Annotated in this window: 62 protein-coding genes (1 of these 62 cut by a window edge); 26 read left to right on the top strand and 36 right to left on the bottom strand. The window is 57.5% G+C overall.

The features are described from left to right. The 5 genes from FN806_RS09820 to FN806_RS09800 form a co-directional block, all read right to left on the bottom strand. On the bottom strand, window positions 1-656 hold the 5' portion of the coding sequence (locus FN806_RS09820) for a 2-hydroxyacid dehydrogenase (RefSeq protein ID WP_142636574.1). The gene continues 295 nt to the left of window position 1, outside the view; only the first 656 of its 951 coding nucleotides appear in the window; its start codon is at window positions 654-656; the stop codon falls past the left edge of the window. Next, window positions 656-994 carry a tRNA-binding protein gene (locus FN806_RS09815; RefSeq protein WP_142636572.1) on the bottom strand — a complete coding sequence of 113 codons (339 nt, stop codon included), beginning with the start codon at window positions 992-994 and terminating at the stop codon, window positions 656-658. The genes FN806_RS09820 and FN806_RS09815 overlap by 1 nt, the downstream gene beginning before the upstream one ends. Then, on the bottom strand, window positions 987-1,802 hold the full coding sequence (gene proC / locus FN806_RS09810; RefSeq protein ID WP_142636570.1) for a pyrroline-5-carboxylate reductase: 816 nt from the start codon (window positions 1,800-1,802) through the stop codon (window positions 987-989). Before proC ends, FN806_RS09815 begins: the two co-directional genes overlap by 8 nt. 36 nt (window positions 1,803-1,838) lie before the next feature. Then, window positions 1,839-2,339: a type III secretion system chaperone family protein gene (locus FN806_RS09805; protein ID WP_142636568.1), complete on the bottom strand. Its 501-nt coding sequence runs from the start codon at window positions 2,337-2,339 to the stop codon at window positions 1,839-1,841. A gap of 308 nt (window positions 2,340-2,647) precedes the next feature. Then, the gene (locus FN806_RS09800; RefSeq protein ID WP_142636566.1) at window positions 2,648-2,896 is read right to left on the bottom strand and encodes an accessory factor UbiK family protein; all 249 of its coding nucleotides are present in this window, start codon (window positions 2,894-2,896) and stop codon (window positions 2,648-2,650) included. Between the two features lie 97 nt (window positions 2,897-2,993). Here FN806_RS09800 and lgt point away from each other — a divergent pair, with 97 nt between their 5' ends. The 3 genes from lgt to pgeF are packed head-to-tail and all read left to right on the top strand — an operon-like array spanning window position 2,994 to window position 5,697. Beyond that, a complete protein-coding gene (gene lgt, locus FN806_RS09795; protein ID WP_142636564.1) occupies window positions 2,994-3,875 on the top strand; it encodes a prolipoprotein diacylglyceryl transferase in 882 nt (293 codons plus the stop codon). Further along, window positions 3,875-4,942, top strand: a complete 1,068-nt coding sequence (locus FN806_RS09790; protein ID WP_142636562.1) for a class I SAM-dependent methyltransferase — start codon at window positions 3,875-3,877, stop codon at window positions 4,940-4,942. The genes lgt and FN806_RS09790 overlap by 1 nt, the downstream gene beginning before the upstream one ends. Beyond that, a complete protein-coding gene (gene pgeF, locus FN806_RS09785) occupies window positions 4,939-5,697 on the top strand; it encodes a peptidoglycan editing factor PgeF (RefSeq protein ID WP_142636560.1) in 759 nt (252 codons plus the stop codon). Before FN806_RS09790 ends, pgeF begins: the two co-directional genes overlap by 4 nt. A gap of 241 nt (window positions 5,698-5,938) precedes the next feature. On the opposite strand, the gene FN806_RS20460 is transcribed toward pgeF, so the two are convergent. Continuing rightward, window positions 5,939-6,118 carry a hypothetical protein gene (locus FN806_RS20460; protein ID WP_185956677.1) on the bottom strand — a complete coding sequence of 60 codons (180 nt, stop codon included), beginning with the start codon at window positions 6,116-6,118 and terminating at the stop codon, window positions 5,939-5,941. A 305-nt stretch (window positions 6,119-6,423) separates the two neighbouring features. On the opposite strand from FN806_RS20460, the gene FN806_RS09780 reads away from it, so the two are divergent. Next, the gene (locus FN806_RS09780; RefSeq protein WP_142636558.1) at window positions 6,424-7,206 is read left to right on the top strand and encodes a Hint domain-containing protein; all 783 of its coding nucleotides are present in this window, start codon (window positions 6,424-6,426) and stop codon (window positions 7,204-7,206) included. A gap of 116 nt (window positions 7,207-7,322) precedes the next feature. On the opposite strand, the gene FN806_RS09775 is transcribed toward FN806_RS09780, so the two are convergent. Further along, complete coding sequence (locus FN806_RS09775) at window positions 7,323-7,823, bottom strand: Lrp/AsnC family transcriptional regulator (protein WP_142636556.1); 501 nt, start codon at window positions 7,821-7,823, stop codon at window positions 7,323-7,325. Window positions 7,824-8,048: 225 nt separating this feature from the next. Between FN806_RS09775 and trxB the strand changes: the two genes are divergently transcribed. The 4 genes from trxB to FN806_RS09755 all read left to right on the top strand — a co-directional run bounded on the left by trxB (window position 8,049) and on the right by FN806_RS09755 (window position 13,129). Next, the gene (gene trxB / locus FN806_RS09770) at window positions 8,049-8,990 is read left to right on the top strand and encodes a thioredoxin-disulfide reductase (RefSeq protein WP_142636554.1); all 942 of its coding nucleotides are present in this window, start codon (window positions 8,049-8,051) and stop codon (window positions 8,988-8,990) included. A 4-nt stretch (window positions 8,991-8,994) separates the two neighbouring features. After that, complete coding sequence (locus tag FN806_RS09765) at window positions 8,995-9,462, top strand: RES family NAD+ phosphorylase (RefSeq protein WP_246097225.1); 468 nt, start codon at window positions 8,995-8,997, stop codon at window positions 9,460-9,462. 60 nt (window positions 9,463-9,522) lie between these two features. Then, the gene (locus tag FN806_RS09760) at window positions 9,523-11,193 is read left to right on the top strand and encodes an adenylate/guanylate cyclase domain-containing protein (protein WP_142636550.1); all 1,671 of its coding nucleotides are present in this window, start codon (window positions 9,523-9,525) and stop codon (window positions 11,191-11,193) included. A gap of 217 nt (window positions 11,194-11,410) precedes the next feature. Beyond that, complete coding sequence (locus tag FN806_RS09755) at window positions 11,411-13,129, top strand: bifunctional sulfate adenylyltransferase/adenylylsulfate kinase (protein ID WP_142636548.1); 1,719 nt, start codon at window positions 11,411-11,413, stop codon at window positions 13,127-13,129. 57 nt (window positions 13,130-13,186) lie between these two features. On the opposite strand, the gene FN806_RS09750 is transcribed toward FN806_RS09755, so the two are convergent. The 4 genes from FN806_RS09750 to FN806_RS09735 form a co-directional block, all read right to left on the bottom strand. After that, window positions 13,187-14,047 (bottom strand): glycosyltransferase family 10 fucosyltransferase, encoded by an 861-nt coding sequence (locus tag FN806_RS09750; protein ID WP_142636547.1) that lies wholly within the window; start codon window positions 14,045-14,047, stop codon window positions 13,187-13,189. Beyond that, the gene (locus FN806_RS09745) at window positions 14,047-14,931 is read right to left on the bottom strand and encodes a PhzF family phenazine biosynthesis protein (protein WP_142636545.1); all 885 of its coding nucleotides are present in this window, start codon (window positions 14,929-14,931) and stop codon (window positions 14,047-14,049) included. Before FN806_RS09745 ends, FN806_RS09750 begins: the two co-directional genes overlap by 1 nt. A gap of 92 nt (window positions 14,932-15,023) precedes the next feature. Further along, window positions 15,024-15,248, bottom strand: a complete 225-nt coding sequence (locus FN806_RS09740; RefSeq protein ID WP_142636543.1) for a DUF1150 family protein — start codon at window positions 15,246-15,248, stop codon at window positions 15,024-15,026. 5 nt (window positions 15,249-15,253) lie between these two features. Then, window positions 15,254-15,667, bottom strand: a complete 414-nt coding sequence (locus FN806_RS09735; RefSeq protein ID WP_142636541.1) for an Hsp20 family protein — start codon at window positions 15,665-15,667, stop codon at window positions 15,254-15,256. A 163-nt stretch (window positions 15,668-15,830) separates the two neighbouring features. On the opposite strand from FN806_RS09735, the gene FN806_RS09730 reads away from it, so the two are divergent. The 4 genes from FN806_RS09730 to FN806_RS09715 all read left to right on the top strand — a co-directional run bounded on the left by FN806_RS09730 (window position 15,831) and on the right by FN806_RS09715 (window position 18,439). Next, window positions 15,831-16,055 (top strand): YdcH family protein, encoded by a 225-nt coding sequence (locus FN806_RS09730; protein ID WP_037308505.1) that lies wholly within the window; start codon window positions 15,831-15,833, stop codon window positions 16,053-16,055. A 76-nt stretch (window positions 16,056-16,131) separates the two neighbouring features. Further along, entirely contained in the window at window positions 16,132-16,617 is a 486-nt protein-coding gene (gene purE / locus FN806_RS09725) for a 5-(carboxyamino)imidazole ribonucleotide mutase (RefSeq protein WP_142636539.1), read from the top strand. Beyond that, a complete protein-coding gene (locus FN806_RS09720) occupies window positions 16,614-17,369 on the top strand; it encodes an NAD(P)-binding domain-containing protein (protein WP_142636537.1) in 756 nt (251 codons plus the stop codon). Before purE ends, FN806_RS09720 begins: the two co-directional genes overlap by 4 nt. 2 nt (window positions 17,370-17,371) lie before the next feature. Continuing rightward, the gene (locus FN806_RS09715; protein WP_142636535.1) at window positions 17,372-18,439 is read left to right on the top strand and encodes a 5-(carboxyamino)imidazole ribonucleotide synthase; all 1,068 of its coding nucleotides are present in this window, start codon (window positions 17,372-17,374) and stop codon (window positions 18,437-18,439) included. 1 nt (window position 18,440) lies between these two features. Here FN806_RS09715 and FN806_RS09710 read toward each other — a convergent pair whose 3' ends face one another. The 6 genes from FN806_RS09710 to FN806_RS09685 form a co-directional block, all read right to left on the bottom strand. Continuing rightward, the gene (locus FN806_RS09710; RefSeq protein ID WP_142636533.1) at window positions 18,441-19,592 is read right to left on the bottom strand and encodes an alpha-D-ribose 1-methylphosphonate 5-triphosphate diphosphatase; all 1,152 of its coding nucleotides are present in this window, start codon (window positions 19,590-19,592) and stop codon (window positions 18,441-18,443) included. After that, window positions 19,589-20,362 (bottom strand): alpha/beta fold hydrolase, encoded by a 774-nt coding sequence (locus tag FN806_RS09705; protein WP_142636531.1) that lies wholly within the window; start codon window positions 20,360-20,362, stop codon window positions 19,589-19,591. The genes FN806_RS09710 and FN806_RS09705 overlap by 4 nt, the downstream gene beginning before the upstream one ends. A gap of 38 nt (window positions 20,363-20,400) precedes the next feature. After that, window positions 20,401-21,243, bottom strand: coding sequence for a DMT family transporter (locus tag FN806_RS09700; protein WP_142636529.1), 843 nt, complete (start codon window positions 21,241-21,243; stop codon window positions 20,401-20,403). Between the two features lie 239 nt (window positions 21,244-21,482). Further along, on the bottom strand, window positions 21,483-23,123 hold the full coding sequence (gene groL, locus FN806_RS09695; RefSeq protein WP_142636527.1) for a chaperonin GroEL: 1,641 nt from the start codon (window positions 23,121-23,123) through the stop codon (window positions 21,483-21,485). A gap of 55 nt (window positions 23,124-23,178) precedes the next feature. Beyond that, the gene (locus FN806_RS09690) at window positions 23,179-23,466 is read right to left on the bottom strand and encodes a co-chaperone GroES (RefSeq protein ID WP_120632017.1); all 288 of its coding nucleotides are present in this window, start codon (window positions 23,464-23,466) and stop codon (window positions 23,179-23,181) included. A 151-nt stretch (window positions 23,467-23,617) separates the two neighbouring features. Next, window positions 23,618-24,292, bottom strand: coding sequence for a DUF2161 domain-containing phosphodiesterase (locus tag FN806_RS09685; RefSeq protein ID WP_142636525.1), 675 nt, complete (start codon window positions 24,290-24,292; stop codon window positions 23,618-23,620). A 136-nt stretch (window positions 24,293-24,428) separates the two neighbouring features. Here FN806_RS09685 and FN806_RS09680 point away from each other — a divergent pair, with 136 nt between their 5' ends. The 7 genes from FN806_RS09680 to FN806_RS09650 all read left to right on the top strand — a co-directional run bounded on the left by FN806_RS09680 (window position 24,429) and on the right by FN806_RS09650 (window position 30,471). Then, entirely contained in the window at window positions 24,429-25,409 is a 981-nt protein-coding gene (locus tag FN806_RS09680) for a TraB/GumN family protein (RefSeq protein WP_142636523.1), read from the top strand. A gap of 100 nt (window positions 25,410-25,509) precedes the next feature. Beyond that, complete coding sequence (locus tag FN806_RS09675) at window positions 25,510-26,430, top strand: manganese-dependent inorganic pyrophosphatase (RefSeq protein WP_142636520.1); 921 nt, start codon at window positions 25,510-25,512, stop codon at window positions 26,428-26,430. Between the two features lie 126 nt (window positions 26,431-26,556). Next, window positions 26,557-27,432: an HAD family hydrolase gene (locus FN806_RS09670; protein WP_142636518.1), complete on the top strand. Its 876-nt coding sequence runs from the start codon at window positions 26,557-26,559 to the stop codon at window positions 27,430-27,432. Between the two features lie 100 nt (window positions 27,433-27,532). Further along, window positions 27,533-27,976 carry a MaoC family dehydratase gene (locus FN806_RS09665; protein WP_142636516.1) on the top strand — a complete coding sequence of 148 codons (444 nt, stop codon included), beginning with the start codon at window positions 27,533-27,535 and terminating at the stop codon, window positions 27,974-27,976. A 58-nt stretch (window positions 27,977-28,034) separates the two neighbouring features. Then, window positions 28,035-28,967 carry a bifunctional riboflavin kinase/FAD synthetase gene (locus FN806_RS09660; RefSeq protein ID WP_142636514.1) on the top strand — a complete coding sequence of 311 codons (933 nt, stop codon included), beginning with the start codon at window positions 28,035-28,037 and terminating at the stop codon, window positions 28,965-28,967. After that, a complete protein-coding gene (locus FN806_RS09655; RefSeq protein ID WP_142636512.1) occupies window positions 28,964-29,437 on the top strand; it encodes a YcgN family cysteine cluster protein in 474 nt (157 codons plus the stop codon). The genes FN806_RS09660 and FN806_RS09655 overlap by 4 nt, the downstream gene beginning before the upstream one ends. Next, window positions 29,437-30,471, top strand: a complete 1,035-nt coding sequence (locus FN806_RS09650; RefSeq protein WP_142636510.1) for a threonine aldolase family protein — start codon at window positions 29,437-29,439, stop codon at window positions 30,469-30,471. Before FN806_RS09655 ends, FN806_RS09650 begins: the two co-directional genes overlap by 1 nt. 16 nt (window positions 30,472-30,487) lie before the next feature. On the opposite strand, the gene FN806_RS09645 is transcribed toward FN806_RS09650, so the two are convergent. Both FN806_RS09645 and FN806_RS09640 read right to left on the bottom strand, forming a co-directional pair. Further along, window positions 30,488-31,300 carry an alpha/beta fold hydrolase gene (locus FN806_RS09645; RefSeq protein ID WP_142636508.1) on the bottom strand — a complete coding sequence of 271 codons (813 nt, stop codon included), beginning with the start codon at window positions 31,298-31,300 and terminating at the stop codon, window positions 30,488-30,490. Between the two features lie 9 nt (window positions 31,301-31,309). Then, complete coding sequence (locus FN806_RS09640) at window positions 31,310-31,912, bottom strand: 2-hydroxychromene-2-carboxylate isomerase (RefSeq protein WP_142636506.1); 603 nt, start codon at window positions 31,910-31,912, stop codon at window positions 31,310-31,312. Between the two features lie 108 nt (window positions 31,913-32,020). On the opposite strand from FN806_RS09640, the gene FN806_RS09635 reads away from it, so the two are divergent. Both FN806_RS09635 and rpiB read left to right on the top strand, forming a co-directional pair. Continuing rightward, window positions 32,021-33,040 carry a ribose-phosphate pyrophosphokinase gene (locus FN806_RS09635; protein WP_142636504.1) on the top strand — a complete coding sequence of 340 codons (1,020 nt, stop codon included), beginning with the start codon at window positions 32,021-32,023 and terminating at the stop codon, window positions 33,038-33,040. Between the two features lie 60 nt (window positions 33,041-33,100). After that, entirely contained in the window at window positions 33,101-33,553 is a 453-nt protein-coding gene (gene rpiB / locus FN806_RS09630; protein WP_142636502.1) for a ribose 5-phosphate isomerase B, read from the top strand. 14 nt (window positions 33,554-33,567) lie between these two features. Here the strand turns inward: rpiB and FN806_RS09625 are convergent, their stop codons facing one another. From FN806_RS09625 to FN806_RS09595, 7 genes are all read right to left on the bottom strand, one after another. Continuing rightward, entirely contained in the window at window positions 33,568-33,918 is a 351-nt protein-coding gene (locus FN806_RS09625; RefSeq protein WP_142636499.1) for an H-type lectin domain-containing protein, read from the bottom strand. Between the two features lie 114 nt (window positions 33,919-34,032). Continuing rightward, entirely contained in the window at window positions 34,033-34,443 is a 411-nt protein-coding gene (locus FN806_RS09620; RefSeq protein ID WP_142636498.1) for a F0F1 ATP synthase subunit epsilon, read from the bottom strand. Between the two features lie 12 nt (window positions 34,444-34,455). Then, on the bottom strand, window positions 34,456-35,880 hold the full coding sequence (gene atpD / locus FN806_RS09615; protein WP_142636495.1) for a F0F1 ATP synthase subunit beta: 1,425 nt from the start codon (window positions 35,878-35,880) through the stop codon (window positions 34,456-34,458). Between the two features lie 20 nt (window positions 35,881-35,900). Next, on the bottom strand, window positions 35,901-36,776 hold the full coding sequence (locus FN806_RS09610) for a F0F1 ATP synthase subunit gamma (RefSeq protein ID WP_142636493.1): 876 nt from the start codon (window positions 36,774-36,776) through the stop codon (window positions 35,901-35,903). A 15-nt stretch (window positions 36,777-36,791) separates the two neighbouring features. Next, window positions 36,792-38,330, bottom strand: a complete 1,539-nt coding sequence (gene atpA / locus FN806_RS09605) for a F0F1 ATP synthase subunit alpha (RefSeq protein ID WP_142636491.1) — start codon at window positions 38,328-38,330, stop codon at window positions 36,792-36,794. Continuing rightward, complete coding sequence (locus FN806_RS09600) at window positions 38,331-38,891, bottom strand: F0F1 ATP synthase subunit delta (protein WP_142636489.1); 561 nt, start codon at window positions 38,889-38,891, stop codon at window positions 38,331-38,333. It lies immediately after the preceding gene. Between the two features lie 310 nt (window positions 38,892-39,201). Beyond that, window positions 39,202-39,936: a class I SAM-dependent methyltransferase gene (locus tag FN806_RS09595; protein WP_142636487.1), complete on the bottom strand. Its 735-nt coding sequence runs from the start codon at window positions 39,934-39,936 to the stop codon at window positions 39,202-39,204. Window positions 39,937-39,997: 61 nt separating this feature from the next. Between FN806_RS09595 and gloB the strand changes: the two genes are divergently transcribed. After that, entirely contained in the window at window positions 39,998-40,765 is a 768-nt protein-coding gene (gene gloB / locus FN806_RS09590) for a hydroxyacylglutathione hydrolase (protein WP_142636485.1), read from the top strand. A gap of 174 nt (window positions 40,766-40,939) precedes the next feature. Beyond that, window positions 40,940-43,264 carry an ATP-dependent Clp protease ATP-binding subunit ClpA gene (clpA, locus tag FN806_RS09585; protein ID WP_142636483.1) on the top strand — a complete coding sequence of 775 codons (2,325 nt, stop codon included), beginning with the start codon at window positions 40,940-40,942 and terminating at the stop codon, window positions 43,262-43,264. 137 nt (window positions 43,265-43,401) lie between these two features. Here the strand turns inward: clpA and FN806_RS09580 are convergent, their stop codons facing one another. From FN806_RS09580 to FN806_RS09570, 3 genes are all read right to left on the bottom strand, one after another. Then, complete coding sequence (locus FN806_RS09580; protein WP_142636481.1) at window positions 43,402-45,081, bottom strand: peptidoglycan -binding protein; 1,680 nt, start codon at window positions 45,079-45,081, stop codon at window positions 43,402-43,404. Window positions 45,082-45,084: 3 nt separating this feature from the next. Then, window positions 45,085-46,266: a biopolymer transporter ExbB gene (locus tag FN806_RS09575; protein WP_142636479.1), complete on the bottom strand. Its 1,182-nt coding sequence runs from the start codon at window positions 46,264-46,266 to the stop codon at window positions 45,085-45,087. Between the two features lie 69 nt (window positions 46,267-46,335). Continuing rightward, window positions 46,336-46,866: a gamma-glutamylcyclotransferase gene (locus FN806_RS09570; protein WP_142636477.1), complete on the bottom strand. Its 531-nt coding sequence runs from the start codon at window positions 46,864-46,866 to the stop codon at window positions 46,336-46,338. Between the two features lie 67 nt (window positions 46,867-46,933). Here FN806_RS09570 and FN806_RS09565 point away from each other — a divergent pair, with 67 nt between their 5' ends. Further along, window positions 46,934-47,935, top strand: coding sequence for a DUF2125 domain-containing protein (locus tag FN806_RS09565; RefSeq protein WP_142636475.1), 1,002 nt, complete (start codon window positions 46,934-46,936; stop codon window positions 47,933-47,935). On the opposite strand, the gene FN806_RS09560 is transcribed toward FN806_RS09565, so the two are convergent. From FN806_RS09560 to FN806_RS09545, 4 genes are all read right to left on the bottom strand, one after another. Further along, window positions 47,932-48,651 carry an extensin-like domain-containing protein gene (locus FN806_RS09560; protein WP_246097224.1) on the bottom strand — a complete coding sequence of 240 codons (720 nt, stop codon included), beginning with the start codon at window positions 48,649-48,651 and terminating at the stop codon, window positions 47,932-47,934. The genes FN806_RS09565 and FN806_RS09560 overlap by 4 nt on opposite strands. Then, window positions 48,648-49,568, bottom strand: coding sequence for a prephenate/arogenate dehydrogenase family protein (locus FN806_RS09555; protein WP_142636472.1), 921 nt, complete (start codon window positions 49,566-49,568; stop codon window positions 48,648-48,650). Before FN806_RS09555 ends, FN806_RS09560 begins: the two co-directional genes overlap by 4 nt. Further along, window positions 49,565-50,650, bottom strand: coding sequence for a histidinol-phosphate transaminase (gene hisC / locus FN806_RS09550; RefSeq protein ID WP_142636470.1), 1,086 nt, complete (start codon window positions 50,648-50,650; stop codon window positions 49,565-49,567). Before hisC ends, FN806_RS09555 begins: the two co-directional genes overlap by 4 nt. A 65-nt stretch (window positions 50,651-50,715) precedes the next feature. Beyond that, window positions 50,716-52,131 carry an aminotransferase class V-fold PLP-dependent enzyme gene (locus tag FN806_RS09545; RefSeq protein ID WP_142636468.1) on the bottom strand — a complete coding sequence of 472 codons (1,416 nt, stop codon included), beginning with the start codon at window positions 52,129-52,131 and terminating at the stop codon, window positions 50,716-50,718. 103 nt (window positions 52,132-52,234) lie between these two features. Here FN806_RS09545 and FN806_RS09540 point away from each other — a divergent pair, with 103 nt between their 5' ends. Next, a complete protein-coding gene (locus FN806_RS09540; protein WP_142636466.1) occupies window positions 52,235-52,696 on the top strand; it encodes an Lrp/AsnC family transcriptional regulator in 462 nt (153 codons plus the stop codon). A 130-nt stretch (window positions 52,697-52,826) separates the two neighbouring features. On the opposite strand, the gene rpsD is transcribed toward FN806_RS09540, so the two are convergent. The 3 genes from rpsD to FN806_RS09525 form a co-directional block, all read right to left on the bottom strand. Next, window positions 52,827-53,447: a 30S ribosomal protein S4 gene (gene rpsD, locus FN806_RS09535; RefSeq protein ID WP_058279997.1), complete on the bottom strand. Its 621-nt coding sequence runs from the start codon at window positions 53,445-53,447 to the stop codon at window positions 52,827-52,829. A gap of 213 nt (window positions 53,448-53,660) precedes the next feature. Then, complete coding sequence (locus tag FN806_RS09530; protein ID WP_142636464.1) at window positions 53,661-54,164, bottom strand: hypothetical protein; 504 nt, start codon at window positions 54,162-54,164, stop codon at window positions 53,661-53,663. 282 nt (window positions 54,165-54,446) lie between these two features. Continuing rightward, window positions 54,447-55,454, bottom strand: coding sequence for a helix-turn-helix domain-containing protein (locus FN806_RS09525; protein WP_185956676.1), 1,008 nt, complete (start codon window positions 55,452-55,454; stop codon window positions 54,447-54,449). 50 nt (window positions 55,455-55,504) lie between these two features. On the opposite strand from FN806_RS09525, the gene FN806_RS20580 reads away from it, so the two are divergent. Then, on the top strand, window positions 55,505-55,708 hold a 204-nt coding region (locus FN806_RS20580), incomplete at its 3' end, for a hypothetical protein (RefSeq protein ID WP_221929481.1).

Genomic DNA, 55,708 nt, shown 5'->3' with positions numbered 1-55,708 from the left:
GCATTGATCAGATGCCGGGTTTCGGCACCGCCCGGCACAGCCAGGATCAGGAAATCGACACCGGCAGCCAAAGCTTTGAGGTCTGAGACATAATCCGCCGGAAACTCTAACTCCTTTGGACTGCGCGATTGATAGGCGACGTGCATACCAAACCCATAGTGGCAACGTCGCGCGATGGCTTGCCCAATGCGCCCCATGCCCACAATGCCGACCCGTTTGCCGGTCACGTGATGGCCCAACATCTGTGTCGGGTGCCAGCCCTGCCAAAGGTTTGAACGTACCAGCCGTTCGCCTTCTCCGGCGCGGCGGGCCGTGGACAGCAGCAATGTCATGGCAATATCGGCCGTAGCGTCAGTGACAGCGCCAGGCGTATTGGTCACCGCGATTCCGGCCTGACGGGCCGCCTCCACATCTATGTGATTATACCCAACCCCAAAGTTTGCCAGCAGTTTGCACCGCGGTTCCGGCACCTCAGCAAATATCTGGGCCGAGAACAGGTCGCCCAAGGTCGGCACCACCACATCGAATTCGGACAGCGCATGCCCCATTTCCTTGAGTGACATCGGCAAGGTTTCACTGCGCATCTCTGCGTCGAACTCCGCGCGTGCACGTGCTGCGACAGAGGCGGTCATCGGTCGGGCAACGAACACACGCATCAATGCATCCGCCCACCGGTTGGAACCTTGCCATCCGGCCCGATCAGGACGATCTCACCAGTCTCATCGGGCAATCCCAACACAAGCACTTCGGACATGAACTTGCCGATCTGGCGCGGAGGGAAATTTATCACCGCCATCACCTGCTTGCCCACCAATGAGGCGGGATCATAATGCGCAGTGATCTGGGCCGAGGTTTTCCGCTCGCCGATATCTCGTCCAAAATCGATCCACATCTTGATCGCTGGCTTGCGTGCTTCGGGGAAGGGCTCGGCGCGGATAACCTCGCCGACGCGAATGTCGACCTTGAGAAAATCGTCGAATGTAATTTCACTCACGAGACAGCTCCTTGGACCGATCGGTTGCGGCTTTAACAGCGCGGTGCAGCAGGTCGGGAAAACCGAATTCGTCGTGCATCAGGACCTCAAGCGCGGCCTGCGTGGTTCCATTAGGCGAAGTGACATTGACGCGCAGTTGCGATGGGTCCTCGTCAGACGCCATGGCCAAGGCCCCTGCCCCGGCGACCGTGGACTTGGCCAGCCTCATCGCCAGATCATGTGGCAGGCCCTGAGCCTGACCCGCAGCAGCGAGCGTTTCTATAAGGTGGAATACATATGCAGGGCCGGACCCGCTCAGCCCGGTAACGGCATCAATCTGCGCCTCATCCTGCAATCTGACCGTCTCACCGACCGCAGATAGCAGGTTTTCGGCTAGGGCCAGATCCGCATCCGAAACAGCAGAATTTCCAATCAACGCCGTGATACCCTGTCGGATCGCCGCCGGGGTGTTCGGCATGGCACGCACGATTGGTGTTTTCTGGCCCAACACCTCTTCGAATGTTGAGATCGAGGTGCCCGCCGCCACCGACACGAACAGGCTGCGCCCACCGCCCAGGGCTGTAATTGCGGGCAGTGCATCGCCCATCATCTGTGGCTTTACCGCGACCAGCACTACCGCAGGCGCTTCGGGTAGCGGGGTATTGATGTTGACGCCCGACGATTTCAGCCAATCCGACGGGAAAGGATCAATCACCCAGACTGACGAGGCAGGAAGGCCATGCTCTAACCACCCGGCAAGCATGGCCGATCCCATCTTTCCGCATCCCAAAAGCACCAGCCCCTGTTCGGCGACGCGTGACATGTCCATGATTGCCCCTCCGCTTATTTGGCTCGGGGCAAAGCTTTACGCGCGGCCGTAGGCCTCTGCAATGGCGACTTGCATCGCGTCTTCCGGGGTACGGTTGCCCCATGTGACCAGTTGGATCGCGGGATAATAACGCTCGGCGCTCAGGACCGCTGCAGTGATCATCGTATCAATCTGTTCCGGGCTGGCCATCTGACCACCCGCAAGAACCAGACCGTACCGGTAAACCATCAGCTTCTGATTGGCCCAGTATGTGAAGGCCCCGGCCCAGCACTGATCGTTCATCTTGTTCAGCAGTTCATAAAGCTCGGTCTCGCGCGCCTCAGGTGGCTCCATCTCGAACGAGCACACCATACGCAGCGTTTCGTCATAATTCGACCAGGCTAGCGTAATCGAGTAGGTGCGCCACTGTCCTTCGACAGCCATTGCGATCTGATCATCCCCGATCCGATCAAAGTCCCAATCGTGATGTTCGGCAAGATGTTCAACAATGTCGATTGGATGAAGGTCTTCTTCAAGAAACTGCTCGGAAAGGGCCATAATGCCACCTCACTAATTTCTAGCACTTCGGGGCTGGCAGCGCCCCAGCGCTAGTTGCCTGCTCTACAAGCCGGGCTTCCCCCATAGGCCTGTACTAAATATGGTGCGCTGTGGGTGGTGGCCTGACAACCCCCATTTTTGGGGATAACAGCAATAAGTTGTGGATAGCTGGCAACGGGGATCAAAATATTGGCATCAGATGCAGCTTTGTCTTGATTAATTCCCGCAAGACGGCATGATGCACAACACCGCACAACCCAGAACCGGATTGCGCGGCGTTTGTCTTTTTTCGAAAATTTCGCGGGGGATTATTCGCCCAGCTTGGCTTCCAACGCTGCAATGCGCGCCTCGAGCGCTGTGTTTTCCTCGCGCGCTTTCTGAGCCATGGCACGGACAGCGTCGAATTCTTCGCGTGTGACGAAATCGCGATCAGCCAGCCAACGGTCGATCATCGACTTCATGGCGTTCTCCGCCTCGTCCTTTGCGCCTTGGGCAACACCCATGGCGTTGGTCATGAGTTGGGAAACATCATCCAGAATCTTGTTGCGGGTTTGCATGGTTATCCTCCGATTTGGCGGTTGGTCTCTATATGGGGAATGATTGGCGCAGGCTCAAGGTTGACTTAACCCTCAAAGCCCGGGCAATGAGACGCACATGCAGGCTGTTCTGAATTTCCCCGATCTGTCGCCCGAACTTTTCTCGATCTCGCTGTTCGGGATGGAGTTCGCACTTAGATGGTACGCCCTCGCCTATATCGCCGGGATTGTGATTGCATGGCGCCTGGGGGTGATCGCCCTAAAGCGCCCCGCCCTGTGGCCCGACAAGGCGCCACCTATGCAACCCGCCCAGCTTGAGGATCTGATCACCTGGATCATCCTGGGCGTGATTCTGGGCGGGCGACTTGGGTTCGTGCTGTTTTATCAACCAGCTTATTACCTTTCGAACCCGATCGAAATTCTGATGGTCTGGCAGGGCGGCATGGCCTTCCACGGTGGATTGCTAGGCGTCGTCGTGGCCTCATATATCTATGCAAGACGTCACCAAATTTCGATTTTGCCGCTTGCTGATCTGATCGCGCATACCGTGCCGCCTGGGCTGTTATTGGGTCGTGTCGCGAATTTCATCAACGCCGAACTGTGGGGAAGGCCCAGCGACCTGCCCTGGGCCTTTGTATTCCCCGGTGCCGCCGCCCAAAACTGCCCGGAGGTTATTGGTCTTTGCGCCCGCCACCCCTCTCAGCTTTACGAAGCCGCGCTTGAGGGGTTGCTGCTGGGTGCCTTGCTCTTGTGGCTGGTCTATCGGCGCCACGCTTTCCAAAGACCTGGATTGGTCACGGGAGTGTTTCTGTCCGGCTATGGCGCATCGCGTTTCATTGTCGAGTTTTTCCGGCAGCCCGATGCGCAGTTTGTTTCACCCGGAAATCCGCTTGGACTTGCCTGGCAAATGGGCGGCTACGGCCTGACCATGGGCCAGTTGCTATCTTTGCCAATGATTGCCCTTGGCCTTTGGCTGGCTTTACGCGTTAAGGCCAAGTGATGACCCTCGCCAACCTCTTACAGGCTCGTATCGCACAAGACGGCCCGATGAGTGTAGCCGACTATATGACCGAATGCCTGCTGCACCCGACACTGGGATATTACACCACCCGCGATCCCCTTGGCCCGCAGGGCGATTTCATCACCGCCCCGGAAATCAGCCAGATGTTTGGCGAACTGATCGGGCTCAGCCTTGCGCAATGCTGGATTGACCAGGGGCGTCCGGGCCGTTTCACGCTAGCGGAGCTGGGTCCCGGGCGCGGAACGCTGATGGCTGACATACTGCGTGCAACACAGGGCGTGGATGGCTTTCACGCGGCGGCAGATATTGTTCTGCTTGAGGCCTCACCAACCCTGCGCACCATTCAGGCAAAGACGCTGGATGCCTATGCTCCACGCTGGATTACATCGGTCACCGATCTACCCGATTCCCCGCTTTTGCTGGTGGCAAACGAGTTCTTTGACGCTCTGCCCATTCGCCAATTCATCCGCGATGACAGCGATTGGCGGGAACGTTTGATCGGGATGAAGGACGAATCACTGGCTTTTGGCCTGGGGCCGCGGTCGCCACAGATCGCTTTGAAGAACCGGCTTGAGGACACGCAGGATGGGGATCTGGTCGAGCTTTGCCCTTCGGCCATACCGATCATCACTGTGATCGCCGGACGGATCGCGACACATGGCGGGGCCGGACTGATCCTGGATTATGGCGACTGGCATTCGCTTGGGGATACTTTTCAGGCGCTACATGCCCACAAGCCGATAGACCCGCTTTCCAGCCCCGGACAAGCTGATCTGACCGCCCATGTGGACTTCGAACCTCTGGCGAGCGCAGCGCGAGCTGCGGGCTGCGCCCATTCGCGCCTGACACCCCAAGGCGTTTTTCTGGAACGGCTGGGCATCACTGCGCGGGCGCAAGCATTGGCGAAACCACTCAGCGGGTCCAAGCTTGAGGCGTTGATAGCCGCACATCGCCGGTTGACGCACCCAGAGGAAATGGGAAACCTGTTCAAAGTACTGGGCCTGTACCCATCTTATGCCGCATTACCACCGGGACTGGAATCATGACGCTGGAAATTCTGACTTCGGATCTCTTGTCATCCGTACGCCATGGTTTTTTCTGCCGCCGAGGCGGGGCCTCATCCGGGATATTTGCAGGGCTCAACTGCGGTTATGGATCATCTGACCAGACCCAGGCTGTCGCGATAAACCGTAACCGCGTAGCGGATGCGATGGAGGTCGATCCCGGATCCCTTATCGGGGTGCATCAGGTGCATTCACCGACGGTCATAACTGTTGATGGTCCAATCGACGGGGAAAAGCCTAAAGCAGACGCGTTGGTTACGGCCTATCCCGGGCTGGCGCTGACCATCCTCACGGCGGATTGCCAACCTGTTCTTTTTGCCGACACCCACGCAAAAGTGATAGGAGCTGCACATGCGGGTTGGCGCGGCGCGCTAGACGGTGTGCTTGAGGCCACGTTGGACTCCATGGAGGCGCTAGGAGCACGGCGCGAGAATACAGTGGCTGTCATAGGGCCCACAATCTCTCAAACTGCGTATGAGGTCGGACCCGAGTTCCTAGAAGAATTTGCCACTGAATCATCAGAAAACCTGCGATTCTTCGCAAATGGAACGGGTGATCGGATGCAATTTGACCTCCCGTCCTATGGGCTGCACCGGTTACGTCAGGCTGGTGTCGGGCATGCAGAGTGGATTCGTCATTGCACCTATTCGGACCCGAACAGATTCTATTCGTACCGCCGATCGGTTCATGCAAAAGAAGCCGACTACGGCCGCCTGATTTCCGCAATCAAACTGTGACGCGCGCCCTGATTGTGGCGAAATCGCCGCTTTTTCGCCACATTTGTTGTGTCTATATGAGTCGCCAAAATTAGGTTTTATTGCCCTCTCTCAGATGGTTATCTGCATATTTCCGAATGTGAGCGCGGCTAGATTAAGAAAAGGAAACAACCAACTTTCTTTTGTCCCAGATTCAACCCGCGTCAGCCTTATGGCCGCCTCAATATGGCGACACGTTAGGCTCAGATTGGGTCGTTAGGCACTAAGCCTTGAACGAGTAGGACAACAGGATGAAACAAAGATCCCGCTTTCTCAGCGCTGTTCTGAAAGCGTCCAGAGAGCAAAAACTGGAGATGCCGTGGAAGCGGGTTTCCAGCCGTTCTGCCAGTGTGGCGCGCCGTTTGGCTTCGCGACGCTGATTAGACAGGCCTACCAAAGCCATTCTGCCGGCTTTGAGGGTCAAGACACACAGCGGGGGTGCTCCGATCCGGTGTGTGGCGCTTCACAGACGCTTTCTGTGAATGTGTTTAGGAGTTTGTGTGCGTAGACAATTTTCGTCTGCGAGTTGTGAGTTTGTCTGGGGGGTCAATGTGTTGACCAAGAGTTTGCGAAATTCCATCGCACTGCGCGGCCGTTACAGCCGACGTCTCGAAGTCGCCATAGCATTCAAGACAAAGAAAACCGATCAGGCGGGCCTGTACGGGGGTTCAGCCTTCCTGAGCGGATGTTTGAGGGGACGGAATTAGTATGACTATTCCACATTCTTTGGCCCGCGCCGCCAGAAACGCCGTCGATACGTCGACAATGCTGCGCGAGATTCCAAGAAATACAACAAAACAAAAAGCGCAGCTGCGGCGCTATGAGGTCAGTTCATTGTTGAGCAATGGCGAGGTATCCCAAACCCGCCACATCGCGCCAGCGCTGCCCATGTTCGAGGATGCGTTTTGTGCCTTTACGCGGGGTTCGCTTGTCGAAACCGAAAACGGGCCGATAGCGATCGAAGATCTTTTGCCTGGCGATACGGTTTTGACCGAGAATGGAACTTCGGAAACCGTGGTCTGGAAGGGCTCGGTTACTTTGATCCCCGGGCGCGAAGACTCGCGTGGTCGCACACGCCCGCTGACACGCATCATGGCGGATACCTTCGGAATGCAAAAACCGATGTCAGGCGTGACTGTCGGTCCGGCTGCGCGCCTGTTGGGCACCCCAGCACATCTGCGGCACTTGTATGGCGGATCTCCTGTTTTGACGCCCGCTCACGAGTTCCAAGACGGGATGGGTGTCATCGAGATGCTACCGCCTACCCCAATCGAATTGTTTCACATCTGTCTGAAACGCCATTCGGTTATCAAGGTAGACGGATTACAGTTTGAATCATATCATCCAGGCGTAAATGCGGTTCGGATGATCAGCCATTCGCTTCGCTCAATCTATTTGAACTTGTTCGAGCATGTCGAATCGCTGAATGACTTTGGCCCGCTGCAGTTACCGCGTGCCGGAGATGGAGAGGTGGACGCAATCACTGCCTGAGTTTTAACCAGTACTGCAAAGTGGGGGCTTTATGCAGATTTTAATTAGTTGGGTGTTGTTTCTGGTTGTCACGGCGATTTTGCCGCCGTGCACCAGCCGTCACAAAAGGATGCGCTTTACGCCGTCCGGTTCATTCGTTCTTCCAGGACGTCAAACGGTACACCGGGCTCGTCCTTAGCGCCGCGTATCACAAGTGAGGTTTTAACGCTGGCCACGTTTGGCGTGGTCAGCAACTCGCCTGTTAAAAACTGCTGAAAGCTGCTGAGATCAGGAGCGACGCATTTCAGAATAAAATCCACTTCGCCGTTCAGCATGTGGCATTCACGGACAAGTGGCCACTCGCGGCAGCGTTCCTCGAATGCGCTGAGTTCGGCTTCGGCTTGGCTTTCCAATCCGACGCTTGCAAAGACCTGAACCTCAAAACCCAGCTCACGCGCATTCACTTCCGCGTGGTATCCGCGGATAAGGCCCGAGTCCTCCAATGTGCGCACGCGCCGCAGGCACGGAGGCGCGGAAATTCCCACACGTTTCGCGAGCTCTACATTGGTCATGCGACCGTCTGCCTGCAATTCTGCCAGAATCTTGCGGTCAATCTCGTCCAGCCGTGTCGCGACCATAAAAAGCTCCTGAATTTTCGGTTGTTATATCAGCACCCAAGGGATGCGCAATAATGTTTCGCGTTTGCGCAATATTCTTTGGTTTTCCAGGTATTTTTCTAGCGCGAGTTGTGAAACGGATTCTCCGATACGGCACGAAGGGGCTTTAAGCGCCTCAAGGGGGTCGCTATATCCATTCGCCAAGGGGCCGCAGGCCCGTATCAGGCAGATCGAGTCGGGGGTATCATGGCCGAAACAAAACACACCAGGGTTCTGATAATCGGATCAGGACCTGCCGGTTATACTGCGGGCGTATATGCCAGCCGTGCGATGCTGGAACCGATCCTGGTTCAGGGCATCGAGCCGGGCGGACAGCTGACGACCACCACCGAGGTCGAGAACTATCCCGGTTTTACCGAGGTTCAGGGTCCTGATCTGATGATCAAGATGCAGGAACATGCCGCCGCGATGGGGTGCGAAATCATCGGCGACATCATCAGCGATCTGGATATCTCGAAACGCCCCTTCACCGCCAAGGGCGACAGCGGCACCATCTACACTGCCGATGCGGTCATTCTGGCCACTGGCGCGCGGGCGAAATGGCTGGGATTGCCCTCGGAAGAGAAGTTCAAAGGCTTTGGCGTTTCCGCCTGCGCCACATGCGACGGGTTCTTCTATCGCGGGCAGGAGATCGTTGTAATCGGCGGCGGCAATACCGCCGTGGAAGAGGCGCTGTTTCTGACCAACTTTGCCAGCAAGGTCACTTTGATCCATCGCCGCGATGAATTGCGCGCCGAAAAGATCCTGCAGGATCGGCTGATGAAGAACGACAAGATCGAGCCCCTGTGGTTCCACGAACTGGACGAGGTCATCGGAACCGATGCGCCTTTGGGTGTCGAAGGCGTGCGCGTCAAGAATGTGAAAACCGGTGAGATTCGCGAAATCCCCTGTAAAGGTGTTTTCATCGCCATCGGCCACGCACCCGCGAATGAGCTGGTCAAGGGCTCGCTGGAAACCCATATGGGCGGCTATGTGATCACCAAACCGGGCTCCACAGAAACCTCCATTCCAGGTGTCTTTGCCGCCGGAGACCTGACAGATCACATCTACCGTCAAGCCGTTACCAGCGCCGGGATGGGCTGTATGGCCGCGCTGGATGCTGAACGGTTCCTGGCCGAGCAGGATTAATCAGGTGATCGAATTCTCCGGCCCGATCTGGAGAATTCTGTTCCTCTCACAGATAGACGCCCCTTTGGCCCCAGCACGGGCGCCAGAGGGGCGTTTTCATTATACGGGCCAATTCGCGCTTTATTCTTCGCTGAGCGCTGAGGGTGCCGAAGTAGCCATCAAACGCTATGTCTGCCCATCCGATCCACCACGCATTCTTCAAAAATGCCGGATCACCGGCGCTCGGCTGGTAGATCTGCGGGGGCGCAGCGAAGCCTCGGTCGTGTGGCAGGATATCCACGAAAAAGAAGGCGCCTCACCCACCTGGCTATTTTCGGATGACGCCCGCGCCAAAGGCGCCGACGGCTTGCTATACAGCTCGCGATCCCGGCCAGAACTCAGTCATGCGGTTTTGTTTAGCACCTCGCCAGAGGTAGTGTGCCTGGATGGGGATCCGCATCCCTGGTTGCCGGGGCATCGAGGCTTCGCTTGACCCCCGCTCTGCGCCGTTACAGACTCTGAGATGCGAGCAAAACGAACACAGGTGAACCGAGTGAAAAGCGTACTATGGCAAGGCGGGTGGGCTACCCGGCTGAGGATCATGAGCGGCCTGATCCTGTTCATCTTTGCCTTCTTTCACTTCATCAATATCGGTCTGGGACTGTTTCATACTGATTATCTCCACGGAATGCAGAAAGGCCGCCATGTCATTACGCGCAATAACATCGGCAGCGCGATTCTATATCTGGCCTTGCTCGTGCATTTTGGGCTGGCGCTGTATTCGTTAGCTCAGCGCAGAACCATGCGAATGCCTTTCAGCCTGGGGCTACAGGTGGTGCTTGGATTTGTGATTCCACTGCAACTGATCTCGCACCTTGTTCACACCCGATACGCACATGCAGTTTTCGGGGTTAATGATGAGATGGGTTATATCATCGCGCTAATGTGGCCCAGCTATGCAATCTGGACACAAAGCCTGCTTTTGCTGGTGGTCTGGGTCCACAGTTGCATCGGTCTTCACATGTGGCTGCGCCTGACATCTTGGTGGCAAAGGACGCTGCCTTATCTGATCGGGCTCGCCGTGTTCATTCCGTCTTTCGCTCTGGCAGGTCTTTTGACAGAGGGCCGACGCATCTGGGCTGATTTCGCCGACCCGTTTCTGCGCGATCAGTATATCGAACATTACAACTGGCCATCGCCCGAGGCTTTTCAGGCTCTGATGGGTGTGAGGCAAGATACGCTGCTTGCATTCGGGCTGGCGGTTGGCGCTACATTGCTTGTGTTTCTGGTGCGCAAAATTTTGCGACGCCGGCATTCGGTGCGCATCAAATATGTGGAAGGCCCCGAAATTGTGGCCGAAAAAGGCATGACTCTGCTTGAGATTTCTCAGGCCAACGGCATTCCCCACACTGCGCTATGTGGTGGCAAGGGGCGCTGCACCACCTGTCGCGTTATTGTCGAGAATGGTGCAGATCAGCTCCCCGTCCCCAGTGAGATCGAGGCCCGCAGCTTGGCTGCCGTAAAAGCACCCGAAGGCGCACGCCTGGCCTGTCAGATCCGCCCGACCGAGCCAATCACGGCCTTTCGGATGTACAATCCCGGTAGCGGTCGCAATCGCGCCCATGCCAGCCAGGGGCAGGAACGTAAACTGGCGGTGCTGTTTCTGGACATGCGCGGGTTCACGGCACTGACCACCGGGCAGTTGCCCTATGACATTGTTTTCCTGCTCAACCGGTTCTTTGACGCCATCGTGCCAGCCATCACCTCGGATGGGGGTGTGGTCGACAAGTATATGGGTGACGGGCTGCTTGCAGTGTTTGAAACCGCCGATGCTGCAAGTTCAGCACGGGCCGGGATGAAAGCTGCAGCCAATGTCAGCCGCGGATTGCAACGGTTCAACGAGCAACTCGAAACCGAGGGCAGCCCGCTTATCCGCATTGGAATGGGATTACATCTGGGCGATCTGGTTCTGGGCGAAATCGGCGCCGTGGGCACTGCAAGCCGCACGATTATCGGCGACGCCGTGAATGTCGCCAGCCGATTGGAGGCCGAGACCAAGGGGTTGGGTGTCGAGCTTTTGGTTTCGGGCGATCTGCTGAAGGCAGCAGGGCATGACGGTTGGCAGAACGATCTGCGCCCCTTCCAGTTGCGTGGGGTAACAAGGCCAATTTCTGCCCTGCCGGTCGAACGTGCATCCGACCTCAGCCCCAAGATTGCCGCCTGAGAACACACTCATTCAAACCGGTCTATTTGACCTTGATCCAAGGGATTGTCGTCGGGTTTCGCGTCAAAATGTGGAAAATCCTTCCAATCCGGAGAAAAACCGCGCATATCGTCCTTTGTTTCATAAATCCATCTGGACTTCACCCGGCCGCCGGGGCACATGCCCGGCAAACGCCCCTGAATCACTGGCCAATCCATCCTTCGACAAGAGAATTCCCATGACGATGTTAAGCAATCTGGCGCCGATCTCTGAACTTTATGTTTCGTACGAGTCCGCACAGAAACTGAAAGTAGAAGCTGCCGACCTGACAAGCTGGGACCTGAGCCCTCGTCAGATCTGTGATCTGGAACTGCTGATGAATGGCGGGTTCAACCCGCTGAAAGGGTTCCTAAGCGAGGCCGATTACGACAATGTCGTCGAAAACATGCGCCTGGCCGACGGCACCCTTTGGCCGATGCCAATCACGTTGGATGTCAGCGAAGACTTCGCTGAGGGCATCAAACTGGGTCAGGACATTGCACTACGCGACCAGGAAGGTGTCATTTTGGGCACCATGACTGTGACCGACCGCTGGACGCCGAACAAGGCACGCGAGGCGGAAAAGGTCTTTGGTGCAGATGACGATGCCCACCCGGCGGTCAACTACCTGCACAACACTGCAGGCAAGGTTTACTTGGGCGGTCCTGTTGTTGGTATCCAACAGCCCGTTCACTATGACTTCCGTGCCCGCCGCGACACACCGAACGAGCTGCGCGCCTATTTCCGCAAGCTGGGTTGGCGCCGTATTGTTGCGTTCCAAACCCGCAACCCGCTGCACCGCGCGCATCAGGAACTGACCTTCCGCGCCGCCAAAGAGGCGCAGGCCAACCTGCTGATCCATCCGGTTGTTGGTATGACCAAGCCGGGCGACGTGGACCACTTTACCCGCGTGCGTTGCTATGAGGCTGTTCTGGACAAGTACCCGGCCTCGACAACTTCGATGTCACTGCTGAACCTGGCGATGCGTATGGCAGGCCCGCGCGAGGCGGTGTGGCACGGGTTGATCCGCGCCAACCACGGCTGTACGCATTTCATTGTCGGCCGTGACCACGCAGGCCCCGGCAAGAACTCAGCCGGCGAAGATTTCTATGGCCCCTACGACGCGCAGGATTTGTTCCGCCAGTTCCAGGATGAAATCGGCGTCGAAATGGTCGATTTCAAGCACATGGTCTTTGTGCAGGAACGCGCTCAATACGAACCGAATGACGAGATCGCCGACAAAGACAACGTCACGATCCTGAACATCTCCGGCACAGAACTGCGCCGCCGTCTGGCCGAAGGCCTGGAAATCCCCGAATGGTTCAGCTTCCCTGAGGTTGTGACCGAACTGCGCAAGACCAAACCGCCGCGCAGTCAGCAGGGTTTTACCGTATTCTTCACCGGTTTCTCCGGCTCGGGCAAATCGACCATCGCCAACGCGCTTATGGTAAAGCTGATGGAGATGGGCGGTCGTCCGGTGACCCTGCTGGATGGTGACATTGTTCGTAAGAACCTGTCATCGGAACTGGGCTTCTCGAAAGAGCACCGCGACCTGAACATCCGCCGCATCGGCTATGTGGCCAGCGAGATCACCAAGAACGGCGGCATCGCTATCTGTGCCCCAATCGCACCCTACGCCACGACCCGCCGCGCCGTCCGCGAAGATGTCGAAGCGTTTGGCGCTTTCTGCGAGGTTCATGTGGCCACCAGCATCGAAGAATGCGAACGCCGCGACCGCAAGGGCCTGTACAAGCTGGCGCGTGAAGGCAAGATCAAGGAATTCACCGGAATTTCCGATCCCTACGACGTACCTGCCAATCCTGAGTTGAGCGTCGAGACCGAGAATGTGGACGTAGACAACTGTGCCCACCAGGTTCTGCTCAAGCTGGAAAGCATGGGTTTGATCGCCGGATCGTAACCTGCGCAAAGAATCAAGCAAAAGGCCCTCGGTTTCCGGGGGCCTTTTTCTATTGGATTATAGTTCTGCCCGAATGGCGGCGACAGCGCGTCCTTCGAAATCACCAAATTCCGCCGCTTTGGACTGGCTGGCCCGCAGGGCATCTAGACACGCGGCATAGTCATCGACCGAAGCGGCTTGAATCGCACTCCGAATGTCGGCCTCGGAATCGCACAGGACCATCCCGGATGTGTCGAAGAAATCACCAATATTGGGACAGCCCCAATAGATCGGCACAGTCGAGCACAAAATCGCGTCTGTCAGCTTTTCCGAAAAGTAATTCCGCTCCCGCACATTCTCGATCACCACCGAATAGCGATATGGGGCCAGCCCGTCAGACTTCAAGTCAAACGGAGTATAGCCACGCCCCATAATATCGACATCTGCCCCGGATTCACGAACCCAGTCGATCACGGAATGGCGCAGCTGATGTCCTTCGAGATCACGTTTGGCCGAGGCGATCAGAGAACAGGATTTAGATTTCTCAACCAAAAGTTCTTGCCAATCAGGAACCATCGTCACGCCATAAGGCAGAAACACGGCGTTTGGGATACCTTGCAACAAAACATCATGAAAGGTCAGCACCCGGAAGAACCGCCGCCACGTATAGCGCAACATGCGATCATGTTTAGCATGGATGGCCGAAGGTTCTCCCATCATCAAAGATATCCGCGCACGTGTTCCCCGACGAAGACGCAAATGTACGGTGGAATTGGGGTACATGATCAGATGGTCCGTGTGCGCAAGATCGCCCACTGTTTTTCCGATCAGACGATCCGGGCAACCTTCGGGCCAGGTCAGTTCCGACAAAGGAACCGTGGCCAGTTTCGGCCCTAACCGATGCCCATAGGGCAATATGGCGATTGCAGGTTCTGTCATCATCCGGCATCTGGCAAATTAACCTGACCCCGCATCAGGATATGCCCGCGACCGGCGACCTTGATGCCTGTCATCGCATCCGATGGACCAGCTCGGGTAACAGTCGCCTGACCGGGGCGCCCCATATCATGGCCTTGCTCGGCAATAAAAACGTCCTTTGGCATCAGCCCATGTTTCCAGAGATACGCCGCCATCGCACCAGTGGCAGATCCGGTAAACGGATCCTCGGGCGGGCTGGGCGGGGCCAACAGCAATCTTGAGAATGTATCGCCTGCTTTGGTCGCGCCTTTGAGCGTTACAAGAAAAGGTTCGGCCATATCGGAGCCGGAAAAGCCCGCCTTTTCGGCAATCTCGCGCAAAGGCCTTTCGACCAGTTTTGCCGCGCGCAGGGCGTCGTGATCACGAAGAACAGTGACACAGAAGGGCAGCCCGGTAGAAACAAATTGCGGCGGCGAGATGATCGCCTCTTTGGGCAGGCTGATGGCAGAGGCGACCAGCTCGGCGGGAACATAGGCGCCGAATTGTGGTGCAATCTGCGTCATCTCGATTTCATCACCGCTGATGCAGATCGAAACGATCCCCGCGCCGGTTTCAAGCGTCAGGGTATTGCCTTGCAGCATTCCTCTGGACTGCATTGCAGCTACGGTTGCGATCGTGGGATGCCCGGCAAAGGGGATTTCGCGACTGGCCAGAAAATAACGAACCCGGAAATCGGCCACATCGGACGGGCCAGTAAAGGTGCATTCAACCAAGGACGTCTCGCGCACATAGGCCATGCAGACGTCTTCGGACAGAGCTGCCCCACCATGAACAACAGCGCACCCATTGCCACCAAAGGCGCGATCGCTGAAGGCGTCTACCCAGTCAAAGTCGAACCAATTCATGTGTCGTGCACTCCGATATTCGAACCATCATAGGTTCGACTGTCTCGCCCGACAGGCCATGGATGTCACGAGGAAAACGTACGGAGGCCACTTTAGTGCACGGCCACCGGTGAAAAATCATGCTCGCGCGCCAGGTTAAACGCCAGCTTGCGATCAGCAACCAGTGCCAGTTGCTGGCCGTCGGCATCGTGTACCGCATATAGCAGGCTCAGATCTCCGGCCTGTTCGCGAACTTCCCGAGGTAGATCGGCGACTTCAACTGTTTTGACATAGACGATCCGATCGCCTTCGGCGTTGATTTCAAACGGTGTATTCATTGCTCTTACCCCTTCCTTATGTTGATCGTTTGCACCACGGTTTCGGGCACGGCGCGGGTCAGATCCACATGCAGCAGACCATTTTCAATGATCGCTTCGCCAACCTCGACCCCATCGGCCAACACGAACATGCGCTGAAACTGACGTGCCGCGATCCCACGGTGTAGAAAGATACGTCCTTCGCTGTCGTCGCGCTGACGTCCCCGGATCACCAACTGTCGATCTTCGATGGTAATCGACAGGTCCTCTTCTGCAAACCCGGCCACGGCCAAGGTAATGCGGTAGGAAAAATTCGAGGTCTGTTCAATATTATAGGGCGGATACCCCTCATTTCCGGCCTTTGCAGACCGCTCCAGAAGGCGTTCCAACTGCTCGAACCCCAAAAGATGCGGGTATGAGCCCAGAGTAAGTTTAGACACGTATTTTCGTCCTTTATTGCCAAAGCGACGTGTTGTGCGGCCCCATTCTGGCAACCGCGTATAATAGAATATGGGAATATACAGCGATGTCCACAAGGTCTGGTCGGATCAAGCCTGACACACTATCTTGTGTGACAAGCACCACAACAACTCTGAGTCGCCAATGAACGCGCCCACCGATCTTTCGATGAAAACTGATGAGGTTCTGCGGGTAGAGCTGGAAGTTTTCCGCCGTCAACACCGTGATCTTGACGAAGCAATCGAGGCGCTTCAGGCCACTGGCACCTCGGATCAACTGACGATCAAACGGTTGAAAAAGCAGAAACTGCGCCTGAAAGACATCATTCGCCTGATCGAAGACCGCCTGACCCCGGATATCATCGCCTGAGACATCTGAACCGCATTGCCACAAAGGCGGATTTGGCTATAGTTCGCGCTCTTTCGGAAGGCAGGGACGCAAGCGGATGAGCGACGTTAAAGTGGGGATCATCATGGGAAGCCAGTCAGACTGGTCCACGATGAAAGAAGCCGCAGATATTCTGGATGAGCTGGGCGTGGCCTATGAAAAACGCATCGTTTCAGCGCACCGCACCCCAGATCGCTTGTGGGACTATGGCAAGACTGCTGTCTCGCGCGGATTGCAGGTGATCATTGCAGGGGCCGGCGGGGCTGCGCATTTACCGGGTATGATGGCCTCGAAAACACGCGTTCCTGTGATCGGCGTTCCGGTGCAGACGCGGGCGCTGTCTGGCGTCGATTCGCTCTATTCCATTGTTCAAATGCCCAAAGGGTTCCCGGTTGCGACTATGGCGATCGGGTCGGCAGGCGGCGCCAATGCGGGGCTGATGGCCGCTGGCATTCTGGCGCTGCAGGATAACGCTCTGGCCGGCCGGCTGGATGCCTGGCGCGACGCGCTATCGGCCTCAATCCCCGAAGAACCCGAGGGATGAGCCGGATCGGATTCATCGGTACGGGCCATATTGCGGCCCCGATGGTGCGTTTTTTGGCCCGTAAAGGGCACGAGATCTCCGTGACAGAACGCAATGACCAGGTTTCAACCGCGCTAAAGGCTGAACTGGGTGTGTCTGTCACGACGCCACAGGCCGTGATTGATGCATCCGAGATCGTGTTCCTGTGCCTGCGCCCACATATCGCTGCGGACGTTCTGGCCGCCTTAACGTTTCGATCCGACCATCAGATCGTCTCGGTCATGGCAGCAGTTTCGAAAGATGAACTAACCGACCTCTGCTCTCCGGCGCCGGCAATCGTGCAAACCATTCCGCTGGGATTTTTGGAAGACGGTGGCTGCCCGCTGGTCGCTTTCGGCAACGATCAACTGCTGGCCGATTTGTTCGCACCGGAAAACCCGGTGATCAAGGTCGCAGATGAGGCGGCACTGAACGCCCATTTCGCCATTTGCGCCATGGTTCCCGGCCTTCTGGACCTGATGGCGACCGGAGCAACTTGGCTGGGAGACACAACCGGAGACGCAGCCGGGGCCGAATTCTACACCACCCAGTTGGTATCGGGCTTTCTGCACGCGATGGATAAGAAGGCCGCAGGCCGCCTAGAGGCCGAACGCGATGCGCTGGCCACTGACGGCACGCTGAGCCTGCAAATGACACAGACCCTGCAAGATCAGGGCGCGCACAAGGTATTGCACGCAGCACTTGGCGCTATTGGCAAACGTTTGGAGAGTTGAGAATGGTGGAAATGCTTGCCCCCGGCGCGACAATCGGGATTTTGGGCGGCGGTCAACTGGGCCGTATGCTGTCCGTTGCTGCAGCCCGGCTGGGTTTTGTGTCGCATATTTATGAACCCGGTGCGACCCCGCCTGCGGGTCATGTGGCGGATCGTGTGACCACCGCCTCTTATGATGATGCCGAGGCCCTCAAGGCCTTTGCCGAAGCAGTCGATGTCATCACCTATGAGTTCGAGAACATCCCCACCGAAGCACTGGACATTCTGGAAGTCCACCGCCCCATCCGCCCGGGGCGCGAGGCGCTGCGGGTCAGTCAGGATCGACTGAACGAAAAGGCTTTCTTGCAAGGGCTGGGCCTGAATACGGCACCCTTCGCCGATATCACGGATCTGGACAGCCTGAAGGCTGCAATTGACCAGATCGGCACCCCTGCCATCCTGAAGACCCGCCGATTTGGCTATGACGGCAAGGGACAGGCCCGGTTGCGCAGCCCCGATGACGCTGAAACTGCTCTGGCTGATATGGCGGGCGCGCCTGCGATCCTGGAAGGCTTTGTCGATTTCAGCCATGAGGTATCAATCATCGCCGCGCGCGGATTGGATGGTCAGGTCGCCTGTTTCGACCCCGGTGAGAACGTGCATCGCGATGGCATTTTGCACACCACCTCCGTCCCTGCCCGCCTGCCCGCAGCAAAGCGCACAGATGCGATCCTGTTGGCGGCAAATATCCTGAACGCCTTGGACTATGTCGGCGTCATGGGGGTCGAGTTGTTCGTGACCCCGCAGGGTCTGATCGTGAACGAGATCGCACCGCGCGTGCATAACTCGGGCCATTGGACACAGAATGGCTGCGCGGTGGATCAATTCGAGCAACATATCCGTGCCGTGGCAGGCTGGCCTCTGGGCGACGGGCAGCGTCATTCAGACGTGGTGATGGAGAACCTGATCGGCGACGATATGGACCGCGTACCTGAACTCGCGACCGAACGTGATGTTGCGCTGCATCTTTATGGCAAGGCCGAGGTGAAGGCAGGCCGCAAGATGGGTCATTTTAACCGCATCACGCGGTAAATCAGCCGACAAACCGCGCGGCGATATCCCCGGCCATATAGCTGACGCGCCCGGCAGCCAGCGTTGCCGCGACACGGTTTGTATCTGCCTCCAGAATGACCAGATCGGCACGTTGCCCGGGGGTGAGCGTGCCGCGATCTTGCAACCCAAGTACGCGGGCTGGCCCTGATGACACCAGCGCCCATGCGCCCGCCATGTCCAGAAGGCCGGATTTGGCCAGCATCAAGGCTGCCCGGCGCGGGCTGGGATAGTGATAATCCGAGGCCAGCGCATCGCACAGCCCCATCGCAATCAGGTCCAGCGCGCTAACATTCCCTTTATGCGACCCGCCGCGCACCACATTGGGCGACCCCAGGATGATGTGATCCCCGGCGGTGCGGGCGGCCTCGGCGGCTTCCAGCGTTTCGGGGAACTCTGAAATCCGCGCGCCCCGCGCGCGCCAATCGGAGCGAGTTTGGGCAGTGGCGTCATCGTGGCTGCCCATGCGGACGCCCTGCTTTGTCAAATCAGCACAGAGTATATCCAGTGCGGTAGACACCTCATCCCGGCGAGCATGCATCGACAGCAGCATTTCGAAATGCACCTCGGGATTGCGACCGGCCTTGAGCGCCTGACCGGTCAGACGCGGGGGCTTACGCCCCTCAGCCAGACGGTCATGCGGCAGGTGGTCGTTGAACACGACATAGGGCACCTGCCAAGCCGCAATCTTTTCTGCCAGTCCGGCGTAATCGTCCAGCATATGCGTTTCAAACCGAAGCTGGGGCATCAGATCGGTGACGGTGTGGTCCTTGACTGCCGCAATGGCATCAAACACCTGCCCTGCGAACTCAGGCCCGCGCACCCCACCTTCCCAACTGTAAAACTGGGCCAGAACGGCTGTGGTGATGCCATTGGCCGCCAGTTCAGCCTCGACTGAGAGGATCCCTTCGTTCATCTGCTTCATGGCACCGCGACGGGGCGCGATGTGCCGTTCAAACCCATCACCATGCAGGTCGATAATACCGGGCAGAACCAGATATCCTGACAGGTCGATCTGCTGCCAGGCAGGGCCTGTCTGAACCACGCCATCGGCAATGGTCAGATCGACATCCGTCAGCCCCTCGCCGGGCAGAAGAACCTCTGCACCGGTCAGAGTCAGGCTTAATGCGGTCATTGCGTGGACTCCGAGTCAGGTTCCGAGCAATCCTGTCCGATGCAGATCTCGTCAATAGCTTCCATCACCCCGTCAAGCCAGGTGATCTGCGGGTCGAACTGGCCGAATTCGATGAAGTGCAGGGCCTGAGCCATGACCCGCGGATTGTTCATCATAAACGTGTGGGTCACCGGCAGAACCAGGTGATCAGTCATTCCTTCGACCTTGGTGCTTTCAACCGAAACCTTACCGTCATCAGGCCCATCAATCAGTGAAGAAAATACCGGGTTTAATGAGTTCTCACCTGCGATAACACCCAGTTCAAAATCCACCGGCGGTAGACGACCCGGGATCCCTTCGGCACCTGTGCCCAGTTGAAGGCCCGCAGGTCCGTTGAGATAGCCGAACACCTCCCACGCGCTAAGTTCATCGACCAGTTGGCTGCCCTGATTGGGCGGCCCCAGCATGACGACACGACCCAGGTTTTCCGGGCTATGATCCTTGAGCCAATAGCGCAACAAAATGCCGCCCATCGAATGTGCCACCACATTGACAGTGTCATCGCCACAAGACGCAAAGGCATCAGGAATGGTTTGTTCGGCCAGTTCGGGAATACCGATCTCGGTCGAGGGATAGCCCGGGCGCACAACCGAATAGTCATGTGACTTGAACAGCTGCTCCATCACGGTGAAAGAGGCCTCGGTCCGCGCAAGACCATGCAACAAGACCACGCATTTCGCGCTGGCCGCGGCAGGAAGCAGAAAGATAAGCAGGGCGATCAGAATTTTCATAAGCGCCAGATAATGCCTTAGCGCCGCTGATGAAAGCCCTACCCCCGCTGACGTTGCAGCACCGCCAGCGCAATGCCGCCCAACACAAGCGCTGCGCCAATCAAAAGCCGGGCCTCTGCTGTTTCGCTCAGCAAGAGGACACCGCCCAGAATAGCAATCACGGGCACGCTCAACTGCACCACAGCTGCAACGGTCGGTGCCAGTTGGGGCAAAACACGGTACCACAACGCATATCCCAGCCCCGAAGTGACCGCCCCGGATATTGCCGACAGTAGCAAACCGGTGCCCGTCATCTGCCAACCTCCGCCGAGCAACAGTAAAGCTCCGGCCGTCACCGGAAGGGCAATGACGAAATTCGCCGCCGTACCGGCAAGCGCATTTGGCTCGGACCGTCCCGCCAGAGAATATGCTGCCCAGCCAATCCCGGCAGCGCACATCAGGGCGGCTCCGACCGGGTCCACCTGAACCGTGCCCGACGGCCAAAGCACATAGGCGAGGCCACCCAATGCAATCGCCGCCCCCAGAAGTTGCTGTCGTGTCGTTGAATTTCCAGTCACGACAGTGGCCACGAACATCGTGATTTGCACTATCCCAAATAGGATCAAGGCGCCCAGCCCGGCATCCAGTGTAAGATAGGCGATCGAGAACCCGATCATGTAAAGCGACAAGGCGCCAGCGCCAATGAACCGGCGAGGGCTGCGCAACGGCAGGCTGCCGCCACGTATCAAAACCAGCACCGCCAGCATCAGCGCCCCTGCCAGAACGCGCATAACCGCAAACCCCGCCGGGTCGCTATCGCCGCCTTCAACGGCCATCCGGTTCAGAATGGAGTTCGCTGCAAAGGCGCACATGGTGAGGGCGGTCAGAAGGAACAGTCGCATATCAACCCGATACCGGTTTCACACCGGTTTGGGTACTCACTTTCCTGAAGGGACCGGTTAGACCGTCGACCTCGGAACAGTTTGAGCCACAGTTTCAGTCATAAGCGGCGTGCCAAAACGAAACGGGGCCGCCCGAAGGCGACCCCGTTCCTTAGCTCTGAAGCTCCCCTCTGGGCAGTTTGGCTATACTGCCAAGCGCCTGTGGGGCCGCCAGAATTCGTCTAAGCGAATTCGACGTTTTACATCATGCCGCCCATGCCGCCCATGTCGGGCATGCCGCCGCCAGCAGGTCCATCTTTCTGCGGCTTGTCAGCAACCATTGCTTCGGTAGTGATCAGCAAGCCGGCAACCGACGCTGCATCTTCCAATGCGGTACGGACAACTTTGGCCGGGTCAATCACGCCGAATGCGAACATGTCACCATATTCTTCAGTCTGCGCATTGAAGCCAAATGCCACATCGTCGCTTTCGCGAACTTTGCCCGCAACAACCGCACCGTCGACACCTGCGTTTTCAGCGATCTGGCGCAGAGGCGCTTCGATTGCCTTACGAACGATGTTGATGCCTGCGTCCTGATCAGCGTTTGCGCCTTGCAGAGTGTCCAGTGCTTTACCGGCCTGAACCAGAGCAACACCACCGCCCACGACAACGCCTTCTTGAACAGCAGCGCGGGTCGCGTTCAGAGCATCGTCCACACGGTCCTTACGCTCTTTCACTTCAACTTCGGTCATGCCGCCGACGCGGATAACAGCAACACCGCCTGCCAGTTTGGCAACGCGCTCTTGCAGCTTTTCACGGTCGTAGTCCGACGAGGTTTCTTCGATCTGGGTGCGGATCTGAGCAACACGCGCTTCGATCTCGGCTTTTTCGCCAGCACCGTCGACGATGGTGGTTTCGTCTTTGGTGATTTCGATTTTCTTGGCAGTGCCCAGCATGTCCATGGTCACAGACTCAAGCTTCATGCCCAGATCTTCGCTGATGACCTGACCGCCGGTCAGGATTGCGATGTCCTGGAGCATGGCCTTACGGCGATCGCCGAAGCCCGGTGCTTTGACAGCAGCAATTTTCAGGCCGCCGCGCAGTTTGTTTACAACCAGAGTTGCCAGCGCTTCGCCTTCAACGTCTTCTGCAATGATCAGCAGCGGCTTTTGCGACTGGATCACTTGCTCGAGCAGCGGAACCATCGGCTGAAGCGAGGACAGTTTCTTTTCGTGCAACAGGATCATGCAGTCTTCGAGGTCTGCAACCATCTTGTCAGCGTTGGTGACAAAGTAAGGCGACAGGTAGCCGCGGTCGAACTGCATGCCTTCGACAACATCGGTCTGGGTTTCCAGGCCTTTGTTTTCTTCGACGGTGATAACACCTTCGTTGCCGACCTTCTGCATCGCGTCTGCGATTTGCTGGCCGATCTCGGTTTCACCGTTGGAAGAAATGGTGCCAACCTGAGCAACTTCAGCCGAGTCCTTGACTTCACGCGAGGCGTTCTTGATGCCTTCAACAACCTTGGCAGTTGCCAGGTCGATGCCGCGCTTCAGGTCCATCGGGTTCAGGCCCGCTGCAACCTGCTTCAGACCTTCTTTGACGATGGACTGAGCCAGAACGGTTGCGGTGGTGGTGCCGTCGCCGGCTTCGTCATTGGTGCGGCTGGCGACTTCTTTCACCATCTGCGCGCCCATGTTTTCGAACTTGTCTTCCAGTTCGATTTCCTTGGCAACCGAAACACCGTCTTTGGTGATGCGCGGCGCGCCGAAAGATTTGTCCAGAACCACGTTGCGGCCTTTGGGGCCCAGGGTCACTTTGACAGCGTCGGCCAGGATGTTCACACCTGCCAGCATGCGGTTACGGGCATCGGTGTCAAACTTGACGTCCTTAGCAGCCATGTCGTTTCTCCTTGAGAAAATGTATTGGGATGAAGATCAGAGGAAGCGCGAGGGCTTACTCGATGATCCCCATGATGTCGCTTTCTTTCATCATCAGCAGCTCTTCGCCGTTGACTTGGACCTCGGTGCCCGACCATTTGCCGAACAGGATCTTGTCGCCAGCTTTTACAGCCATTGCGATCAGCTCGCCACTGTCCTTGCGTGCGCCTTCGCCGGTCGCAACAACTTCGCCTTCGCTGGGCTTTTCTTTTGCGCTGTCTGGAATGATCAGACCACCAGCGGTTTTCTCATCGCTTTCGGTACGGCGAACCAACACGCGGTCATGAAGCGGTTTCAATGCCATCTTTGCAGCTCCTTGGGCTCAAAGTTTATTTATCCTCCCCTCACCTTGCGGTGAGGCGTTAGCACTCGACCCTTGCGAGTGATAACGGCGTATAGCTAGGGGGTCGAAATCCCTGAGTCAACAAGCGTGAAGAATTTTTTATCCTTGGGACTCAGTCAGGCTGATCCCAGCTATAGGCCCAGTGCTTCAGACCCTCTTGTCCGGATTCCGACAAGGCGTAGACACCTTTTGCAATTTTGTCGAACCAGCCATAATGGTTTTCGCGCATCAGCCGGGTCGCAATCGAAACACCGGTTGCCTTAGCAACATCTGCCCCTTTTGTGGCACCACATTCTGCAAGATGCGCCGCACAGCGCAAAGCATCCTGACGATAGGCGGTGACGAGGCCGTGGCGTGTGGCGCCGCCTGCGTTCGGATCACCTTCAAGCCTGTCAAACTCGCGCAGCAGCCGCGCTGTTTTGGCCTTGTCCTTTCGCGGGGCGTAGGGCCCAGGGTCACAATGCACCTCGACAACGCCATCCGCCCGAACAGTTATCAGGCCAAGGCCCAACCTTCGACATAGCGCCGTGTTGTCCTTCAACGCCCGCCTGGCCGTGCGTCCGCGGGGCTTGAGAACACAGATATAGACATTTTCAGTAACCTTCAGTCGGGTGATTGCCTGGTGAAACAGCGCCAATGAGAAACGCAACTTCAACTCTACAATCACAGGCTCTTCACCCTCACGAACAGCCATGACATCGACCGCACCGACCTCGCCTTTGACGGTATAGCCCTGACGCTCTAACAGCGCCTTGATTGGGGGGTAGAGATCCTGCTCGCGGTCCATGTGGCTCATGCTATTCGAATTACTGTGGAATGCCAGACACAGATCAGGTCAGTGTCCATCCTGGCAGGTTGAACACCGGCCTTGGCCCCGGCAAGGTCGCACCCCATATAGGGATTGATCCAACCAGGATGGTACGATGCGTTTTTTCATCTTTTTGGCTTGTCTGCTGGTACCTTTCTCGGCCCAAGCGGCCTGCGAGGGGCGCGACCTGAGGTCTGACCTAAGTCCAGAGGCGCAAGCTGATTTGCAGCAGGCTTTGGCCGACTTCCCGTACCCGGAAGGCAATCACTGGATCGCGACAAAAGGCGATACAGTTCTGCATCTGATAGGAACGCTGCACACAAACGACCCGCGTATGGACGCCGTCACAGAAAGGCTGGAACCGACACTCAGCCAGGCGGATGCGTTCTATTTCGAAGTGACCCAGGACGAAATGACTGCATTTGAACAGGAACTGGCCAAAGACCTCAGCCCTGTTCTGATCACCTCAGGTCCCACCCTGATTGAGCTGATGCCGGAAGAAGACTGGGCCGCCCTGTCCAGCGGCCTGGCAGAGCGTGGCATCCCCAGTTGGATGGCTGCAAAAATGCGCCCCTGGTTTCTGAGCATGATGCTGGGTGTCCCCCCATGCATGACCGAGAATCCGGAAGCCAGCTATGGAATGGACGCGCGCCTGACCGACATGGCCGAAGCCCATGACATCCCCCAGTACTCTTTAGAGCAGATTGATGATCTGATGGCTATGTTTGACCAGCACCCGATCGAAAAGCAGGTGCAATCACTGATCCGCATGGCCAGTGCCTTTGAAAGCAGCGAGGATCAGCTGGCGACTATGGTCAATGCCTATCTGGAAGAAAAGCACGCAGAGATCATCCAATTTGCCAGACTACAGGGGCTTGAAACATCCGGTCTGTCGCAAGAGGTTTTCGACGAAGAGTGGTCCAGTTTCGAACAGCAACTTCTAGTCGGGCGCAACAACAACTGGATGCAGCACATATTGGCCATTCAGGACCAAACGGTGGTCATTGCTGTCGGCGCCGGACATTTGGGCGATGACCATGGTCTGTTGAACCAATTGGAACAGGCTGGATACACGCTGAAACGTGCCGCTTTTTAGGCCCGGCCTTACCCTTCGTCGCTGTTTACTCAGGGGCGGGTGACAAGTGTGCCAGACCACCCTATAAGGCGCCCAAATCTACTCTCCTCAGGACGCTGAAATGACAACCCTCGTATTTGGACATAAATCCCCCGACACTGATTCCACCGGTTCGCCGATCCTGTGGTCGTGGTACATGAACGAAATCAAAGGCGAACAGGCCGAGCCTGTCCTGCTGGGCGAACCCAACACTGAAGCAGCCTTTATGCTGCAGCACTGGGACCTGCCCAAGCCGCGCATCATCACAGACGTAGAGGCTGACGCACCGGTTGTTATTGTCGACACGAACAACCCCGCCGAGCTGCCCGCCAGCATCAACGGCGCCGATATCCGCGCCATTATCGACCACCACAAACTGGTCGGCGGTCTGGAAACCAAAGGCCCGATCGACATCACCGTGCGGCCGCTGGCCTGCACCGCCACTATCATGGTCGACATGATCGGCGACGATGCCGCCAAAATGCCCGATGCCATCAAAGGCGCGGCGCTGACCTGCATCCTGTCGGACACGTTGGAATTCCGCTCGCCCACCACAACCGCGCATGACCGCGCTGTGGCCGAAAAACTGGCCGCGGATCTGGGTCTGGACGTCTCGGCCTATGCTGCAGAAATGTTCGCGGCCAAATCAGATGTGTCCTCATTCTCGGACGCCGAGCTGATCCGGATGGACAGCAAGGAATACGAAGTCGACGGCACCAAATTCCGCGTTTCGGTTCTGGAAACCACAGCACCGGGTGTCGTGCTGGACCGCAAAGACAGCCTTGCGGCGTCGATGGCCGACGTAGCCAAAGAGGACGGTGTCGATCAGGTATTGCTGTTCGTGGTCGATATTCTGAACGAAGAAGCCACCCTGCTGGTTCCCAACGATCTGGTCAAAGCCGTGGCCGAGAAAAGCTTTGACGCCTCGGTTGATGGCGACGTGGTCGTTCTGCCCGGGATCATGAGCCGTAAGAAACAGATCATTCCGAACCTCAAGGTCTGATCCGAAAATCACCAAAGGCGCCTTGATCGGGCGCCTTTTTTGCTAGGCATTGCCCTTACTGGCCAAACACCACACGCACTGTCTTAGGCTCAAACGACACTCTTTCCAGATCAATGGGGCCCCATCATGACGCAGATCATCCACGCATTGCCCGAGGTTTCCAGCCGGTATAAGGCCCTGTTCGTCGATCTTTGGGGCTGTGTTCACAATGGTATCACGGCTTACCCCGAAGCGGTTGCGGCCCTGCAGGCCTATCGCGCGCAAGGCGGCATTGTTGTCCTGGTGACAAACTCACCCAAGCCGCGTGCTGGCGTCGCTACCCAGCTGGCGCAATTCAATGTCCCAGACGACGCCTATGACACGATTGCAACCAGCGGAGATTCGGCCCGGTCGGCCATGTTCCGTGGCGCAGTGGGCGAAAAGGTCTATTTCATGGGCGAATGGCAGCGGGACGCGGGATTCTTTGAACCGCTGAAGTTGTTGGACCACCCGATTCATATCGAGCGCGTGCCGCTGGCCGAGGCAGAGGGCATTGCTTGTTGTGGCCCCTTCGATCCCATGGCCGATCCGTCTGTGAACCGCGCTGATTTCCTGTACGCCAAACAAAAGGGGCTGAAGCTGCTTTGTGCCAATCCCGATATTGTGGTGGACCGCGGCGAGGTTCGGGAGTGGTGCGCTGGTGCATTGGCCAGGCTTTATACGGAAATGGGTGGCGAAAGCCTATATTTCGGAAAGCCTCATCCGCCGATCTATGATCTTGCCCGCCGCAGGTTGCAGGAACTTGGCCACGACATCCCCGATGGGGACATTCTTGTCATCGGAGACGGTCCGCACACCGACATTCTGGGGGGAATGGGGGAAGGCATTGATTCTCTTTTCATCTCGGGCGGGCTAGCCGCGGCCGAGACAAAAACCGAGGCACATCCGCATCATGAATCCCTAACTGATTATATTCAAAAGGAAAAGATAAACCCGACCTATACGATCGGCCGCCTTAGGTAGTCAAAAAAGGCTTGATTTTCTGCAGTTGCAAAGTAATAAAGTTTCCCAACAGGGGTGACTTTGATTTTTTTGTTGCCCGATGAATTCGAGTGAGGGCAACATGTTGGATAATCTTCCACGCGGCACGATCTGTATTGAAGACATCGAGATGGGCATGTCCCGTCACCTTCGCAAAGTGGTGACGGACGAGGATATCGAAATGTTCGCTCAGGTGTCGACCGACAGAAACCCCGTACATCTGGACGACAATTACGCCCGCGACACGATCTTCGAGGGGCGCATTGCGCATGGGATGCTGACCGCGGGTCTGATCTCGGCCGTGATCGGCGAGCAGTTGCCGGGCCACGGCACAGTTTACATGGGGCAGTCGCTGAAGTTTCTCGCTCCTGTTCGCCCGGGTGACATGGTCTATGCCGAGGTCAAGGTGATCGACATTGATTTTGCCAAGCGTCGAGTCAAGCTCGATTGTCACTGCGCAGTGGATGGCAAGAAGGTGCTGGTCGGCGAAGCCATGGTGCTGGCCCCGTCGCGCAAATTCGACTGAGCATTTCCGGGGGTTTCAGACCCTTGAACAAGCGCGCCTGTCCCGCTAGGCAGTCGCTATGCGCATCATTCGTGACCTCCAATTCATCGAACCCCAAGATCGCGGCGCCAGCGTGGCGATCGGGAATTTCGACGGCGTTCATATCGGCCACCAATCTGTGATCGAACTGGCCCGCAGCGCCGCGCCGAGTGCACCTTTGGGCGTACTGACATTCGAGCCGCATCCCAGAGAATATTTCGCCCCGGACACCCCGCCCTTTCGCCTGATGCGCGGCAATGCCCGCGCGCACCGGTTAGCAAAACTGGGGGTCGAAAAGCTGTATGAGCTGCCGTTCAATGCCGCATTGGCTGGCCTGACGCCCAGGGAATTCGCCCGCAACGTAATCTGCGACGGGCTCGGCCTGTCGCATGTCGTCGTCGGTGCCGATTTCTGTTTCGGCAAAGGCCGCAGCGGCACCGCTGATGACTTGGTGCTCTTTGGGCAAGAGATGGGGTTCGGTGTCACCATCGCTCCGTTGATGGAGCGGTCCGAAAATGTCGTTTCATCCACTGCGATCCGTACTGCACTGACCGAGGGCCGCCCGCAGGATGCCGCTACTATGTTGGGTCACTGGCACCGGATCGAAGGCGAGGTGATCGGAGGAGAACAACGGGGCCGTGAACTGGGATTTCCCACCGCAAACATGTCCATTGAGGGGCTGCATCCGCCAAGATTCGGCGTCTATGCCGTTCTGGTCGATGTTCTGGATGGACCTCATCTGGGCAGCTATCAGGGCGCAGCCTCGGTTGGGACGCGACCGATGTTCAATGGTGAGGTCCCCAATATCGAAACCTTCCTGTTCGACTTCTCGGGTGACCTTTATGGCGCGACCCTGTCGGTGGGTCTGGTAGAATACCTGCGCCCCGAGATGACCTTTGACAGTCTGGACGGCCTGATCGCGCAGATGGATGCCGACTGCGACAAGGCCCGCGGCCTGCTGGCGGACCGATGACAACGGATCCGATCGACCGCACCGGCCTGGCCCCCAGGTTCTGGGAACGAAAACCGTTAACCCGCATGAACCAAGCTGAATGGGAAGCTTTGTGCGATGGCTGCGGCAAATGTTGTCTGAACAAACTGGAAGATGAAGACACCGGTGAGGTTGCCCTGACCTGCGTCGCCTGCCGTCTGTTGGATGACGAAAGTTGCCGCTGCACCCAATACGATATCCGCCACCAATTTGTGCCGGAATGTATCGTGATGACGCCGGGCAATATCAACGATCACGCCTATTGGCTGCCACAGACCTGTGCCTATCGCCTGTTGTGGGAGGGCAAACCCCTACACGATTGGCACCCGTTGATTTCGGGCACACCGGACAGCGTTCATGCCGCCGGAGTCTCGGTGCAGGGTCGGACCGTGTCCGAATTCGAAACTCCGCTGGAAGAGTGGGAAGATCATATCATCGAGGAGCCCAGCTAATGTACTTTGCCTCTGACAATTCGGGGCCGGTTCACCCGGCGGTCATGGAAGCGCTGAATGCTGCCAATCAGGGCTATCAGATGGCCTATGGAACCGACACCTTGATGAATGAGGTCCGGGATCGCATTCGCGGGGTGTTCGAGGCACCTGGCGCCGCCGTGTATCTGGTGGCCACCGGGACGGCCGCGAATTCGCTGGCGCTGGCGACGCTGGCGCAGCCGTGGGAGACGGTGTTCTGCTCACCCGTGGCACATATCCACGAGGATGAGTGCAACGCGCCCGAGTTTTACAGCGGCGCCAAGCTGACGCTGGTTCCGGGCGCGGACAAGATGGCGCCGGACGCGCTGCGCGGCTCGATTCTGGCCGAAGAAACACGCGGCGTGCATGGACCGCAGCGCGGACCTGTATCCATTACGCAGGTGACCGAACGAGGGTCTGTTTACACCCTGTCAGAATTGCAGGCGCTCTGCGCCGTGGCCAAAGAGTATGGGCTGCCAGTCCATTTGGACGGTGCGCGTTTATCCAACGCCCTTGTTGCGTTGAACTGCTCACCCGCCGAGATGACGTGGAAAGCAGGCGTGGATGCGGTCAGTTTTGGCGGGACCAAAAACGGGCTGATGGGCGTCGAAGCCGTTGTCTTCTTTGATGAAAGCAAAGCCTGGGAATTCGAATTGCGTCGCAAGCGCGGGGCGCACCTGTTCTCCAAGCACCGCTATCTGTCCGCCCAAATGGCGGCGTATCTGCAGGATGATCTGTGGCTGACACTGGCCCGTCAGGCCAATAACAACTGCGCCCGTCTGACCGAGGGATTGCGCTCCAAAGGTGCCTCTTTCCTGCACGCGCCGCAGGCGAATATGATTTTTGCCCAGTTTTCACGCGCCCAACACAAGCAACTGCATGCCGCAGGTGCTGTTTACCACTTGTGGGGGGCAGAGCTGGACGGGGCAGATGACAGCGAAATTCTAGCCTGTCGGCTGGTTTGTGACTGGTCCATCGAGCCTGCGCAAATTGATCGGTTCATCGCGCTCTTGTAACGACGCGCCCGAAGCTTCAGGCAGTGGCAGGCAGTCTGTTCCAAAAAGCCTCGATCAGAGCGCCGGTCTCTGTCGGGTGAGAGATCGGAGCCATATGCCCTGCCCCTTCGATCACGGCGCTTTCGGCCATTGGAAGACGGGATTTCAATCCAGAGTTTATCGCGACCATCACTGGGTGGGTGAGCGCCCCATGCAGCAGCAATACCGGCATATTGGCGTGTGCGATCCGCTCGGGCCGTAGCAAACCTTTGGAATCCATTATCAGTTCGTTTTCGACCTCGGATACCAGATGAATTCCACGCACCATCCCCGCCCGTGCAGTTTCGGGCATGTCTGACCAACGCGGTCCCCTATCTCCGGCCCACAACCGGTTGAACAGCCTTGCCGCCAGAGGTTCGTCGCCTGATGCAAGCGCGTCCATACAGGGTTGGGCAACATGCGCGTATTCCGCCACAAGGTCCGGGGCATCCTGCTGAGCAACGGCAAAATACACCGGTTCTATCAGGGCGACACTGCGAACCAACGCGGGATGCTCGACCGCCAGCCGCAAGGCTATCGCCGCGCCAAAGGAATGCCCGATCAGATCCATCGGCTCGGTCAGATGTTCAAGTGTGGCTTCGGTCAGCCGGTCATACAGATCCCCCTGGCGATCCCAGTCCGGGCTGCGCCCATGGGACAGCATATCCGGTGCAATAAAACTTGCCTGCCCTTTCATCGCCGCGGCTAGGCCTGCCCAGACCCCGGAATGAGCAATGGTGCAATGCAAGGCCAGCACAGGGCGATCACCCTGCCCCAACTGCGTGACATGCAGGTTCTGCGCAACGGCCATTATGTTGTCCTATCCCTTCAGCCCGGCCAGATGCCTGTCCAGATCGTCCAACCTGTCTTGGCCCCAGAACCGCTGATCGTCTTCCGTTATATAGAACGGAGCTCCAAAAACTCCGCGTTCCACGGCTTCTTCCAGATTGGCGGTATAGGTCTCAGCCCCGAGCAGCAAGCCGCTATCGGCCAGATCCGGGGAAAACCCAGCGTCAGCCAGGCAAGCGCGGATCACGTCGTCTTGCGCGATGTCCTTTTCCTCGGCCCAGCAGGCGCGCACAAAGGAATGCACCAGCTGCCCCACATCCCCTGACTCGTCCTGAATGGCGGCGATGATCGCGTATGAGGACGGCGCCGCATTGGTGGGCCAATGGGCCGGTTGCAGGTTGAACGCCATACCCAGCTTTTTTGACTGTCGCTGCATTTCTTGCGTCCGGTATTCGATGCGCGAGATATGGCGGTCCTTGGGCGGAACACCTCCCGTACGTCCGAACAGGGCGACGATATCAAGCGGCTTGTAGTTGATTGTCGCACCATGTTTGGCCGCAATCTCTTCCAGGCGCAGTCCCGCCAGGTAGGTGTATGGCGAGAGTGTCGCAAAATAGTAGTCAATTTGGGCCATGTTCACTTTCTCCGCAGCGTTATCTTTGCTGGACGGTAAGGCCATGCTAAGCGGTGTCAACATCACGAATCTGTCACATTTGCCATTGCTGCCCGGGGACCTCAGCCGATGCCGACACTTCACGAACCCAAGTTAATCGCTGGGAACGCTAATCTTCCGCTTGCCGAATCCATTGCACGCCGAATGAGCCTGTATCGCGGCGTCGATCAGGGTCTGGTCGATGCCCGGGTCGAACGGTTTAACGACGGTGAAATCTTTGTCGAAGTGTTCGAGAACGTGCGCGGCGAAGATATGTTCATCGTCCAGCCCACCTCGAACCCGGCCAATGACAATCTGATGGAGCTGCTCATCATTGCTGATGCGCTGCGCCGTTCGTCGGCCCAACGGATTACCGCCGTGATCCCCTATTTCGGCTATGCCCGCCAGGACCGCCGCACCAAGGCCCGCACACCGATCAGCGCCAAGCTGGTGGCCAACATGCTGACTGGCGCCGGGATCGAGCGCATCCTGACCATGGATCTGCACGCAGCGCAGATTCAGGGGTTCTTCGACATGCCTGTCGACAACCTTTATGCCTCGCCGATCTTTGCGCTGGATGTGAAACATCAGTTCAAGGACAGCCTCGACGAGATCATGGTCGTTTCGCCCGATGTGGGCGGCGTGGCCCGGGCGCGCGAGTTGGCCAAGCGGATCAACGCCCCGCTGTCGATCGTGGACAAACGCCGCGAAAAAGCCGGCGAAGTCGCTGAGATGACCGTAATTGGCGATGTCAGAGACAAGATCTGTTTGATCGTTGACGACATGTGCGACACGGCCGGTACTCTGTGCAAAGCGGCGCAAGTACTGCTGGATAATGGTGCGAAAGAAGTTCATTCCTACATCACACACGGCGTCATGAGCGGCCCTGCGGTCGAACGCGTGACCAATTCGGTGATGAAATCTCTGGTGCTGACCGACACGATCCAGCCGACAGAAGAAATTACCAAGGCCAAGAACATCCGCATCGTGCCCACAGCCCCGATCTTTACGCAGGCGATCCTGAATATCTGGAACGGCACCAGTGTATCGTCACTGTTCGAGGATAAGACCCTGACGCCGATCTACGAGTCGATGTATCATAGGGATTGATCGAACGCGGCGGCCCAAGGGCCGCCTCTTTTCTTTCTGCAATACAGGTCGGAGTTTACCGTGACAGCCTCAAAACGCATTGTTCTATCCAGCGACCACGCAGCTATCGAATTACGCCAGGCGGTTGCCTCTCATATTGCGGCCCAGGGATGGGACGTCGTCGATATCGGCCCCAAGACACCTGAGAGCACCCATTACCCTGTTCATGGCAAGGCCGCCGCCCAAGCAGTGGCATCCGGGGATTGTCAGCTTGGCATCGTTCTGTGTGGAACGGGTCAAGGTATCATGATGGCGGCCAACAAGGTCCCCGGCATTCGCTGCGGTGTCTGCTCGGATGCCTTTTCCGCACGCATGATCCGCCAGCATAACGACGCCAACATGCTGTCTGTCGGCGCCCGGGTCGTGGGTGAGGGTCAGGCGCTGGATATAGTGGATGCGTTCCTGTCAGCCGAATTCGAAGGCGGACGGCATGCACACCGGGTCGCCATGATAGAGGCATCGGACGAGTCCTAAACCCAAGGCTGGCTTCACAGAATATCCCAGTCATCCTCATGTGGCACCTCGCCGAACGCTGTCCAAGATATTCGGATGCGCGCGATGCGGGTATCCGACCAGGTACGGAACACCGCAGCAAATCCCTCGGGCGTGATGTCCTCGGCCTTGACCTCGGCGCGCAATGCCGAAGATGTATCAACATCCCACAGTGACACGCTGATCTGTACAACAGGCGCGGAACGGAATGGCTGGCTGAATTCTATGTCCGAGCGTCGTTCGCGCGGCCCCTCGCCTGTCCACATGTCACCGCCATCTGCGAAGTCGGAGAACAGCACAACTTCGCCTTGGTCGATTCCAATCGGATGGGTACTAAAAGTCTGCATTTTGTCGTCTTTTATAAAGAATTACGGAACCTTAGACCGCCCTTCATCCAAAATCACCACAAAAAAACGGCCCCGCACAGGCAGGGCCGTTTCTAAATCTACATGTCCTGAAACTTACAGGCTCATATGTGTCCCAAGAGCTTCCATATCGGCCAGCAGCTTGGCCGCATCGTCGACGACTGATTGATCGTCGCCGCCTTTGGCCGCGTCATGCGACGCACGTGCCTCGGCGATCAGATCGTCCAGATGCGCGCGGGTCACTTCAGAGACCGGAATGGCCTTTTCGGCCAGAACCGACATGCTGTCGCCATTGATCTGGGCAAACCCGCCGGTGACCAGGTATTCGCTGGACCCTTCGGGTGCCTCGACCTTTAGCAGACCGGGGCGCAACGTGGTGATGGTGGGGGCATGATCGGGCATCGCCGTCATGTCCCCGTCCGCGCCGGGAAGCTGGACCGCAGTCACCGCGAGCGAAGCAAGGCTCCGCTCGGGGCTGACGAGGTCAAAGTGCATCGTGTTTGCCATCAGGTGTGCTCCTTAGGCGGCTTCTGCGGCCATCTTTTCCGCTTTGGCGATCACTTCATCGATGCCGCCAACCATCAGGAAGGCTGCTTCGGGCAGGTGATCGTATTCGCCGGCCACAACGGCCTTGAACGACGCGATGGTGACATCCAGAGGAACCTGAACACCAGGCGAGCCTGTGAAGACTTCGGCCACGTCAAACGGCTGCGACAGGAAGCGTTCAATCTTACGGGCACGGGCCACGGTCAGTTTGTCTTCTTCCGACAGTTCGTCCATGCCGAGGATCGCGATGATGTCCTGCAGCGACTTATAGCGCTGGAGGATCTGCTGAACGTCGGTCGCAACGGTATAATGCTCTTCACCGACGATGGCCGGGTCGAGCAGACGCGAGGTCGAGTCGAGCGGGTCAACGGCAGGGTAGATACCCTTTTCCGAGATCGCACGGTTCAGAACGGTGGTCGCATCCAAGTGTGCGAACGAGGTGGCCGGCGCAGGGTCGGTCAAGTCATCCGCAGGAACATAGACGGCCTGAACCGAGGTGATCGAGCCGGACTTGGTCGAGGTGATGCGTTCCTGCATCGCGCCCATGTCGGTCGCCAGTGTCGGCTGGTAACCCACAGCCGAAGGAATACGACCCAGCAGAGCCGAAACCTCGGAACCCGCCTGCGTAAAGCGGAAGATGTTGTCGACAAAGAACAGAACGTCGGCACCGGTTGCATCACGGAACTGTTCCGCCAGGGTCAGACCCGACAGAGCGATCCGCATACGGGCTCCCGGAGGCTCGTTCATCTGGCCGTAAACCAGCGCGATTTTCGAGTCTTCCAGCTTGTCGGGAACGATAACGCCGGATTCAATCATCTCGTGATACAGGTCGTTGCCTTCACGGGTCCGCTCACCAACGCCCGCAAACACGGACACGCCCGAGTGCACTTTGGCGATGTTGTTGATCAATTCCATGATCAGAACGGTTTTGCCAACTCCGGCGCCGCCGAACAGGCCGATCTTACCGCCTTTGGCGTAAGGGGCCAGCAGGTCAACAACCTTGATGCCGGTCACCAAAACTTCGGATTCAGTGGCCTGATCCGCGAAATCCGGCGCGTCCTGGTGGATGGAGCGCGTTTCGGTGGTTTCCACGGGACCTTTTTCGTCGATGGGCTCGCCCACAACGTTCAGGATACGGCCCAGGGTCGCGTTGCCGACTGGAACCGCAATCGGTGCGCCGGTGTCCGTGACTTCGGCACCACGTACAAGACCTTCTGTCGCGTCCATCGCGATGGTGCGGACTGTGTTTTCGCCCAGGTGCTGAGCCACTTCCAAAACCAGCTTCTTGCCGTTGTTGGTGGTGTCCAGCGCGTTCAGAATTTCAGGCAGTGCGTCATCGAACTGCACGTCGACGACGGCCCCGATAATCTGAGTGACTTTGCCTTTTGCATTCGCCATGTTTCGTCTCCGGTTTGTCTCTACAGCGCTTCGGCGCCGGAAATAATTTCAATCAGCTCGTTGGTGATCACGGCCTGACGCGAACGGTTGAACTGGATCGTCAGCTTGTCGATCATCTCACCCGCGTTGCGTGTCGCGTTGTCCATCGCGGACATCCGTGCACCCTGTTCCGAGGCCCCGTTTTCGAGCAGTCCCGAGAAGATCGCAGTCGCAACCGCCTTGGGCAGCAGATCGGCCAGGATGGCCTCTTCGCTGGGCTCATAATCAAAGACCGCGCCGCTGTCGTCCCCTTCGACATCCTCGAACGAGGCAGGGATGATCTGTTGTGCCGTCGGGGTCTGGCTTACGACGTTGACGAACTTCGAGTAGAAGATCGTGGCTACGTCGAACTCACCCGCGTCGAAACGGGACAGGACGTCTTTTGCGATGTCCTGCGCGTTGGAATAGCCCAAACGCTTGACCTCGCTCAGATCGACATGGCCCACGAACAGATCGCCAAAGTCGCGCTTGATTGCGTCACGACCTTTTTTGCCAACGGTCAGAATCTTGACCGTTTTGCCCTTGGCCTTCAGCTCATATGCTTTGGCGCGGGCCAGCTTGGCGATGTTCGAATTGAAGCCGCCACACAGGCCGCGTTCAGCTGTCATGACAACCAGCAGATGGACATCATCACTGCCCGTACCCCGGAGCAGCTTGGGGGCGCTGTCGCTGCCCCCGACCGATGCCGCCAGCCCCGCCATCACGGCATTGAACCGTGCGGCATAGGGGCGCGAGGCTTCGGCAGATTCCTGGGCGCGGCGCAGTTTTGCGGCCGCGACCATCTGCATGGCCTTGGTGATCTTGCGGGTCGATTTGACCGACTCGATCCTGTTTTTTAGATCCTTAAGATTTGGCATGTGCCCGCCTCTCCCTTAAGCGAAGGTTGCGGCGTATTCGTCCAGCGCAGCCTTGATCTTGTCGGAAGCATCACCCTTGATCTTGGGATCTTCGTCCGTGATCCACTGAAGCAGATCCGCGTGCTTGCCACGCAGATGCGCCAGCAGGCCAGCTTCATAGCGGCCAACATCGGTGACGTCGATCTTGTCGAGGTAACCGTTGGTGCCAGCGAAGATGACGCAAACGATTTCAGCGTTGGTCAGCGGCGAGTACTGCGGCTGTTTCATCAGCTCGGTCAGACGCGCACCACGGTTCAGCAGCTGCTGGGTTGCGGCGTCAAGGTCGGAACCGAACTGCGCAAAGGCAGCCATTTCACGGTACTGAGCCAGCTCCAGCTTAACCGGGCCGGCAACCGACTTCATCGAGTTGGTTTGAGCCGAGGAGCCTACACGCGAAACCGACAGACCGGTGTTCACAGCAGGACGAATACCCTGATAGAACAGCTCGGTTTCAAGGAAGATCTGGCCGTCGGTAATCGAGATCACGTTGGTCGGAATAAACGCCGAAACGTCGCCACCCTGGGTTTCGATAACCGGCAGAGCCGTCAGCGAACCCGCGCCAAAATCTTCGTTCAACTTCGCCGAACGCTCCAGCAGGCGGGAGTGGAGATAGAAAACGTCGCCAGGATAGGCTTCACGTCCGGGCGGACGGCGCAGCAGGAGCGACATCTGACGATAAGACACGGCCTGTTTCGACAGGTCATCATAGATGATCAGCGCGTGGCGGCCATTGTCACGGAAGAACTCAGCCATCGCGGTCGCGGCATAAGGTGCCAGGAACTGCATCGGCGCCGGATCGGACGCGGTTGCGGCCACAACGATCGAATATTCAATCGCACCGGATTCTTCCAGTTTCTTCACCAGCTGAGCAACGGTCGAACGCTTTTGGCCGATGGCCACATAAACGCAGTACAGCTTCTTGGACTCGTCGTCGCCTGCTGCTTCGTTGTACACTTTCTGGTTCAGGATCGCGTCCAGAGCAACGGCAGTTTTACCGGTCTGACGGTCACCAATGATCAACTCTCGCTGGCCACGGCCAATCGGGATCATCGCGTCGACCGATTTCAGGCCGGTTGCCATCGGCTCGTGAACCGATTTACGCGGGATGATGCCCGGCGCTTTGACGTCTGCAACGCCGCGCTCGGTGGATTCGATCGGGCCCTTGCCGTCCAGCGGGTTGCCCAGGCCGTCAACAACACGACCCAGCAGACCGTTGCCGATTGGCACGTCCACGATCGAGTTGGTGCGCTTAACAGTGTCACCTTCTTTGATGTCACGGTCAGAACCAAAGATAACAACACCGACGTTGTCGCTTTCCAGGTTCAGCGCCATGCCCATGATGCCACCGGGGAATTCGACCATCTCACCGGCTTGCACATTGTCCAGGCCGTATACACGGGCAATCCCGTCACCGACGCTCAGCACGCGACCGATTTCGGCCACTTCGGCTTCCTGACCAAAATTCTTGATCTGGTCCTTCAGGATTGCAGAAATCTCTGCAGCTTGGATTCCCATTTATCCGACCTCTTTCATTGCATTCTGTAGGGAGTTGAGCTTGGAGCGGATCGAGCTGTCGATCATCTTCGAGCCCACTTTAACGACAAGACCGCCGATGAGGCTTTCATCAACGGTCGCATTTATTGTCACGGTCTTGCCCACACGCTCGGACAGCGTTTTGGACAGTTTATCCATCTGTGTCTTAGTCAGCGCCTTGGCCGAGGCGACATCGGCGGTCACTTCGCCACGCTCTTCGGCCAGCATGTCGCGCAGAACCTGCACCAGTTGCGGCACAACGAACAGACGGCGTTTCTGCGCCATCAGACCCAGCGTGTTGCGCAGGATGGCGTTCAGACCCATCTTGTCGGCAATCGCTGTAATCGCGCCTTCTTGTTCAGCGCGCGAAACCAGAGGCGAGGCGATCAGGTCGCGCAGATCGGCACTGTCGCCCAATGCTGCTGCCAGATCGTTGATTCCGGTTTCCAGACCTGCGAGGTCTTTATTCTCTTTAGCGATCTCAAAAATCGCTGTGGCATAGCGCTCGGCAATGCCTGTGGAAATCGAAGCTGGTTCGGACACGTCCACCCTTCCGATATTTTGGGCCCCGAATTCGCGTTGCGGCAGCTACCCGGGGGCGTGAAGAAACCCCGTCCATAAGGCCGGGGATCAAAATCAACGGGGATGTAGCAGAGGTAAACCCAGCTAGCAACATATTATCACCATGGGCACCTTATCCACAAAGCGTTCTATTTCAGATACTTAGCTTGGGTGCGACCCTTTTATACGGCTGATGAGGGTGAAAAATGTTACCAAACCGCAAGGTTTTGCGATTCCTGCAGCCATTTTCGCGTGTTTCGGCCTTATGATGGAAGCTAGTACCGGCGTTGCGCTAGGCTGGCTTGAGCAGGCCATCCAGCGCCTTGATCTGACGGCGCCCTGTCGCTTTGGTGACGGTTCCGCTGGGCGGTCTGATTTGCTTTGTCGCCTCAACCATCAGAACGCCGCCTGCCATGATCGTCGGCAAACGCTGGCCAGTTTTCTCTATCAGGCTGCCGGATTTCAACCAGAATCGACGGAAGGACGGAGGCAAATACAAGGCGGAACAATAGTTATCCGTCATAAAGTGATGCGCCCTTAGCTGACTTTCCAACTGCGAGGCAGAATAAGGGCGCCCGAATCCAAATGGCGTTCGATCGGTCCGTGACCACAGCCCCGCACGGTTCGGTACGATAAAAAGCGCCCGTCCACCGGGACCAAGCACACGCCAGCATTCCGCCAGCAATTCGGCGGGACGTTGTGACGTTTCAAGTCCATGCATCACCACCAGCTTGTCCACATGGCCCGTTTCAATCGGCCACAAGGTCTCTTCCGTCAAAACAGATACGTTGGGCATTCCCGCAGGCCAGGGCATCACCCCCTGCGGCCCGGGCATCAGCCCGATGACGCGGCGCGCATCTTTCAGGTATGGCCGCAACAACGGCACAGCAAAGCCAAACCCTACGACGGTTTGACCTTTGGCCTCGGGCCACAGATCAATCATTCGCCCACGAATGGCCGCCTGCGCTGCACGACCAAGAGTGCTGCGGTAGTAGAAATTCCTCAGATCCTGCACATCAAGATGCATTGCGGACACCTGGCCAATCGGATTAGCTGAGCGCAGTCTAGCAACGAAAGGGCAAAAGGCCATGCCTCTTGAGATCGTCACCATCCCATGTCTCAGCGATAACTACGCATTTCTGGCGCATGACGCGGTTAGCGGCAACACCGCATTAATCGACGCGCCTGAAAGTGGCCCGATTCTGTCAGAACTGGAACGACTTGGCTGGGGCTTGTCTCATGTGTTGCTCACGCATCACCATTTCGACCATGTCGACGGGTTGCCGGCCATTTTGGAACAGCACCCGGCGACGGTGATCGGCGCGGCAGCCGACGCACATCGCCTGCCACCTTTGGATCAACAGGTCAATGACGGCGACAGTTTTGAAATCGGCGGGGAACCCGTCCTTGTTCTGGACGTTTCGGGGCATACTCTTGGTCACATCGCCTTTCACATGCCGCAAAGCGCGGTGGTCTTTACCGCCGACAGCCTGATGGCAATGGGTTGTGGACGCCTGTTTGAAGGCACCGCACCGCAGATGTGGGAATCGCTGTGTAAACTGAGCGCCTTGCCGGATGACACGCTGGTTTGTTCAGGGCACGAATACACGCAGTCCAATGCCAAATTCGCTCTCACCGTCGATCCAGGAAATTCTGCGCTGCAGAAACGCGTCGCAGAAATTGACAGCACCCGAGCCGCACAACAGCCTACAGTTCCCTCCACTCTGGCGCTGGAAAAGGCCACTAACCCCTTCCTGCGCGCCGCTGACCCGGCGATTCAGGCGCATCTGGGTATGGCAGGCGCCGAACCAGCCAAAATTTTTGCTGAAATCAGGGCTAGAAAAGATCGGTTTTGATACCTATTTCACCTACTTCACAGCCACGGTCACAACAAATGTGACTGTCAAGAGCAAGAAAACCCTTGAAGCCGGGCTCTGATCAACCAAACTCTAATAGTATGAGGACATGGTTGGGATGGGGATCCGGCCTTCAGCCCGCCCCCTTCTGACCCAAGACAGAGGAGCACCCGCGTGCCTTCATTCTCGAGCACACTAGAACAAGCCATCCACGCGGCCCTGGCGGCTGCGAATGAACGGCGACATGAATTCGCAACGCTGGAGCATCTGCTTCTGGCATTGTTGGAAGAGCCCGATGCGATCCGCGTGATGAAAGCCTGCAGCGTCGATCTTGACGAATTGCGCAGCACTCTGGTGGAATTCATCGACGAAGACCTATCGAACCTTGTCACCGATATTGACGGGTCCGAGGCTGTACCGACAGCCGCTTTCCAACGTGTGATCCAGCGCGCTGCGATCCATGTTCAAAGTTCGGGCCGGACCGAAGTGACCGGGGCGAATGTTCTGGTCGCGATCTTTGCCGAACGCGAAAGCAACGCAGCCTATTTCCTGCAGGAACAGGATATGACCCGGTACGATGCGGTGAATTTCATCGCCCATGGTGTGGCCAAGGACCCGGCCTACGGCGAAAGCCGTTCGGTATCGGGCGCGGATCAGGCAGAAGAGGAAACTCCGGCCAGCACCGCCGATGGCGAGCAAAAAGAAAGCGCGCTGGGGAAATACTGCATCGACCTGAACGCGAAATCGCGCGCGGGCGATATCGACCCGCTGATCGGTCGTGCCGATGAGGTTGAGCGCTGCATTCAGGTGCTATGCCGCCGGCGCAAGAACAACCCGCTTCTGGTCGGTGATCCGGGCGTTGGCAAAACCGCAATCGCAGAGGGACTGGCATTTAAGATCATCTCTGGCGAGGCCCCCGATGTCCTGTCAGAAACCACCATCTATTCGCTGGATATGGGTGCATTGCTGGCGGGCACCCGCTATCGCGGTGATTTCGAAGAACGCCTGAAAGCGGTCGTGACCGAGCTTGAGGATCACCCAGACGCGGTTCTGTTCATTGATGAAATCCACACCGTCATCGGTGCCGGTGCCACCTCGGGCGGGGCAATGGATGCCTCGAACCTGCTGAAACCGGCCCTTCAGGGTGGAAAACTGCGCACTATGGGTTCGACCACCTACAAAGAGTTTCGCCAGCATTTCGAAAAGGACCGCGCGCTCAGCCGCCGGTTCCAGAAGATTGACGTGAACGAACCTTCGGTCGAGGACAGCGTAAAAATCCTGCGCGGTCTGAAGCCCTATTTCGAAAAGCATCACGAGATCAAATATACAGCCGACGCGATTAAAACCGCGGTCGAGTTGTCAGCACGCTACATCAATGACCGCAAGCTGCCCGACAAGGCGATCGACGTGATTGACGAAGCCGGTGCAGCCCAGCATCTGGTTGCTGAAAGCAAGCGCCGCAAGACCATCGGCGTCAAAGAGATTGAGGCCGTTGTTGCCAAGATCGCCCGCATTCCACCCAAGAACGTCACCAAGGACGATGCCGAGGTTCTGAAAGACCTTGAAAAGTCGCTCAAACGGGTGGTCTTCGGACAAGACGTGGCGATTGAGGCGCTGTCCAGCGCCATCAAACTGGCGCGCGCCGGTCTGCGCGAGCCGGAAAAGCCCATCGGCAACTATCTGTTTGCTGGCCCAACCGGTGTGGGAAAGACCGAAGTCGCGAAACAGCTGGCGGATACGCTGGGAGTGGAACTGCTGCGTTTTGATATGTCGGAATACATGGAGAAACACGCGGTCAGCCGCCTGATCGGTGCGCCTCCGGGCTATGTCGGGTTCGACCAAGGCGGTTTGCTGACTGATGGCGTCGACCAGCATCCGCATTGCGTTCTGCTGCTGGATGAGATTGAAAAAGCCCACCCGGACGTGTTCAACATCCTGCTGCAAGTGATGGACCACGGAGAGCTGACCGACCACAATGGTCGCACGGTGAACTTCCGCAACGTGGTGCTGATCATGACCTCGAATGCAGGGGCGCAAGAACAGGCAAAGGCGGCCATCGGCTTTGCCCGCGACCGCCGCGAAGGTGAGGATACCGCCGCGATCGAACGTATGTTCACACCGGAATTCCGCAACCGTCTGGATGCTGTCATTTCCTTCGCGCCGCTGCCGAAAGAGGTCATCCTGCAGGTGGTCGAGAAGTTCGTGCTGCAGCTTGAAGCACAGCTACTGGACCGCAATGTGACCATCGACCTGACGCCAAAAGCCGCCGAATGGCTGGCCGACAAAGGCTATGACGACAAGATGGGCGCACGCCCATTGGGACGCGTCATTCAGGAACACATCAAGAAACCTCTGGCCGAGGAGCTGCTGTTCGGCAAGCTGGCCAAGGGCGGTGTCGTTCGCGTCTCGGTCAAGAAGGGAGAGCTGGATCTGGACATTTTTGGCCCCGATCAACCGCGCATCCCTGGCGACAAACCCCCGCTTCTGACTGCAGATTAAAAGCAGCGCATCAAATCAAAGCCCGGCTTCTACGCCGGGCTTTTTTCTTGCCCGAGCCGAGTCACCTGTCTCAAAAGAAAATCTCAGGGGCGCCCGGAAAACCACCCAACTCTGACAATGGGCCTTCCTTGCTGCAATCAGCGCTCTGTCAGCTTCAATTCGATCCGGCGATTCTGAGCGCGCGCTTCTGGGGTGTTTGCGGGGTTGAAGGGTTGGAATTCACCAAAGCCATTGGCCGCCAGACGTTGCGGTGGAATACCCAACGCATCGACCATATAACGGACAACCGACAAGGCGCGTCCCTGGCTAAGCTCCCAGTTGTCCCGATAGCGGCCAGTTCCGGCCAGCGGGACATTGTCGGTATGGCCGTCAACGCGAATAACCCAGTTCAGGCCTTCGGGAATTTCAGCCGCGACACTGCGCAGTATATTGGCCACCTTGGCGATCTCAAGCTGACCCTTGGGCGACAGCACTGCTGATCCTGTATCGAACAGTACTTCGGACGAGAACACAAACCGATCGCCTTCGATCCGAACGCCTACCTGATTACCCAGCACATCGCGCAACCGACCGAAGAATTCCGAACGATATCGCTGAAGATCCTCGGCCTGCGCCGTAAGTTCTTGGTTCTGGCCCGAAAGGGCTTCGGCCTCGGCCTCAAGCCGGGCGCGCTCGGCCTCTTCCAACAAACGGCGGCGACGCTCTTCCGAGGCGGCGCGGGCGAGTGCGGCGTTCAGATCCTGACCCAATGTTTGAATACGAATATCAGCGGCGGCGTTGCGGTCTTCGTAATCGTCCAGCAAAGCCTGCAATCCACCCAACTGCTCGCGCAGGGCTGCCATCTGCTGGTTCAGCAAGGCAGTCTGACGCTGCGCCTTTGCTGAAACGGCTTTCTCGGCAGAGATTGCCTCACGCGCAACGGCCAGCAAGGCTGCGCGTTCTTCGGCCAATGTGCGCTGTATCTGTTCCGCTGTCAGAGCGTCGGTTTGGGCGGCCAATGCCGCTTGCAGCTGGGCCTGCAACTCCTGACTATCAAGCTCACCAAACTGCCGCTCCAGTTCGGCCTTAGCAGCTTGCGCAGCGGCCAACAGGGTCAGGGTTTCTTCGGCTTGCTTGCGTTGCGCTTCCAGAGCCAGCGTCATAGCGGTCAGTTCCGCATCCGCATCCTGCAGACGATTGCGCAGGTTTTCGGCCGCCGCAGCTTCGGCCAGGCGCGCGGCCTCTTCGGCGTCAAGCTGGCCTTCAAGCTCGGTGACCAATGCGGCCTGCGCGGCCTCATTTTGTTCCAGATCCGCCACCAACGCTTCAAGCGCTTCGCGGCGGGCAGCATCAAGCCGGGCGGCCTCGGCCTGGGCATCGACCTCGGCACGGCTTTGGGCAAGGGCCAGGTTCAGGGCCTCTTGTTCATTCAGCAATTCCGAACGCTCAGATTCCAGTGAGGCGATAACCCCCAGCGACCGCTCCTGATCGGCCAACAGAGATGCGACCTGTGCTTCGAATGACGTGATCCTGGTTTCTGCCTGCGCCAGATCTTCCTCGGCCTGCGTCAGGGTCGCATTCAGCGCCCCTAACCGGGCCTGAAGGCGGCTGTTTTCCCTTTCTTCCAACCCAAGCGCACCAGCAAGGGCCGCCACTTCGCCGGACAGGGCGGTCAGTTCATCCTCTTGCCCCGAAATCGTCTCGCGCAGCACGAATTGCACCACCATGAAGATGGTCAACACAAAGGTCAGCACCATCAACAGCCCGGTCATCGCATCCACGAAACCCGGCCAGACCGACCCCTGAAACCGCTGACCTGTGCGACGGGACAGAGCCATGGATTACTCTCCTTCCGGAGCGGTTCGAACGGCGCCTCGGGGCAATGTAAGAGCTTTGACCAAAAGTTCGATGTCCTTGCGCAGCTCGCTCATGCTTTCTTGGCGGCCTGCTGAAATTTCTTCGAGGATACGCAGCAACTGAACATCCATCGAGCGCAGGCGCATGCGGCTTTCTGCGTCTATTCCTTCGCTGGTCCCCTGTTCCCGCAGATGATCCAGCAGAGCGTCCTGCCCCAGTGCGACACGTTCCAGCGCAGCGGTGACATTCTCGGTCTCAGACTGACGCTGGTTCATATCTCCGATTGCGCCGACAAGATGCCCCAGCTTGCCCGACAGCTCGGCCCGGTCGGCTTCCTGCGCCGAAAACAGGTCCTGCAGGGCGTTCATCTGTTCGGACATTGCATCCAGAACCGGTGTCAGAACCGCCAGTTCGGTGCTGCTGCCGTCATCGCCTGCTGCAAAGCCGACACGGGTGATCGAGGACAACCATTCTTCGAGCTCTCGATAAAACCGGTTCTGCCCGTGGCCCGCGAACAGTTCCAGCAACCCCACAATCAGTGATCCGGCAAGACCCAGCAACGAAGACCCAAAGGCCACGCCCATTCCCTGCAGTTGGGTTTCAAGGCCAACCATCAGGCGATTGAACACGGCCAGCCCTTCTTCGCCATCCTGCGGATTGAGACTGCGGATCGTGTCGACAATAGCGGGGACCGTCGTGGCCAAGCCAAAAAACGTTCCCAAAAGCCCAAGATAGATCAGAACATTGGTGATATAACGCGTGATCTCACGCTCTTCCTCGACCCGTTCGGCCACCGAATCCAAAATAGACCGGGTCGAACTGGAACTGATCTGCGACCGCGCACCCCGGTCCCGCAGCAGCGACGCCAGCGGTGCCAAAAGCTGAGGCGTGCGCGCGTCCTCATGAACAACGCCACCAACGAAGGACTCGATCCAGCGCACCGAACCGATCAACTGTGTCACCTGATAAAAACAGGCAATTACGCCGACGAAAAATACCAGAAGGATAAAACCGTTCAGATACGGGTTTGCATAGAAAACCGGCAAAACGTAAGGCAGCGCCATGAAGATGCCCATACCAGCCAGGCCGATCGCCACAAGCATCGTTACGATCTGACGAATGGGTTGCGAGAAATGCGGTCTCGCGCCCTGTTGTGCCTGCGCCATGCGCGTTTTTCCCGGTTCTTTTCTGCTCTGACGCGAATCTACCGAAAATCTGCCGGTGACGCCAAGGGTTTATGAGGTAATGCTTCGCACCCGTTGCGCTAACCACTCAAGATCGGGATCACGCAGACCAATCTCGGTCAGATGTTCAGCTGTGTTATAAAGGTATTCGGTATTTGGACCGCGCCCGCCGACAGCATGGGCAATGATCTGCGCCTGGTCTTCCAACGGCATGCCCCCGCAATACTGCACGTGATCTGCGTCGATAACATAGGTGACAGCCGTTACGACCTCGTCCGTTTCCAAATGCACATCAAGCATCTTTTCGACATAGGCCGACGAGATCAGCTCGCGCTCGCGCAGTTCATGCAAGGTACGCTCTTCGTGGCCTGCCTCGACGGCGAGGGCCAGACCTTTGCACAGGGTGTCACGCTGTTCATCCAACGCCAGAACAAGGCCGGGTTTCTCTTCGGTTCCGCGGTGATGAATCGAACTCATGCAGAAAGACCGCGCATATCCATTCAGGGTTGCGCGTTCGCTGCGGGACACGGGAAAGCCGGGATTCCACAGCAGCGACCCATATCCGAAAACCCACATCGTCATAGCACTGGTCCTTGCCCGTTTGCGCCTATAAACATCAATTTCAAGGCGGGAAAAAGGGCCATTAGCAATGCGCGGGCTAATACGAGTAGTCATTTTCATCACTGCGATCTGGAGCGCCTATTGGTTCGTCGCCGGATATGGATTGCGCAACGCGATCACAACTTGGTTCGACAACCAACAAGAAAGAGGCTGGCTGGCCGATTTTTCGGACGTAGCCACAGCAGGCTATCCATTCAACCACGTCACCCGACTGAACAGCCCCGCTCTGGCCGACCCGGTCAACGGCACCGCCTGGAGCGCCGACTGGATCGAATTCCAAAGCCCCGCGATCTGGCCGGGTCGACAGGTTCTGCGTTTCGCGGAAACGCCGCAGCTGCTGTCCTATTTCGATCAAACGTCGACCATCGTTGCAGCTGACCTGCAGGCCGAGCTGCAGTTGCAACCTGGTGTCGCGCTGGTGCTAGAGAAAATGTCTCTGACTGCCGGACCATGGTCCGTTGCCAATGATGCTGATTTGCTAGCAGCGGGAACCACGCTTGGTCTGGTGATGGAGCAAACCGAAAATCCTCAAGCCTATGCGATCAGCGCGCGGATCGATGGCTTTTCCCCCGGCGATGATCTGCGCGCCATGATGCATTCCGCCACCACACTGCCCCAGACATTCGATGCGCTGGAAATGGATATGGTCGCCACCTTTGACAAACCGTGGGATCGATCTGCACTGGAACAAAGCCGACCTCAGCCCACCCGGATCGACCTGCGTCTGGCTGAGATGAAATGGGGTGCATTGCGCCTGTTCGCTGCCGGAGAGCTGGACGTAGACGATCAGGGTATTCCTACCGGAGAGATTTCGATCAAGGCCGAAAATTGGCGTGAGATGGTTGCCATGGCCAACGCCGCAGGGGCCCTGCCCGATCAGGCGGTAGACCCTGTGACACGTGCCCTGAAATTCATGGCTGGCTTGGGGGGCAATCCCGATTCGCTGGATCTGCAGTTGAACTTCCGTGAGGGCTATGTGGCGCTTGGCCCGCTACCCCTTGGTCCGGCCCCGCGGTTGATCCTGCGTTAACGGCAGTACGGGCCACGGCGATACCGGGCTGTGTCCAAGTGAAAATGATCCCGGTGATACCGGTCCGCATTCGGGCCAAGTACCGTTCCGAACGGCCCGCAGGCGGCGCGCCAGATCTTGGTCAGTTGCTTCTTTGACGGGTTCTTGCGCCAACCGTTCAGAACGGTCACAACCTCGCCATTCGCCATCTTGAAACCTGATATGTCTATGGCCCGGCCCTTACCGTGTTCCGATATCCGCGCACCCTTGCGGTTGTTGCGCGTTCGGCATGCGTAGTGGGCCGCGACCTGCAGTTCGACAACGGGACCGCGCCTTTTGAAGGTGGGCTTCACGCTTTTCTCGACCCATTGGTTCAGCGCAATTGCTGTGCCGCAATCCATGGTGGACGGACGGCTAAGCGCCACACCAGAAACTGAGGTGATCTGTACCGCTTCCTTGATCCCGCAGGCTTTGATCTTGCCGGGAACATTACCCACCGACTTGCCCTGAATTTCGATATTCCCGCAGACCGATGTTTTGCGCAGCTTACGCTTTTTGAACAGCACCTGCTGTACCAGCGTATTCGGCTGCAACTCTGGCTGCATCCCGACCGGAGCGGCAAAGGCCAGAACCGGTTGGTCATCGGGGGTCAACCGGTGTTCCGATGGCGTTGCATTCCCCATTGTGGCACCAAGTACCAACCACCCAATCGACAGACCGCTCCAGCCGCGCCTCATGGGTTGGTATTCCCGCGACCAAAATCCGGCGCGTCCGTATCCTGCCCGGCATCAATGATCCCGCGCCGGATCGCACGTGTGCGCGTGAAATAATCGAACAGCTGATCGCCGTCACCTGTACGAATGGCCCGCTGCAGCGCAAACAGTTCTTCAGTGAAACGCCCCAATATCTCTAGCGTCGCATCCTTGTTGGTCAGAAACACATCGCGCCACATAGTCGGGTCCGAGGCCGCGATCCGGGTGAAATCCCGAAAGCCCGCGGCCGAGTATTTGATGACCTCGCTATCGGTCACACGGCGCAGATCATCCGCTACGCCGACCATCGTATAGGCGATAAGGTGGGGCGCATGGGATGTAACCGCCAGAACCAGATCATGGTGATCGGCATCCATCTCATCAACATTCGACCCCAACCCCGTCCACAATGAGCGTAGTCGCGCAACGGCCTCCGGGTCCGAGCCCTCTACCGGCACCAATAGGCACCACCGATTATCGAACAGCTCGGCAAATCCGGATTCAGGGCCGGAATGCTCGGTCCCGGCCAGCGGATGCGCGGGAATGAAATGAACGCCCTGCGGGATGTGAGGCGAGACATCCTGAATGACATGCCGCTTGACCGAACCCACATCTGACACGGTCGCGCCCGACTTCAGGGCAGGCGCAATCTCCTGCGCTACCGCGCCCATCGCTCCGACCGGCACGCATAGAACCACAAGGTCTGCGCCCTCGACGGCCTCTTGCGCGGTGTCGCAGATCCGGTCGCATAGGCCAATCTTGCGCGCGGTGTCGCGCGTGGCCTCGGACCGGGCATAGCCGGTTACTTCGGCGGCCAATCCAGCACGTTTAATCGCCCAGAACATCGACGATGCGATCAGGCCCAACCCGATCAGCGCAACGCGGTCATATACCTGGCTCATGCGGCGCCCCCTTTGAAAGCGGTTATGGCCGCAACGACACGGCGACAAGCCTCCTCGTCCCCAACCGTGATCCGAAGAGCATTTGGCAGGTTATATCCCGCCACGCGGCGCACGATCAAACCCTGTGTCTTGAGGTAATCGTCGCACGCTTCGGCCTCGGCCTGATCCTTAAAGCGGGCGAGAATAAAATTAGTGCTGGACGCATCCGAAGATACGCCGATTTTGGACAACTGGGCCGAAAGCCAAACCCGCAAGCGTGCATTTTCGCTGTGGCAAAAGGTCAGGTACTCTTCGTCCTTTATGGCGGCTTCGGCAGCGGCCAACGCAGTCAGCGACAGGTTGAAGGGCTGGCGCACCCGGTTCAGCACATCAATGATCTCTTGCGCCGCATAGCCCCAACCGACCCGCATCCCACCCAGTCCATAGATCTTGGAAAAGGTCCGCGTCATGATCACATTCTCGAACCGATCCACCAGAGCGCGGCCTCCGTCGAACCCTTCGACAAACTCGGCATAGGCGCCATCAATCACCATCAGACAGGTCTGCGGCAAGCTTTCGGCCAGTCGGATAAGATCAGCCTCGGGGATCATGGTCGATGTCGGATTGCCCGGATTGGTCACGAACACGATCCGGGTCTGGTCAGTCACAGCGGCAAGAATGTTGTCCACATCCACGTGACGATCGGTTTCAGGCACCATCACCGGAGTTGCCCCCGCCATCCGAGCGATGATCGGGTACATCGAAAATCCGTGTTCGGTATAGATAACCTCATCCCCCGGACCGGCATAAGCCTGTGCCACGAATTGCAGCACCTCGTCACTGCCCACGCCGCAGATAATTCGCGCCGGGTCCAGCCCGTGGCGTTCGCCAATGGCCATACGCAGACTGGCGTGATCTGTACTGGGATACCGGTTCAGGGTGGCCGCACTGTCACGCACTGCTTCGATCGCTTTGGGGCTAGGGCCAAAGGGGTTTTCGTTCGAGCTCAACTTGATCACATGGTCGACCCCCGCCACCTTCGACTGGCCGCCCTGATAAAGCGCGATGTCCATAATGCCGGGTTGAGGGGTGATCTGGGTCATAAGAGGCTCCGTATTTAGAAGCCCCTCATACCCGTCTCAAAGCGTTGAGAAAAGCGGCAATTCCCTTAAGCCGCCTTGAAGCGGGCTGTCGCCGGGTCGGCGTCGTAAAAGGGGGTAAATTCTTCGGTCCGCCGGGACAGGTCATTGACGCTGTCGATGATGAAGCGGACAGTCTCTTGGGACATCAGATATGAAAAGTTCAGACGCACCCAACCGGGTTTTTTCAACTCTTCACCAGCACCAAGCGCCGCATGCAACTGCTCCGAGGCTGCACGATCAATACCCAGCAACCGATGGGCATAGGGCCCTGCACAAGCACACCCGCCCCGCGCTTGAATGCCATAAACATCACTCAGCATCCGGGTGAATAACTGCTGGTGCACCGGCTGACCTTTACTGTCATGAACAAGAAAGGAAAAAATCGGCAACCGATGTGGATTGTCCGCGCCCAACAAGGTCAGACCTAGGTTATCTCCCCACCCTTCCAATGCCATCTGGTTATAAAGCGCCTCGCGCCTTGCGATTTCGTCTGCGCCAACCGCATCCTTGACCATGAAAGCCAACGCGGCACGGATGTCGCCTATGACATTCGGCGTTCCCGCCTCTTCGCGCGTTGCAAGATCGGCGCTGTAGTCATGCCCCCAAGGGGACACGAAACTCACAGTGCCACCACCGGGCCAGCTGGGGCATGTTCGCTGCACAACGTTTTGATTGACGATCAATACACCAGACGCGCCGGGTCCACCGGCAAATTTATGAGGAGAGACCACGATCGCATCCTTGCGCGCATCCGCCGGGCCCATTTCCATTGGCAGATAAGGCCCACCGCCCGCATAATCCCAAACCGCTACAGCGCCATTAGCCTTAAGCAGCCGCGTAACCGGGTCGGGATCAGTGATTATGCCCGTCACATTCGAAGCGGCCGAAAATGATCCGACGATCAGATCCGCATCCGCGTTTTCAACCAAGGCACGCTCTAAAGCCGACAGATCGACACCCCCTTCGGATGCTTCGGGGATTTCAATCACCAGCGCTTTGCTTTCCCGCCACGGCAGGATGTTCGAATGGTGCTCATATGGGCCGATCATTACCACTGGTCGTGCTGCGGCCTCGATCCCCAACAGATTGACCAGCCGGTTGAGACCCGCTGTAGCGCCCGATCCCGTAAAAATCACCGCATCATTTTCCCCGGCGCCAACAATCCGGGAGATTTCCGCACGGGCCTCGCGGCGCAGTCGGGTCATGTAGGCCCCGCAATAAGACGCCTCGGTGTGGCTGTTGGCATAAAACGGCAACACATGCGCGGCCACAAAATCCTCGACCTGCTTCAATGCGCGGCCCGACGCAACATAATCCGCGTAAACCAAAGGTATGTCCCCGCGCAGCCCCGGGATCATAACATTCTCGCCGATTAAGCCATCGCGCAACGTGTCGCTACGAACAGCAGCTTCAATGTCAGAACGAAATTGGGAAAGTGTCATTATATGGACTCCGAAGTTTCCCAACAAATATGATTGATATGTGTTGGGTATATAATGCATATTTTTAGATGGTTTTCATAAATCATGTGTCATATGATTTGGAATGTCAAAAAATCTAGATCATATTGACCACCGCCTGCTGCGTGAATTGCAAACCGACGCTACGCTGTCCCAACGAGAATTGGCCGACCGCATCGGGCTGTCGCAAAACGCCTGCTGGCGTCGGCTGAAGGCCCTGAATGATCAGGGCGTCATCATCGGATCGACGGCGCAAATCGCGCGCGAAAAACTAGGGCTGAGCCTTGTGGTCTTCGTCATGCTGCGTACGCGGCACCACTCGGCCGAGTGGTTACAGGCCTTTCGCAGGCATGTTCTGACGATACCAGAGGTCGTGGACTTTCACCGCATTGGCGGCGACTACGACTATCAGCTCAAGGTTGTTACGCAGGATATGGCTTCGTACGACAAGGTCTATCAACGCCTCATCGAAAAAGTCGAGCTGGACAGCGTAACCTCATATTTCGCGATGGAGGCAATTGCAGAAGGACGACCCTTGCCAATCTGATCCGCTCTTTATTTGGCCAAAAAAATTGCTCGGGGGGCATCGCGGCTGGTCGTGATTGGGGGCAGAGTCCCCTAAAACGAAAAAAGGCCGCGCAACCGCGCGGCCTTTCGAATTTCGATTTCGGCGAAGATTAGTTCTTCGCGTAGAATTCGACAACCAGGTTCGGTTCCATCATGACAGGGTAAGGCACATCGCCCAGACCCGGTGCGCGCACGAAAGTCGCGGTCATTTTCGAGTGGTCGGCGTCAATGTAATCAGGAACATCACGCTCGGCCAGAGCAGCAGCTTCAAGAACAACGGCCAGTTGCTTGGACTTGTCACGTACTTCGATGACGTCGCCTTCTTTGACACGGTAGCTGGGGATGTTGACCCGCTTGCCGTTCACTGTGACGTGGCCGTGGTTCACGAACTGACGCGCGGCGAACACGGTCGCGACGAATTTGGCGCGATAGACAACGGCGTCCAGACGGCGTTCCAGCAGACCAATCAGGTTTTCACCGGTATCGCCGTTGACACGAACAGCTTCGGCATAGATGCGGCGGAACTGCTTTTCGGTCAGGTCGCCATAGTAGCCCTTCAGCTTCTGCTTGGCGCGCAGCTGCAGACCGAAGTCAGACAGTTTGCCTTTCCGGCGCTGACCGTGCTGACCAGGGCCGTATTCACGACGGTTGACCGGGGATTTCGGACGACCCCAGATGTTTTCGCCCATCCGGCGGTCGATTTTGTACTTGGCAGACGTGCGTTTGGTCACGGCTGATCTCCTTCTTAAGGTCGAGGCCCTGATAGGCCACTATGAAGGGCGTTGTCCTCTTGAGGTTTCCCTCATGACAGGCCTCCCCTTGCGGGGGCCACCAACACCAATGAAGCCGCGCTTATATCCGCAGCGCTGGCAGAGTCAACATGCCGAACGGACGGAACCGAAACTTTCTGAAATTCAATTCAAAGACGGCACCACTAACGGGATTTACTCCGCTAAAGTGGCACCGTTTACAGTTGCGCGTAGGTTCGCGACACCAGTGTACTGGAACTGAGTGGCCTTGCGATGAAACGCGACGACAGTTCCGTCCTGCTCTGCAACTTCACCACTCTGATGCTTGATCTGAGTATATGCGCTGATCCAGAATTCCTGATCGCGTGAAGGACAGCCGCTTTCAAACACCAGCGACGGGCTTTCATCATCATCGGAAACGACCAGTAACGCTGAAAACCGTTGCGCCCCGTTCATAAGCTCGAGCGTTCCGACGACATTATCCGAAAAAGTCGTGGCAGGAATAACGCGCCCGATTGTACCTGATGCAAATGCGTTTTTACGCCCGGCAACTTCAGCGCTGCCTGCTAGCATCGATGCCTGACCGCGCCAGGACCAGGCCGACCCTACATTTAAAAATGCCAGAGGCGCCGCCTCTAGCCCATCAATCTCTGTCTGCGACCATGAAATGGCAACACGACCGTTTACCCCGGTATTCATTTTACCGCCCGTACCCCTCAACAAATCACTGCCCGATGGCCAAGGGTTTATCAGTGACGATTCCGGCAGAAAAGGGACGGAATTGCAGCAATCACGAGAATGTTGCAGAACAGAATCAGAATCCGGATGCAGAAATCCGCGTTTCAAAGACTTAAAGGATCATACTGAGCCCGAATATCGGTCTGCCCTGCATTCGGTCTGATCAGGCTTTTTTCGATTCGCCAACCACAGCGGATTTAGATTTCAAATGCGTGCGCCCTAATCGGCACACTGCACGAGCTGTCAGTTCACCAGCCCCCGATCCGCCATTCCACCGGAAAAGCGGAGGCTGCGGATATCTTCCGGCATCGTCTTGTACTGGTCTCGAAAAGCACGTTTCAGTGACGTTGTAGACGAAAACCCTGTGGCGGTGGCAATCTCGATTTGTGGCAAATCCGTAAACCGCAGCAGGCTATGCGCACGTTCCAGACGCAATTCTCGGTATGTGGCCAAAAGCTTTGCCCCCGTCTTGTTCAGAAACCGTCTCTGAAGCTGCCGGGTTGAAGTGCCGACCATGTTCGAAAGATCCGTGATCCTGAGTGGCTCTTCGACATGGTTCAGCATTGCCTCAACCGCTGACATAACCAGGTGATCCCCGCCCGCACGATGGATCAAGCGATTGGCAAGCTGGCTTTCGCAGTCCCGCTTGGGTTCGGACAGGCCGATAAACCCGCGCAGGTTATCTGCCATGTTCTCACCATGGTCCAACGAAACAAAATCCGCCAACAAACGCAGCGTACTCAGACGTGTCGTCGCGCTATGCGTGCGCCCGCGCGCCGCCAGATATGTGCCTGTACCACAGTTGGTCAAACCTGCTTCACGCGCTGCTGCATCGAAGTTGGGGTGAATGGCCGCGACTGTTTTTTCCGACAATCTAATCTGGGCCAGCACAAGCACGGCACCACCGACAAGAACGGTCCGTGGCGAAAGGTTCAGAACTTGTGAGACCCATGTTCTTTCGGCGTCGGACAACGTCCAACAATCCGAAAAATCGCCCCAGAAAACAGCCGCTCTTCCGGTCCAGTACTGCGGTCCTCCTACAGACCCCGCACCAGCCAAACGCAGATTAACGACATAGGAATGGTCGCCGGTCAGATCGCTCAGGACATGATAAAATTCCCTGATCATCTCGGCCGAGGCAAATGCACTACTATCGCGCACGATCACATCGATGTTGTGGGTTCGCACGAACGCAGCAGAGGTTGGCTCAGCCAGATAGGCTAGGTCATTTTCGAAGATGCAATGCTTCATGTCTCCCCCGCTGAAAAGCCTGGGCCACAGGCAAAGGCATATGGCCCGGGATGGATCAGCCCCTGGCCATTGCGGGGGCTGATCTGGTTGTCGTCTGTTTACTCTGCGGCTTCTTCGTAAGCGTCCATTGGTGGGCATGTGCAGATGAGGTTTCGGTCGCCGTATGCGTTGTCGACGCGGTTTACGGGGGACCAGTATTTGTCGACGCCCATGGAGCCCGGGGGGAAGCAGGCCTGTTCGCGGGTGTAGGGGCG

The sequence above is a fragment of the Ruegeria faecimaris genome (assembly GCF_900182615.1).
In the GTDB taxonomy this organism is placed as follows: Bacteria; Pseudomonadota; Alphaproteobacteria; order Rhodobacterales; family Rhodobacteraceae; genus Ruegeria; species Ruegeria faecimaris.
The sequence above is the reverse complement of the archived record's forward strand: the minus strand, read 5'-3'. Positions and strand labels throughout refer to the sequence as shown.

Coding starts and splice junctions, on each gene's coding strand:
- atpD (WP_142636495.1), bottom strand. CDS start 35,880: ATGGCGAATGCAAAAGGCAAAGTCACTCAGATTATCGGGGCCGTCGTC.
- FN806_RS09750 (WP_142636547.1), bottom strand. CDS start 14,047: ATGACAGAACCTGCAATCGCCATATTGCCCTATGGGCATCGGTTAGGG.
- FN806_RS09780 (WP_142636558.1), top strand. CDS start 6,424: ATGACTATTCCACATTCTTTGGCCCGCGCCGCCAGAAACGCCGTCGAT.
- FN806_RS09525 (WP_185956676.1), bottom strand. CDS start 55,454: ATGAAGCATTGCATCTTCGAAAATGACCTAGCCTATCTGGCTGAGCCA.
- FN806_RS09745 (WP_142636545.1), bottom strand. CDS start 14,931: ATGAATTGGTTCGACTTTGACTGGGTAGACGCCTTCAGCGATCGCGCC.
- groL (WP_142636527.1), bottom strand. CDS start 23,123: ATGGCTGCTAAGGACGTCAAGTTTGACACCGATGCCCGTAACCGCATG.
- atpA (WP_142636491.1), bottom strand. CDS start 38,330: ATGGGAATCCAAGCTGCAGAGATTTCTGCAATCCTGAAGGACCAGATC.
- FN806_RS09700 (WP_142636529.1), bottom strand. CDS start 21,243: ATGCGACTGTTCCTTCTGACCGCCCTCACCATGTGCGCCTTTGCAGCG.
- FN806_RS09635 (WP_142636504.1), top strand. CDS start 32,021: ATGCCGACACTTCACGAACCCAAGTTAATCGCTGGGAACGCTAATCTT.
- trxB (WP_142636554.1), top strand. CDS start 8,049: ATGGCCGAAACAAAACACACCAGGGTTCTGATAATCGGATCAGGACCT.
- FN806_RS09640 (WP_142636506.1), bottom strand. CDS start 31,912: ATGGCCCAAATTGACTACTATTTTGCGACACTCTCGCCATACACCTAC.
- FN806_RS09740 (WP_142636543.1), bottom strand. CDS start 15,248: ATGAATACACCGTTTGAAATCAACGCCGAAGGCGATCGGATCGTCTAT.
- FN806_RS09645 (WP_142636508.1), bottom strand. CDS start 31,300: ATGGCCGTTGCGCAGAACCTGCATGTCACGCAGTTGGGGCAGGGTGAT.
- FN806_RS09565 (WP_142636475.1), top strand. CDS start 46,934: ATGCGCGGGCTAATACGAGTAGTCATTTTCATCACTGCGATCTGGAGC.
- FN806_RS09545 (WP_142636468.1), bottom strand. CDS start 52,131: ATGACACTTTCCCAATTTCGTTCTGACATTGAAGCTGCTGTTCGTAGC.
- FN806_RS09720 (WP_142636537.1), top strand. CDS start 16,614: ATGAGCCGGATCGGATTCATCGGTACGGGCCATATTGCGGCCCCGATG.
- FN806_RS09805 (WP_142636568.1), bottom strand. CDS start 2,339: ATGGCCCTTTCCGAGCAGTTTCTTGAAGAAGACCTTCATCCAATCGAC.
- FN806_RS09560 (WP_246097224.1), bottom strand. CDS start 48,651: ATGAGGCGCGGCTGGAGCGGTCTGTCGATTGGGTGGTTGGTACTTGGT.
- FN806_RS09660 (WP_142636514.1), top strand. CDS start 28,035: ATGCGCATCATTCGTGACCTCCAATTCATCGAACCCCAAGATCGCGGC.
- pgeF (WP_142636560.1), top strand. CDS start 4,939: ATGACGCTGGAAATTCTGACTTCGGATCTCTTGTCATCCGTACGCCAT.
- FN806_RS09730 (WP_037308505.1), top strand. CDS start 15,831: ATGAACGCGCCCACCGATCTTTCGATGAAAACTGATGAGGTTCTGCGG.
- FN806_RS09530 (WP_142636464.1), bottom strand. CDS start 54,164: ATGAATACCGGGGTAAACGGTCGTGTTGCCATTTCATGGTCGCAGACA.
- FN806_RS09575 (WP_142636479.1), bottom strand. CDS start 46,266: ATGGCGCAGGCACAACAGGGCGCGAGACCGCATTTCTCGCAACCCATT.
- FN806_RS09685 (WP_142636525.1), bottom strand. CDS start 24,292: ATGGACCGCGAGCAGGATCTCTACCCCCCAATCAAGGCGCTGTTAGAG.
- gloB (WP_142636485.1), top strand. CDS start 39,998: ATGCCTCTTGAGATCGTCACCATCCCATGTCTCAGCGATAACTACGCA.
- hisC (WP_142636470.1), bottom strand. CDS start 50,650: ATGACCCAGATCACCCCTCAACCCGGCATTATGGACATCGCGCTTTAT.
- FN806_RS09680 (WP_142636523.1), top strand. CDS start 24,429: ATGCGTTTTTTCATCTTTTTGGCTTGTCTGCTGGTACCTTTCTCGGCC.
- FN806_RS09755 (WP_142636548.1), top strand. CDS start 11,411: ATGACGATGTTAAGCAATCTGGCGCCGATCTCTGAACTTTATGTTTCG.
- FN806_RS09675 (WP_142636520.1), top strand. CDS start 25,510: ATGACAACCCTCGTATTTGGACATAAATCCCCCGACACTGATTCCACC.
- FN806_RS09710 (WP_142636533.1), bottom strand. CDS start 19,592: ATGACCGCATTAAGCCTGACTCTGACCGGTGCAGAGGTTCTTCTGCCC.
- FN806_RS09655 (WP_142636512.1), top strand. CDS start 28,964: ATGACAACGGATCCGATCGACCGCACCGGCCTGGCCCCCAGGTTCTGG.
- FN806_RS20460 (WP_185956677.1), bottom strand. CDS start 6,118: ATGGCTTTGGTAGGCCTGTCTAATCAGCGTCGCGAAGCCAAACGGCGC.
- FN806_RS09570 (WP_142636477.1), bottom strand. CDS start 46,866: ATGACGATGTGGGTTTTCGGATATGGGTCGCTGCTGTGGAATCCCGGC.
- purE (WP_142636539.1), top strand. CDS start 16,132: ATGAGCGACGTTAAAGTGGGGATCATCATGGGAAGCCAGTCAGACTGG.
- FN806_RS09555 (WP_142636472.1), bottom strand. CDS start 49,568: ATGAGCCAGGTATATGACCGCGTTGCGCTGATCGGGTTGGGCCTGATC.
- proC (WP_142636570.1), bottom strand. CDS start 1,802: ATGGACATGTCACGCGTCGCCGAACAGGGGCTGGTGCTTTTGGGATGC.
- FN806_RS09705 (WP_142636531.1), bottom strand. CDS start 20,362: ATGAAAATTCTGATCGCCCTGCTTATCTTTCTGCTTCCTGCCGCGGCC.
- FN806_RS09650 (WP_142636510.1), top strand. CDS start 29,437: ATGTACTTTGCCTCTGACAATTCGGGGCCGGTTCACCCGGCGGTCATG.
- lgt (WP_142636564.1), top strand. CDS start 2,994: ATGCAGGCTGTTCTGAATTTCCCCGATCTGTCGCCCGAACTTTTCTCG.
- FN806_RS09610 (WP_142636493.1), bottom strand. CDS start 36,776: ATGCCAAATCTTAAGGATCTAAAAAACAGGATCGAGTCGGTCAAATCG.
- FN806_RS09620 (WP_142636498.1), bottom strand. CDS start 34,443: ATGGCAAACACGATGCACTTTGACCTCGTCAGCCCCGAGCGGAGCCTT.
- FN806_RS09580 (WP_142636481.1), bottom strand. CDS start 45,081: ATGGCTCTGTCCCGTCGCACAGGTCAGCGGTTTCAGGGGTCGGTCTGG.
- FN806_RS09540 (WP_142636466.1), top strand. CDS start 52,235: ATGTCAAAAAATCTAGATCATATTGACCACCGCCTGCTGCGTGAATTG.
- FN806_RS09800 (WP_142636566.1), bottom strand. CDS start 2,896: ATGCAAACCCGCAACAAGATTCTGGATGATGTTTCCCAACTCATGACC.
- FN806_RS09790 (WP_142636562.1), top strand. CDS start 3,875: ATGACCCTCGCCAACCTCTTACAGGCTCGTATCGCACAAGACGGCCCG.
- FN806_RS09595 (WP_142636487.1), bottom strand. CDS start 39,936: ATGCATCTTGATGTGCAGGATCTGAGGAATTTCTACTACCGCAGCACT.
- FN806_RS09665 (WP_142636516.1), top strand. CDS start 27,533: ATGTTGGATAATCTTCCACGCGGCACGATCTGTATTGAAGACATCGAG.
- FN806_RS09670 (WP_142636518.1), top strand. CDS start 26,557: ATGACGCAGATCATCCACGCATTGCCCGAGGTTTCCAGCCGGTATAAG.
- FN806_RS09775 (WP_142636556.1), bottom strand. CDS start 7,823: ATGGTCGCGACACGGCTGGACGAGATTGACCGCAAGATTCTGGCAGAA.
- FN806_RS09690 (WP_120632017.1), bottom strand. CDS start 23,466: ATGGCATTGAAACCGCTTCATGACCGCGTGTTGGTTCGCCGTACCGAA.
- FN806_RS09715 (WP_142636535.1), top strand. CDS start 17,372: ATGGTGGAAATGCTTGCCCCCGGCGCGACAATCGGGATTTTGGGCGGC.
- FN806_RS09625 (WP_142636499.1), bottom strand. CDS start 33,918: ATGCAGACTTTTAGTACCCATCCGATTGGAATCGACCAAGGCGAAGTT.